The sequence below is a fragment of the Cellulophaga sp. genome (assembly GCF_039943695.1).
GTDB lineage: Bacteria > Bacteroidota > Bacteroidia > Flavobacteriales > Flavobacteriaceae > Cellulophaga.
Map to the genome: position 1 here is coordinate 1 of NZ_JBDVAA010000162.1, position 52,012 is coordinate 52,012.

A 52,012-nucleotide genomic window follows, 5' to 3' on the forward strand; every position below is an offset into this window, starting at 1 on the left:
TGCTTGCCTTTAGCATCTATAACTTGCCCTTTACGAGCAATTTTCATTTTAGCATCTCCTACAAAGGTAATTTTACCACCTTCAAACATAATAAGAGAGTTTTCTATAACAGTACCATCTCCTAAATGTGCAACTGCACCTTCTATGGTAATAGCTTCTTTTTGTGGACTAGCAGGTGTTTGTTGCGCAAACCCATTTGCTGTAAAGCAAAATACTAGCAGTATATATATAATTTTTTTCATTTTTATTATTTTATATGTTGTCTATTAGGTTTACCACTCCGTATCCATAGTATCACAATGGAACTTAGGTTTTTGTTTCTTAATAGGCTTTTGCGTTGGTTTTCCACCTTCTTTTTCTTCAAGCATCATTGCAATAAGCTTGTTTCTTTCGTTTTTAATAGCCGCTCTTTGTTGTTTGTCTTTTTCTAAATCAAAATAAACAACACCTTCTATTAATGTTTTTTCTGCTTTTGCATAAACAGATAATGGGTGGTTGTTCCAAAGTACTAAATCTGCATCTTTACCTTCTTTAATACTACCTACGCGGTTGTCTAAGTGTAATAATTTAGCAGGATTAATTGTAACCATTTTCCAAGCTTCTAACTCGGTCATATCTCCGTACTTTACAGTTTTAGCAGCTTCTTGGTTTAATCTTCTAGACATTTCTGCGTCATCACTATTGATAGCAACAGTAATACCTTGACTTTGCATTATTGCAGCGTTATATGGTATAGCATCGTTAACTTCGTACTTATAAGCCCACCAGTCACTAAATGTAGATGCACCAGCTCCGTGTTCTTTCATTTTGTCAGCAACTTTATATCCTTCTAAAATGTGCGTAAAAGTGTTTACTCTAAAATTAAACTTTTCAGCAACCTTCATTAACATATTAATTTCTGATTGTACGTAAGAGTGACAACTAATAAAACGTTCTCCGTTTATAATTTCGGCAATAACTTCCATTTCCTCATCATAACGATATGGTTGTCCGCTTTTCTTTTTTTCATCGTATTCCTTACCACGCTGAAAATAATCTATAAACATCTGCTCAACACCCATTCTAGTTTGTGGAAAACGAGAACGGCTACCCCAGTTACTTTGCTTTACATTTTCACCAAGCGCAAACTTTATGTACTTAGGAGAGTTGTCATAAATCATTTCATTTGCACTTTCTCCCCATTTTAATTTTAATAAGGCAGAACGTCCTCCAATTGGGTTTGCAGAACCGTGTAATAATTGAATAGATGTTACGCCACCAGCAAGGTTACGGTAAATATCTACGTCTTCATTATCTACTACATCTTCCATTTTAACCTCTGCAGAAGAATTTTGCCCGCCTTCATTAATACTTAAACCAGCAATATGTGAATGCTCATCTATAATACCAGCAGTTAAGTGTTTGCCTGTAGCATCTACAACTGTAGCACCACCCGCACTTAAATTAGAACCAATTTTTACAATTTTACCTTTTTTAACAAGTACGTCTGTGTTTTTTAAAATACCAGCATCTTCACTAGTCCAAACCGTAGCATTTTTAAATAAAATGTTTTCTTGTTTAGGTTTAGTTGTATAACCATAACCAACATTAGGGTAAGTTATAGGTAATAACTCTGGAGTATTATTATCCTTTTTAGTCTTATCTTTTTTATCTACATCACCTGTTTTTGTAGCAATAAAAGTAGATTCTGATCCATTTGGTAATACAAGCTTACCACTAATATTATCAGATGCAGGCGATACAACACCTGTCATTCTATATCTTTTTTCTCCTTCATTAGTAGTAAAAGCAAGATCTATCCAGTCTTCTTTATAAGAAAATTTAGATTTTATAGTTGTAGAATCTTGTTTTAAGGTTGCAGAAGGTTTATCAGCAGCACCTTTAATTTCTAACTTATATATATTACCATTTATAGCAAGGTTATGCTTGCCACTAATATCCTTAACATCTTTGTTTGTAATTACATTTTTTTGACCTTGACCCCAGTTTTCATAAAGAGCAGTACTTTTATCAAAAATATCACCCGAAGTAATTAAAAAGTTAGCATAGCTACCTTTTTGTAATGAACCTATTTGATTAGATTTTCCAAGTATTTGTGCAGGTACCGTTGTTAAAGCTTCTAGAGCTTTAGTTTTTGGTAAACCATAAGCTATAGCTCTTAATAATTTATCTTTAAAAGCCGCTGGCGACTTAAGATCGTGAGTTGTAAAGGTAAATGGTACACCATTATCCGCTAATACTTTAGGATTAGATGGTGCTTGGTTCCAACCTCTCATATCTGCCAAAGAAACATTGTCTGCTTGGTATGGGTTAGAAACATCGTAAGCTACAGGGAAATTTATAGGTAGAATGTAAGTGGCATTTGTTGCTTTAATGTCAGCAATGCTTTCGTACTCATTACCACCAGCTAATATTACATATTGTATATTATTAGCGTCTCCTATTTTGTCAGCTCTAAGCGCGTGCCCTTTGTCTCCGGCTTCAAAAATTTGTACCAAACCTTTGTTTTTATTAAGAGCTTCTAAAGACAAATCTTTTGTGTCACTATTGCCGTTTGCATACCAAGTAGCATCAGAATACATTTGTCTTAATAAGGCCAAAGATCCCATTAACGAAGATGGGTAAGATTGATTTTTTACAGCACTTCTTGTTAAAGAAAAGTACTGAGCAGATCTGTCATCTAAAATACGATCACTATTAGTACCATCATCATTTAAGGTAACAAGTATACCAGTACCACGAGCAATACCATCTTGTATATGCGAGTTTACAACACCAAAGCCTGCTTTTTGGTATTCAGCTGCTTTTTTAGCATCAAACTTAAAAACAGATAGCGCATTGTTTTCTGGCATAACGTGGTCATTCCAATAATAACCGTGTCTTGTAGCTTCATATTGTGTAGATCTTCCACCAGAGGCTTTTGGTTTAGCAATACCAAAATCCGAGTAAATATCAATAAAAGAAGGGTAAATAGATTTTCCTTTTAAATCTACAGTAACAGAATTTTTAGGAACAGTTACACTTTTGCCCACTTGTATAACTTTTCCGTTTTTAATAAGTAGTGTACCGTTTTCTACAATTTGTGTAGGAGTAACAAATATTTTTGCATTTGTAAAGGCGGTGTAATTGTTGTTTTTAGATTTTACACCAGTGTTTGTAGGGAAATAATCCTGTGCAAACACAGTAGCACTTGCCAAAAATAAGGCAAGCGATAGGAGTCGTATTCTCATATCGGTTTCTTTTTGAGTTGATTAGTAAATTAGTCTGTCTAAAGATATGTAAACAGGTATTTGAAAATCGTAATAAAATGTTAAAATTACTGATGGTAAATGTGTAAATGCACCACTATAACAGAGGATTTCTAATTATAAGGGGTATTTTTGATGATAAGCCACGAGTAAAGTTACTACTCTGCTATAGCTTTTCATTCCGTCTTTTTGGTTATTTGCTTTTAAAAAAGTACTGTATACAGATTTTAAAACTGGCTCCATTGGGTTTTCATAATTATCCCAAAAAGTACTTAGCTCTTGGTAATTTTTTTTAACTCCAACATTTAAATTAGCATATAATTCATCAAATAACTCGGGATTATTTCGCCTAATATCACTTAAACAATAACTAAGTGCATAAGAGTATGCAGCATATTTAAAGTACGTATCGTTGTTGTTAACAGTTACCAAGTACCCAATAAAATTGGTTTCATTTTCTGCAGAATATCCAATTTGGTGACCAGCTTCATGGCCAGCAACTACAGGAAACCTATACAGAGGTATTTTGCCATTTACTTGAGCTTCATTAGTAAACGGATTTAAATATCCGCCATAACCAGCATAGCTTAACCCGGTGCTAAATAATGACGTTTTTAAACTAGAAGTTTGGTAATTAAATAATGGGTATGTTTTTTGTAACTCTTTGTATCCTATTGTGGTTAAATTGTAAATTTCATCTTTACTATAAGGCATAACAACAGCTTTAGTGCTATCTTTTGTAATAGTCTTATGTATTGTATTTGTTTTTTCTATCAACCTATAAACAAAAGACTCTAGTTCTGGTAAAGAATGGCTCTCTTTAATTTGTAACGTTTTATATAAAGGTTCTCTATAGTAATTTAATCCCCAACAAAAATGAAATGTAAAATAGGCTATAGACAATACTACCCCTACATTTCTTAAAAAAATGAGAGGTTTTTGCTTTATATATTTTCGTTTTGTGATAAGGTAATTAATGGTAAGTACAATAAGAGTAGCGTATAAAATGTCGCCAACAGAAAAAGGAATCCACCCCAGTAAATATCTAAAAAACTTAGAAGTGTATTGATAAATACCATTGCTATAATATTCTTCAATAAAAGTAGGGTAGTTAGCTAACCATTTTACCAATACTATTTGTAGCGGTAAAAATAGAACAATACCATTTTTTAGTTTAGACTTCATTATATCAAAAATAAGCAATACAGGGCATAAAATCGTTTTCTATTATGTAATTTTGAAGCTTAGAAAATAAAACGAAATGAGTAAAGATATAAGAGAGTTAGAACCAAAAGCAGTTTGGAACAAATTTGCAGATTTAAATGCAGTACCAAGACCTTCTAAAAAAGAAGAGCGTGTAATACAGTTTATGCTAGACTTTGGAGCTTCTTTACAATTGGAAACTTTAAAAGATGAGGTTGGTAATGTTATTATAAGAAAGCCAGCTACTCCAGGTTTAGAAAACAAAAAAATGGTTACGTTACAGTCTCATTTAGATATGGTACACCAAAAAAATAACGATACTGTTTTTGATTTTGATACTCAAGGAATACAAATGTATGTAGATGGTGACTGGGTTAGAGCTCAAGGAACTACTTTAGGTGCGGATAATGGTATGGGTGTTGCTGCAATTATGGCTTTGTTAGAAAGTACAAATATACCACACCCTGCTTTAGAGGCTTTGTTTACTATTGATGAAGAAACTGGTATGACAGGTGCAATGGGTTTAAAAGGAGGTGTTTTACAAGGCGATATTCTTTTAAATTTAGATACTGAAGAGGATGATGAAATTGATATAGGTTGTGCAGGAGGAGTAGATGTTACTGCTAGAAGAATTTATGAGTTAGAACCAGTACAAGCTAATTTTACAGGTTACAAAGTAACGGTTAAAGGTTTAAGTGGTGGTCATAGTGGTATGGATATTCACCGTGGCTTAGGTAACGCTAATAAAATAATGAATAGGTTACTTTACAACACAAGTTTAGCCACAGATTTGGCTATTTCTGAGATTGATGGTGGTAGTTTACGTAACGCTATACCAAGAGAAAGTAATGCTATTGTAGCTATAAAAGTAACAGATACATTTTTGACTAATTTTGAAGAATGGGTTACTACGATAAAAGGTGAATTAAAAGTTACTGAGCCTAACTTGACTATTACATTATCTGAGGTAGCATTGCCAGAAAACGTAATGGAGAAGGATGCACAGCATAAAATGCTACGTGGTTTATATGCGGCGCATAATGGAGTGTATGCTATGAGTGCTAGTATTGCAGATTTAGTAGAAACGTCTAATAACATAGCAAGAGTTATTGTTAAAGATGGTGCCGTTAAAATAGGATGTTTAACTAGATCTTCTGTTAACTCAGGCAAAATGGATTTAGCTAATGCCTTAAAGTCTGTTTTTGAATTGGCAGATTTTACAGTAGAGTTTAGTGGTGAATACCCAGGATGGAATCCTAATCCAGATTCTGCTATTTTAAAAGTATTAAGCGCACAGTATGAAACTGTTTTTGGAGCTAAAGCTAAAGTTGTGGCTTGCCACGCAGGTTTAGAATGTGGTATTTTAGGACAAAACTACCCAGATATGGATATGATTAGTTTTGGACCAACTATAAAAGGAGCGCACTCACCAGATGAACGTGTAAGTATTTCATCTGTACAAAAGTTTTGGAAATTTACTTTAGAGGTTTTAAAAAATAGTCCAGAATAAGAATATATAACTATAATATAAAAGCCCCATTTGGAAATTTCCAAATGGGGCTTTATAGTAAACTTCATTTTTTACCCTAATTAGAACTTAGGATTTTTTTCTATTAATTCTGTTCGTACTAATTTTCCAGATTCAGTTACTTGGTCTAAACTCCAATTACCATTTCCACTAGCTCCAGGAGTTAATGCAGCAGATTTCTCGTTTTTATCTGCAATAGACCAGTTACACCATGATATTTTGTTATCATCTAAAAATTTCCACCATGTTTTACTTTCTGCAGAGTCTACATAACCATCTCCAGTATATTGTGTTGTTCCGTATTCTGTAACAAAAATAGCCAAGTCATTATCTATAGCTTGCTTAGCAACATCTCTAAGATATTGTTTGTGACTTGCAGCATAATAGTGTAATGTATAGGCAACGTTATCGTCATTAATTTCGTTACCAATTACTTCATCTACACGTTGTGACCATACTCTTGTTCCACATATTACAATGTTGTCTGGATCATATTTTCTAATCTCTTTAATAACAGCTTCGTGGTATGGCTTAAGTGTATTGTTCCAAGAAACACCATCTAAAGGTTCGTTATAAATTTCGTAAATAATGTTTGGTGCGTTACCATATTTTTGAGCAACTTCTGCAAAGAATTTTTTAGCCTCGTTTAAGTGATCTTCTGCGTGGTGACTATGCCAATCTACAATTACATAAATACCTTGTTCTATAGCAGCGTCAATTACTGTAAATACTTTAGCTTTTTCTCTTTCAGGGTTACTAAGATAACCATCGTTATCTTCTACAGCCATAGCCGCTCTAACAATAGTAGCGTTCCAGTCATTTTTTAACCAAGAAACAGTACCTTTTGTGTAGTATTGAGGCATCCATTGGCTCCAAAATAAAGACATTCCACGTAATTGAATAGGTTTGTCATTTTTGTTTACAATTTTACTGCCTTTAACGCTTAATTGTCCGTAAGCATCTACAACTGTTTTTGCTCTTGCGCTACTTGTTTCTTCTTCGTCTGTAGTCTCTTCTTGTGTATCGTTACCATTAATTATATCTGATAAGTCGCTGGACGAGTTGTCACAGGACAAAAAAGATAGTATAAATGCTAATAATACTGTTTTTAATGCAATTGTTTTCATAGTAAAGTTATTAAATTAAAGGTTATATGGGGAGAATTAATTTGTAGTAAATGTACTACAAATAAAAAGGACCGCCAAACGCGATCCTTTAATTTAATGGTAAATTTTGTTAAGAGAATTCTACTCTATTGAATGCCAGTAATTTCTACATCAAAAATTAAATCTGCATTTGGAGGTATTGGTCCACCACCTTGTTCACCGTACCCTAAATGTGGAGGAATAAACAAACGAACCTTGTCTCCAACCTTCATACGTAATAAGCCTTCTTTAAAACCAGCAGTTAGCCTAGATTCTGGACTGTACTCCATTGGATAAGGACTTAAGTCGTTACTGTGCATTTTATAAATAATATCATATTGGCCAAACTTTTTAGCTACGTCCTCCATTGTAGTATCAAACAAAGTACCGTTACTTAACCAGCCAGCATAATTAACTAAAGCTTTTTGTCCTATTCTTGGTTTTTTCCCAGTTCCTTCATTAAGTACTAGTACTTTTAATCCAGAAGGTAATGTTTCTGCTTTTTTAATTTGTTCTGCTGTTTCCGCAGCAAAAGCAGCTTCAGTTTTTTTAGCTTCTTCGGCTAGGGCAAGTTGTTTTTTCTCTTCTTCTTTTTCCTCATCAAAATAAGCTGTCATCACTTTAATAGCGTCGAACTTTTTAGCTTCTTTACCTTTTTTTACTATTTCTATAGTAGAAATTACAACATCTTCTATGGGTCTGTTTTTTGCTGCTACTTTTACATTTGCAATAGAATCTACAACCTCTATGCCTCTAATAACTTCGCCAAAAACAGAATGACAACCAACTCTTGGGTTGTCACAATTTTTTAAATTTCCAAATTCATCTAAACCATCAAGAAAAGGAGTAGGGGCGTGAGTAATAAAAAACTGGCTACCGTTTGTTTTTGGACCAGAATTAGCCATAGATAAAATACCTTTTTTAGTATGACGAAGAGAATCACTAAACTCATCTTTAAATTTATAACCAGGGTTGCCCATACCACTACCAGTTGGGTCACCACCTTGAATCATAAAATCTTTCATTACTCTATGAAAAATAATACCATCATAATATTTTTTTCCTTTATATTCTTCACTAACAAACGGACTTTTTCCTTCTGCCAATGAAACAAAGTTAGCAACAGTAACTGGTGCTAATTGGTATTCTAATTTAACTAACATATCACCTTTATTGGTTTTTATGTCAGCATATAAACCATCTTCTAAATCTGCATATTGTCCAGATTTACAACCTACTATTGCAGTAGCGGCCATTAATAATATTAAAAAACTTTTTTTCATTTTACTTTTTTTGTTTGTTGTTAATTTAGAATACTATCCTTTTCTACTTTTAATATTGATACAACTGCTTTTAAAGGAACATTAGTTCCAATTTTATGGTCATCTCCGTGATAACCATAACCTAATGAAGACGGAAAAAAGAAGGTAGCAGTTTCGTTTTCTTTTAAAAGTTTAACGCTTGTGCGTAAGCCTAAAAAAAGTTCTTGCTTGTCTACCTTATATTGTATAGTACCAATATCATTAAAGCCATAAATAGTATCGTTGTTTAAATTTAATAAGCTATAGCGCATTGTAACCAAATCATCTGGTTGTATGGTCTGTTTTTCTTGCTCATTTTTAGTATTGTAATAATACCAAGAACCATTTGTGCCTGTTACATAAGTATGTGTAGAGTCTTTTTTAATAATAGCCTGTATAGTAGATTCTTCTTTAGCTAGTAATAATTTATTACGTTCTATAGATTGTTTAATGTAACTACCTGTTTTAACTTTTATTGGTCTACGTGGTTCTGGACCGTCACAACTAATAAAGCATAAAACTAAAACTAAGTATATATTTTTTTTCATCCTTTTAATTGATCTTTATATTTGTCTAACAACCCAACAAACTTGTCTGTTGTTTCCTGTAGAGATATATCACTTTTTCCGCCAGCTGCATTATCGTGCCCTCCACCTTCAAAATTAGCTCTTGCAAATTCGTTCACAGAAAAATTTCCTTGAGATCTAAACGATATTTTTATAATTCCTTCGTCTTTATTTTCAATAAAAATAACGGCAAAAATAATATTGTCTAACGTGAGTCCGTAATTAACAATACCCTCTGTATCTCCCTTTTTAAAGCCATTTTCATCTAATTCTTCTTGGCTAAGAGTAATGTATGCGGTATTGTAATCTTCTAGAATAACCATATTTTTTAGGGCACAACCTAATATATGTAGTCTACTAGGAGAGTTGGTGTCAAATACCTTATTATGTATGGCCATATTCTCTGCACCCTTATCTATTAGATCTGCAACAACACGGTGTGTTCTACTTGTTGTAGATGAGTACTTAAAAGAGCCAGTATCTGTCATTATACCTGTATACAAGCAATTGGCAATATCGGCAGTAATTTTAGAAGTATCTTCTATAGCTTCAATAAAATTGTAAACCATTTCGCAAGTAGAGCTCATATGCACATCAGAATAGGTAACTTTTGCATAGTCTGATGGTGCTTGGTGATGATCTATCATTATAAATGTGCCATCTGCTGCTTCTAAACTTTCTTGCATAAAACCAACGCGAGATAAATGATTAAAATCTAATGTAAAAATTAGACTAGCCTCTGTAATATGCTTTTGAGCAAAATCTTTATCATTCTCAAAAATGATAATTTCTTCTTGTCCTGGCATCCATTTTAAAAACTTAGGAAAATCGTTAGGAGCAATAACTACAGCATCTTGACCTCTGTTTTTTAGGTAGTGCATTAAGCCTAAAGTAGAGCCAATTGCATCACCATCTGGATTTTTATGTGGTATTATAACTATTTTTTGTGGTGAGCTAAGTAACGACTGCACCACTTTACTATCTTCTATATTCATAAGCACCAAAGATAGTGTTTTTAGTAAATGCTCAAAATACAGAACAGTATTTATAAACTTGCAATCTTATGTTTAAGTTAATACCTTATATATTGCTTTAGTATGTAAAAAAATAGTCTTAAAATTGTTACTTAAATTATAAATTCAATATTTTGAAGAAAACTATTTTTGTTCTTGGTTTGTTAGTTGCTTTTGCATCTTGTAAAACAGTAAAAACTATAGAACCAGCAGTAGCATTAAATACTAAAACAGATTTTACAATTGCTTTTGGATCTTGTAATAAGCATGATGAGGTAAACCCTTTGTGGGATGATATACTTTCTACAAACCCTAATCTATGGATTTGGGGAGGAGACATTATCTATGCAGATACAGATAATATAGAAAAAATAAGAGCTATTTATGCGGCTCAAGATAATGTTCCGGGATATAAACAATTAAAAGAAAAGGTTCCTGTAATTGGTACTTGGGATGATCATGATTATGGTTTAAATGATGGTGGCGCAGAGTTTAAGGCAAAGAAGGAAAGTGAACAAGAGTTTTTGGACTTTATGGATGTGGCTAAAGATAGTCCTCGTAGAACAAGAGAAGGTGTTTACGCTGTTCATAATTACAACTTGCCAGAGGGGAAAATAAAAGTTTTGGTTTTAGATACACGCTATTTTAGAACGGCTTTAACACCATCTACAAGTAAAAAAAGACGTGTACAACCTAATGTTTACGGAGAGGGAACTATTTTAGGTGAAGAACAGTGGAAATGGCTAACAAACGAGCTTGTAAATTCTGATGCAGATTTTAACGTGCTAATTAGTAGTGTACAGTACTTGTCTAATAAACACGGTTTTGAAGGCTGGGGGAATTTTCCGCATGAAGTAGATAGGTTGAAAAAATTATTAGTAGAAAGCAAGGCTAAAGGAACAATTATTTTATCTGGCGACAGACATATATCTGAGTTTTCTGTAGATACGGTAAAAGATCTAAATTATCCTTTGGTAGATTTTACAAGTAGTGGTTTAACTCATACTTACACAGGCTTTAATGGAGAAGAAAACCCATATAGAGTAGGAGAGGTAGTTTTTGTAAAAAGCTTTGGACTTTTAAATTTTGATTTTAAAACTAAAACGGTAGATTTTAAGATGATGGGAGATAATGGGCAAGTGTTAGGAGAATTAAAACAAACGTATTAAGTAGCTTGTAATCATAAACCTAACAATCTATTAACGGTTGCTTTACAAGCTTTTAAGTTAATTTGTTGCGTGTTATATTAAAAGCATTATTTTTGCAAAAAATTAAAAAGACGATGATTACAAACAGAACTTTTACAATGATTAAGCCAGACGGTGTAGAAAATGGTCACATTGGTGGTATTTTAGAAAAAATTACATCTGCAGGTTTTAAAATTGTAGCTATGAAATATACGCAGTTAAGCACAAGAGATGCAGAAGCATTTTACGCTGTACATAACGAGCGTCCGTTTTTTGGAGAGTTAGTAGAATTTATGACTAGAGGTCCTATTGTTGCTGCTATCTTAGAAAAAGATAACGCTGTTGAAGATTTTAGAGCTCTTATTGGTGCTACTAACCCAGCTGAAGCTGCAGAAGGTACTATTCGTAAATTATATGCAACTTCTATAGGAGAAAATGCAGTACACGGATCTGATAGTGATGAGAATGCTGCTATTGAAGGAGCTTTCCATTTTTCTGGAAGAGAAATTTTCTAGATCTCACACAAAAAATACTAAAAAACCATCAAGTATTACTTGATGGTTTTTTTATGCTTTAAAATAAAATTTAGTTTAGCGTAGTACTAGTTTTTTTACTACTTCTTTACCTAAATCTTCATTTATCATTTTTATTATTTTAGAATTTCCGTGACTTAATTCTTCTCTTAAAACAGAAGAACTTAAAGACACATACAAAGTTCCGCCTCGCAACTCTACAGCGGTAGTGTAGTTGTTTACGCCTGGCCCCATAAGGTTTTTCCAGGCAGTACGTGTATCTACAACGTTTATACCACGGTCTAACTTGTTTTCTTTAATAAAATCTTGTAAAAGATCTCCTAGTTGTAGGTTTTCTTTTTTTCGTTTTGCCATTATTAGTCTATTTGTATAGGTTGGTAGCGTTTGTAAACGTATGTAATTTGTTCGGTATCCTTTACAGTAAAAGAGTCTTGTGTAAGATTTAGCAATTCTTCTTCTCTCTGGGTAAGGTCGTTTGTGTATAGTATGGAAAAAGTAGTTTCTTTTTGGGTAATTAATACCTTGTCTATATCTTTATTTGTGTTAAAAGTACCTCCTATTTTTGGCTGTAATTTTGTTCTAAATCCTTTTAGATTATCAATCTTAAAAAAATCTACCATAGGACTAGCTTTATAATTTTTGCTGCTACCGTCTGCAAAAAAAACTTGGCTAATTTCCCAATATCCGTTTAGGAGGTGCAAATCTTCTTTTTTTACAGTGGTTTTACTGTTACATCCTATAACCAGTATTGTAGCAAGTAAAAAGATTATTTTTTTCATTTTAAGACTTATTTTTTAGGCAGATGATACGCTTGTTTTGCAAATTTAGGTATAAAATAAGAGTAAGTTTTGGTCTTATTTTATTTTCTGATAATAAAAACGAAAACCGTAATACTTAGCTATTAAAGTTTAAATATCTTGTAACTCTGGTGTATATTTTTTACCACATTTTCAGTACGGTCTGCGTGTGTGTCACTAATAAAAATTTGTCCAAAATTATCATCATCTACTAAAGATACAATTTGTGCTACTCGGTTCTCGTCTAGCTTATCAAAAATATCATCTAATAATAAAATAGGAGTTGTTTTAGCTTGTTCTTTTATAAAATTAAACTGCGCTAATTTTAAAGCAATTAAAAATGATTTTTGTTGTCCTTGACTACCAAATTTTTTAACAGGATATTCATTAATCTCAAAAGATAAATCGTCTTTATGTGTACCTACAGTTGTGTATTGTACAGCTCTGTCTTTTTCTAAACTTTCATCAAACAACTGCAATAAACTTTTTTCTAGTAATTTACTATTGTAAGTAATGGTAACATTTTCTTTGCCTCCAGAAATAGCTGCGTATTGCTCTTTAAAAATAGGAATAAAAGCATCTAAAAAAGCAACACGTTCTTTGTGTATTACACTACCGTATTCTTGCAATTGTTCATTATAGACACTAAGTGTTGTTTTGTCAAAAGTATGGTTTACAGCAAAGTATTTTAGTAAAGAATTACGCTGTAAAAGTATCTTGTTGTATTTTAAAAGGGCAGTTAAATACTCTTTGTTAGATTGTGATATTACACCATCTATAAACTTACGTCTTGTGTCACTACCTTCTAAAATAAGATCGCGATCTGCAGGCGATATAATAACTAAAGGTAAAAAACCAATATGATCAGAAAACTTATCATATGCTTTACCATTTCGTTTAATTACCTTTTTTGCACCTTTTTTTAAGCTACAAATTATTTTTTCATCTCTTTCTCCTTTAAAAAACAAGCCATCTACAACAAAAAAATCTTCACCGTGTTTTATGTTTTGTGAGGCAATTGGGTTAAAATAACTTTTGCCAAAAGATAAGTGGTAAATAGCATCTAAAATATTTGTTTTTCCTACGCCATTACTACCAACAAAGCAGTTTATTTTAGCATCAAAATCAAATTCCTTAGAGTCAAAATTTTTATAATTTACAAGAGATAATTTCTTTAAAAGCATTCTGTTTTTGGCAAGTTTTATTTTGAAAATATAAGAGAAGTCGCAAATTATTGAAAAATAACGAATAAATAAGGTTTTAAATTTCAATAAAAACTTTATTTTTGCGCGATTAACAAAATTAACTATGGCTACATATAAAAAGCGAGGATACAAACCAAAGACTAAAGAAGAAGAAGTAGAAGTACAAGAACAAGATAGCACAACTGCAGAAGTTTTTAATACTTTAGATGAAAGTGCGTCTAAATCTGAAGAATGGGTAGCAAAGAACCAAAAAGTAATTTTAGGTGTTATTGGTGTTATTGCCGTTGGTATTTTAGGTTACTTAGCTTATGTTAATTTTGTGCAAAATCCAAAAATAAACGATGCTAATAACGAAATGTATTACCCACAGCAATACTTAGACCAAGCATTAAACAATACATCTGCAAACAAAGATTCACTATTAACTTTAGCTTTAAACGGTTCTGAAGGTAAATACGGATTTTTAGATATTATTAAGGACTACAGTGGTACACCAACAGCTAACTTAGCTAGTTATTCTGCAGGTATGGCTTACTTAAATTTAAAAAATTATAAAGAGGCAATTAACCATTTAGAAGACTTTAGTACAGATAATGTTACTTTAGGCGCTTTAGCAAAAGGTGGTATAGGAGATTCTTTTATGCAGTTAAACCAAACTGAAGATGCTTTAGGATATTATGAAAAAGCAATTGCACAAGGAGATAATGATTTTACAACTCCAAGGTATTTATACAAAGCGGGTATTGCAGCTTTAGAATTAGGAGAAAAAGATAAAGCGTTAAAATTCTTTGAAAGAATTAAAAGCGAATACTCTGCATCTATAGAAGCAACAACTATTGATGCATTTATAGGAAAAGCAAAATAAGAAAGATATGGCTACGGCTAATAAAAATTTATCAGTTTACGATAAGGCTTCAATCCCAAACGCGAAAGATTTTCGGTTTGGGATTGTTGTTTCAGAATGGAACACAGAAGTTACAGAAGGATTATATAATGGTGCAATAGAAGCATTATTAGATTGTGGAGCTGTACAAGAAAACATTATACGTTGGGATGTTCCTGGTAGTTTTGAACTTACTTTTGGTAGTAAAAAAATGATTGCAACACAAAAAGTAGATGCAGTTATAGCTATTGGTAGTGTTATACAAGGAGAAACTAAGCATTTTGATTTTGTATGTAGTGCAACAGCGCAAGGTATAAAAGACTTAAATGTACAAACAGATACACCAGTTATTTTTTGTGTGCTTACAGACAATAACTTACAACAAGCAATAGACCGTAGTGGTGGTAAGCACGGTAATAAAGGTACAGAAGCAGCTATAGCAGCAATTAAAATGGTAGCTTTAGGAAACTAAACTCTGTTTTAAATATCATATAATTACTCCTAAGAGTCTTTTTTAATAAAGATTTTTAGGAGTTTTTTTTATATTGATTTTAGCCTTTTTATGCTATTTTGACTTGTTAACAAGTTTTGGCATAGTATCTGTGCTATTTTTTGTGTTTTTAAGTACCTTTGAAAATCTAGCTATTATGGGAAAATTTACAAGATTACGGAAGAATAAATCGTACGAATACAAGCCTCGTTATTTTGATGATAAAGGTGAGGGTAACCCGTATAAAATTCAGCATAAACTAGATCAATACCGTACAACTGTTGGCCCAAGGCAAGGATTAAAAAGTAAGTTTGGAAACGCTTTTTCTGACTTACGCAAAGAGGGAGACAGAAATATGAAAATAAGAATGGCTATTATTATTACCATTTTAGTTTTCGCTTTTTTATACATTATAGACTTTGACCTTTCAATATTCTCCATAAAATAATGGCAGATATCATAAAACTTTTACCGGACCACGTTGCAAACCAAATTGCAGCTGGTGAAGTTGTTCAGCGACCAGCATCTGTAGTTAAAGAACTACTAGAAAATGCAATAGACGCAGGAGCAACAACTATAAAATTAATTATAAAAGATGGTGGTAAATCTCTAATACAAGTTGTAGATAACGGTGTTGGTATGAGTGCTACAGACGCTAGACTTAGTTTTGAGCGCCACGCAACATCTAAAATACAAAGTGCAGAAGATTTATTTAATCTAAACACAAAAGGGTTTAGAGGTGAGGCTTTGGCTTCTATTGCGGCAATTGCTCGTGTAGATTTGCAGACCAAAACAGCTGACGAAGAAACAGGTACGGCTATAGAAATAGAGGGTAGTGAAATTAAATCTCAAGAGGTTGTTGCTACACCACAGGGTACTTCTTTAGCTGTAAAACACTTGTTTTTTAACATACCTGCACGTAGAAATTTTTTAAAGTCTGATGCTGTAGAATTGCGTCACATTACAGATGAGTTTCATAGAGTAGCTTTAGCGCACCCAACAATTGCTTTTAATTATTACAATAACGGAAGCGAACTTTTTAATTTGCCAGAGTCTAATTTTAGACAGCGAATAGTAAATATTTTTGGTAAAAAATCTAACGAGAAATTAGTACCTGTAGAAGAAGAAACTCAGGTTGTAAAAGTTTCTGGTTTTATATGTAAGTCAGAGTTTGCTAAAAAGAGTAGAGGAGAACAGTATTTTTTTGTAAATAATAGATTTATAAAAAGTCATTATTTGCATTACGCGGTACTTGCTGCTTTTGAAGGGTTAATAAAACCGGGTACACATCCTGGTTACTTTTTAAATTTAGAAGTAGATCCTTCATCAATAGATATAAATATACACCCTACAAAAACAGAAATTAAGTTTGATGATGAGCAGACTTTATATGCTATTTTAAGGTCTACCATAAAGCATAGTTTGGGGCAGTTTAATGTAGCGCCAACTCTAGATTTTGAGCACGATAGTAATTTGCAAACACCATATGATTATAAAAATAAGAATGCAGTATTACCAAAAGTAACTGTAGATTCTACTTTTAATCCGTTTGCAGAAGAAACAAAGGTAACTTCTAGTAATTCTCCTAAATCATCATCATCTTCTTCTTTTTCATCATATAAAAAACCTAGTCCACAAAGTTGGGAGAGTTTGTATGTAGAAACTGCACCAACAGAGGTTAAAGCTTCTGGTTTTGAAGGATTAAGTTTTGAGTCTGAAGTTAGCACAAAGTCTATTTTTGATGATACTGAGGATGATTTAGATACAACAGCAATTACATTTCAGTTAAAAAGAAAGTATATTGTAACTACTATTAAATCTGGTATGGTTGTAATAGACCAAGGAAGAGCACACCAACGTGTGTTGTACGAGAAATTTTTACGTACTGTTACCTTAAATGAAGGATTAAGTCAGCAATTACTTTTTCCAATACAACTATCGTTTTCTTTAGCAGAAATAGATATACTTAAAGAAATAAAAGATAATTTAACTACTATGGGCTTTGTTTTTGGCAACATCAGCGAAAGTGTAGTAGAAATAAATGGTATTCCGCCAATGGTAGCAGAGGCAGAAGTAGATGCTATTTTTGATGAGTTAATGGCAGATTGTCAGCAAAATGTAGGAGCAGATGGTTTTTCACAAGCAGATGTTTTAAGCAAAGCATTGTGCAAATCTTTAGCTGTTAAAACAGGAGATGTACTAGATAAATTATCACAATCTGCGCTGGTAAACGATTTGTTTGCGTGTACAGAATCTATGGTAAGTCCGTTTAACAAGCCAATTTATGTGACTATAACAGAAAATGATATTGATAAAAAATTTATATAATGGGTAGACTTACAGATGTTATTAAGCATTTAATTATAATAAATGTTATTTTCTTTTTGGCAACAGAAACCCTAGGGGACCAAATGTACCAGTGGTTTTCTTTGTGGTTTCCAGAAAATGAAAATTTTCAATTGTGGCAATTGGTGTCACATATGTTTATGCACGGAGGTTTTATGCATATAGCATTTAATATGTATGCTTTGTACGCTTTTGGTACGCCTTTAGAACAAATGTGGGGTAAAAATAAATTTTTATTCTTCTATTTTTCTGCTGGTATTGGCGCAGCATTAATACATACAGGTGTTAACTATTTTTACTTTAATAAAGGTTTAGATGCTATTGTAAACTCAGGGGTTAGTAAGGAGCACGTAATGAGTATTATAGCAGAGGGTAAATATATGCCAGACTGGTATAATGTGGCGTCTAAAAGTACAATAGATAATTTTTTAAGTGCTTATAATACGCCAGCAGTAGGTGCTTCTGGAGCCATTTATGGTGTTTTAGTTGCCTTTGGTATGATGTTCCCAAATGCCGAATTAATGATGATATTTTTACCTATTCCAATAAAGGCAAAGTATTTTATTCCTGTTTTAATTGGTATAGATTTATTTTCAGGCATAACAGGTTATTCTTTATTTGGTGGCGGAATTGCTCATTTTGCACATATTGGTGGTGCCATTTTTGGATTTATTATGATGTGGTACTGGAAAAAAAATCAGTTTAACAACAATCGCTGGAATTAAAAATGAATGGAGATTTAAAATATCAATATGCAAGATTAAACGTTGCTGAAAAATTAATAGCTATTAATGTTGTTGTTTTTTTATCTACTCTAATCTTTGTTAATTTATTTAGGCTGCCAAATATTGTGCAATGGTTTAATTTGCCAGAAAACATAGGTGATTTTATTTTACAGCCTTGGTCTATTGTTACATATTCTTTTTTTCATAATGGTTTAGGACATATTTTTTGGAATATGTTAATGCTCTATTTTTTTGGCAGAACTTTTTTAAATTTATTTAATGCCAAAAAGTTCTTAAATGTATATTTTTTAGGAGTAATAGTAGGTGGCTTATTGTTTATGCTAGGTTATAATACTATACCAGCTTTACTTGGACAAAATAGTGTTTTAATTGGTGCATCTGCAGGTGTAACGGCGGTTTTAATTTTTGTATGTACTTATTTACCAAACCAAACAGTGCGTTTGCTAATTATAGATTTAAAATTATGGCATTTGGGTGTTATAATAGTTGTTTTAGATTTAGTTAGGTTATCTACGGGGCAGAATGTAGGCGGAATGTTAAGTCATTTAGGTGGTGCAGCTTTAGGTTATGTTTATGCAAAACAATTAACTAATGGCACAGATATAGGAGCAGGTTTTGGTAGGTTTATGGATAGTTTAGCTAATATTTTTAAGAAAGAAAAAAAGGCGCCTATGAAAACAGTTTATAGGAATACAGCATCTAAATCAGCATCAAATAAAGCAGTACATAATACAGCAACAACTATAGATCGTAAAAAGGCAGATAAGCAACGTAAAATTGATGCTATTTTAGATAAAATTAGCAAGTCTGGCTACGAGAGTCTATCTAAAAAAGAAAAAGATTTTTTATTTATAGCGGGTAAAGAGGACTAGTGAAAAAGCAATCGTTTTTTAATAGAATTGTATTTGTTCTCAATTATTTGTTTGCATTACTACTTTGTGTTTCTTACTTAGCACCATATATATCTGTAAAAGTACTTCCATTTTTATCTGTATTTAGTCTGTCATTACCTTTATTAGTTTTAGTTAATGTTATTTTTTGTTTGTATTGGTTACTTGCTAAAAATAGGCGAATACTACTTTCTGCGTTAGTACTTATTCTAGGTTATTTTTTAATAGATTCTTTTTTTAAATTTTCTTTTAAAAGTGAAGAGGCTAGTAGCAAGGATTTAAAAGTGATGAGTTACAATGTTAGAGGATTTAATATTAATGGCTGGTCTACTGATGGTAAAATAGGGGATAGGATTATTGATTTTGTATTAGAAGAGAATCCAGATATTATATGTTTTCAAGAATTTAGTAGAATTAGGTATAAAGAACTACAACACAATTATAAATATAGTTTTGTAGCACCAGATTATAAAGTTAAAAAGGCAGTGCAAGGAATATATTCTAAGTTTCCTATTATAAATACAGGTATCCTGTCATTTACAAATACAGGTAATAACGCCAGTTTTGCAGATATACTTTATAAGAATGATACCGTAAGAGTTTATAATTTACATTTAGAGTCTTTAAAGGTTGTACCAGATATTGAGACAATTTCTAATGAAGAGTCTTCTAAATTATATGGCAGAATAACAAAGTCGTTTAAAAAGCAACAAGACCAAGCTAAAATAGTGCAAGAACACAGAAAAAAGGTGGCTTATAAAACCATAGTTTGTGGTGATTTTAATAACAACCAATACTCTAATGTGTACAGGACTATAAAAGGAGATTTACAAGATAGTTTTATTAAAAAAGGAACTGGTTATGGTAGAACTTATAATTTTAAATACTATCCTGTTCGTATAGATTTTATTTTAGCTAGTAATGAATTTAGTGTTACTGGGCATAAAAATTACGATATAAAACTATCGGACCATTTTCCTGTAATGGCTACTTTTAATTTAAGAGCTAATAAATAAACAGTCTACAATATCTGCTAGCATATGTAGTAGTAATGCTATTCCAAAAATTCTTGTTTTCTTAAAAAATAACAAACCAATATAAACAACCATTGCCCAATAGGTGTGTAATGGATGAAAGTTAATACTACATCTGTTAGCTTCAAAAATAGGTGTGGCAAGTAAGTGGTCTAAATCTATTAAAATAGCGGCTAAAAGTATTATAATAGCTCTAGAGCGCTGTTCTTTGTAAAAAAAATAACCAATTAATATGGGTACAATAAAGTGTATACCGTAGTGTAAGCAAAACCTAAGCATTGTTTAATTTAAGTGTATGATTTTGCAAATAGGTAAGTGCATTTGTGCCTTCATTAAAAAGTAAATCTAAAATACTGCAGTTTTCTATAAAGCCATTACGATCGTTAAAAACCTGAAAGTATTCTTCTTGTTTAAAATCTATTTTACTTTTAGATGAAACAAGCAGTCTGCCATCTAGTATATCATTAGGATTTTTTTGAAAAGTAGAAGTTTTTTCTTGGGGCATATCAACCTGAAGAAAATCACATATTAATGATGTTGTTTCTAAATTTAGATCTAATAAAAAAGTATGTTTTTTTTCAAATAAAGAAATAAGTTCGTCTTCATAAAACTCAAAAAAAGCAGATGTTCTATAAGCTGTTTCTAGTGTTCTCCAATGTTGGCGTTGCCAAGCATAATCATTCTCTACTTTTACATCTTTGTATAGCTGTTTACCACTAGATTTACCTATATGTTTAATAGGTATGTTTAGCATATGCTTGCCAATGTCAGCAGCTATATATGTTCTGTTTCTAAATGTTTGCTTTTGGTAATTATCATTCACTTCCCAACATACTTTATTATTTGCTATAGCAATAAAGTTTGCAATATTTAAAAAATACCCAGGGTGTAATAAAAGAGACATTAAATTTATATGTTAGTGTAATTAAAGGTGAGTATGTAAGTAGATTTACACACTCATCTTTAATATTATTATTTAGTGTGTTCTTAACTAGTTTTTTTCTTCTTTTTTCTAAAGTAGTCAAAGGCAAAGTACGCAACTAATGCTATTAAAAAATATTTTAAGTATGATACAGGTTCTCCAGAGCCTCCAACTGTTGTAAAGAAACGATTCCAACGAGGTTTCCAATTAGAGAAACCATCATTAATACCATCTATACTCATCCATATAAATATAGGTTTACCTACAACGTGGTTTTCTGGTACAAAGCCCCAGTATCTACTATCTTCAGATTGGTGTCTGTTATCACCCATCATCCAAAAATAATCTTGTTTAAAGGTGTACGTATCTGTTACTTTACCATTAACAGTAATTTGGTTTCCTGCTTGTGCTAGTGTGTTACCCTCGTACTCTGTTAGTATTTTTTTGTAAATAGGCAGGTTTTTAGTGTTTAATTTAATTGTAGTACCTGCTTTAGGAATGTAAATAGGGCCAAAATTATCTTCCGTGCCTGCTAAATTTGCATTTTGTGGAAACACCTTTGTAGTAGGGTTTTTGTAGCTAAACTTTTTAACGCTCACTACTGCGGATAACTTTTCAATCTTTTTAGCTTCAGCTTCCGTAAGGTTAAACAAGTTCATTGTTCGTACATCTTCAGCTTTTAGGTAATTTTTTATTTTTTCACTTCCAAAGTTACCTGTGTAATAAACGTAGCTAGAGTCTTGTTTTATTTCATCTAAATTAGTTCCTTTTTTCATTAACTCAGGAACGTTGTTTTTTTGTAAAACCTCCTTTGGTATACGTGTGGTATATCCTGTAAAGTTTTTTCTTCCTAAGATGTTAAGAACAGTATTGTCTAAAGGCGCTTTTGTAGTTACTACATGAAAAAACATAGGTTTTGCTCTGTCTGGTAAAACAGTTTTTTTTCCATTAATGTGCACATAGCCATCTACAACAGAGATTGTATCTCCAGAAATACCAACACAACGTTTAACGTAGTTAGATTTTTTATCAATTGGTTTTTTCACTCCTTTTTCCCTAACAAAAAACTGCCTTACTGTATCTGCTGGCCAGCTAAAAACAACAATGTCATTTCTTTTTATTCTCTGAAAACCAGGTAGTCTAAAATAAGGTAATTGCGGTTTGTTTAAGTACGATTTTAATCCTAATAAAGGTAGTGTATCGTGTACCATAGGAGCCGCAACCGTTGTCATTGGCGTACGTGCACCGTAATTAAACTTGCTTACAAATAAGAAATCGCCAACTAAAAGTGTTTTTTCTAAAGATGAAGTAGGTATTACATAAGGTTGTATAAAATAAGTGTGTACAAAAGTGGCTGCAACAATTGCAAATACTATAGAGCTTACCCATTCTCCTAAACCAGTAGTTGGGTGTAAACTTCTGTCTTCTATATATTTTACATCTAACGCGTAGTTTACATAGTAGATATAAAACCCAAGTGTTAATATAACTAACCAAGTGTCTAAAAGACTATTTTTACCGTAACTTCTAATAGTTTCTACCCAAATTACAGGAAACATTAAAAGGTTAATTATTGGAATAAAAAGTAGAATTACCCACCATTTTGGTCTTCTAATAATTTGCATTAAAACAATAGCGTTATAAACAGGTATTGCTGCTTCCCAAGCTTTTCTGCCCGCTTTAACGTATAGTTTCCACGTTCCTAAAAAGTGTATTACTTGTATTATTAGGATAAAAATGATCCACTGAGATATATTCATTTTTTTAATTTATGGGTTTAAGTATACTATTATTGGTGTCGTATTTTTTAAAACTAAATTATTTTTTACGAAACAGTCTACTTTGTGTTATTTTTTAACTTTTAATTAAGTTCAAGAACGTCTTTCATAGTAAAAACACCTGTTTTACCAACAATCCATTCGGCAGCAATTACAGCTCCAAGCGCAAAGCCTTCTCTGTTATGTGCTGTATGTGTAATGTCTATACTATCTACATCGCTATTGTAACTTACTGTGTGTGTGCCAGGAACTTCCGGAATCCTTTTTGCTACAATTGGAATGTTATTTTCGTCTGCCTCATTAAGTTGCCAGCCTTTGTATTTGGAGTGTTCTAAAACACCTTCTGCTAATGTAATAGCAGTTCCACTTGGAGCATCTAATTTTTTTGTATGATGAATTTCTTCCATAGTAACATTGTACTGTCCTAATGTTTTCATCATTTTTGCTAAGTAGCTATTAAGTTCAAAAAATATGTTTACACCTAGGCTAAAGTTTGATGCGTATATAAAAGCACCTTTTTTGCTAGTACACAATGCAACAGCATCATCATATTTATCTAGCCAACCTGTTGTACCAGATATTACAGGAATGTTATTGTTTATACATTTTTCAATATTACCAAAAGCAGCATTTGGCAGGCTAAAATCTATAGCCACATCTATGTTTGAAAAATCTATATTTGTAGTATCTGCATCTATTTTTGCAACAATAGTGTGGTTTCGGTTAGTGGCTAACTGTTCTATCATTTTACCCATTCTTCCGTACCCGAACAAAGCAATATTCATACTCTAAAATTTTATTTGTAACGCAAATCCGTAATTAGGGTCTGCTGTAATAGGATTGTACTCTAAATAAGGTTTAATATTTAAACTAAGATTGTCATCTACATTAAACTGTCTAAGATGCGCTTTTACATTAGCTTCAATAATATTTAAGGCATACAAGCCAATAGTAATAAGTAAAGATAAATCTCTGTCTTCTTGGTAACGTTCTTGTGCTCTTTGTAAATCGTCATCACCTAACCTCGGATTTCCAGGATCTATTTCTTGACCGTTAAAGGTGTAAAACTCATCATCCATAAAACCAGCTTTTCTTCTTTTAAAAGCATCTCTGGTTCTATTGTATTGTTTATTGTTATAAGTATATGCATATACACCAGTACCAATTGCAGCGTAAACCAAAGGAACTTTCCAAGTATCACCATTATAAACCTGACCTAAACCAGGTAAAATAGCAGAATAAAATGCAGCTTTACTAGGAGCTAACGGGTCTATTCTTCGGTTTTTGCTTAAAAGAACTTCGTCTACAAGTACTCCTTTTTCTTTTAAATCTTGTGTAAGTGAATCCTTTTCTTGTTTAGTTTTTTTTTGATCTTGTGACCAACCTAAAACAACAAAAAAACTAAAAAACAGTAGTGTAATTAGGTTTTTAAGCACCAGTAATTATTTTTTTTAATCGATCAAAATCTTCAGCAGAAGTAAAAGAAATTGTAATTTTTCCTTTTCCTTTTTCAGTTGCTGTAACAGCTACTTTTGTATTTAGATGTTTTTCTATTTTAGCAGAACCATCTTTTACAAAATCTGGAGATTTACTTGCTTTTTTAGTAGCGGCTTTAGGTGTGTTACCACCTTCTTGATGCTCTTTTACAGCTTTTTCTGTGTCTCTAACAGATAAATTGTTTGATACAATTTTCTCGTATAAGTCTATTTGGTCAGACTTTTTATCAACGTTAACTAAAGCTCTACCGTGCCCCATACTAACAAAGCCATCTCTAATACCGGTTTGTATAATAGGATCTAGTTTTAATAAACGTAAATAGTTAGTAATAGTAGATCTTTTTTTTCCAACACGCTCACTCATTTTTTCTTGAGTCAGTTGTATTTCATCAATAAGTCTTTGGTATGATAATGCTATTTCTATAGGATCTAAATCTTGTCTTTGGATGTTTTCTACCAAAGCCATTTCTAAAGACTCTTGGTCATTAGCAATTCTAATATAAGCAGGTATAGTATCTAGTCCAAGTAATTTAGAAGCTCTAAATCTACGTTCACCAGAAACAAGTTGGTACTTATTAAATTCTAATTTACGTACAGTAATTGGTTGTATAACACCTAATTCTTTTATAGACGTAGATAATTCTACTAACGCTTCTTCATTAAAGTGAGATCTTGGCTGAAAAGGGTTAACTTCTATTAAATCTAAATCTAACTCAATAATATTACCAACAACTTTGTCAGCATTTTTATCTTCAGCAGAATTAATATCATTTTCAGGATCTTTAAGTAAGGCAGATAAACCTCTACCAAGAGCCTGTTTCTTTGTTGCTTTCGCCATTATACTTTCTCCTTATTTTTTTTCATTATTTCGTTCGCCAAATTTAAGTAATTGGCAGCTCCTTTACTACTTGCATCATACTTAATAATGCTTTCTCCGTAACTAGGTGCTTCACTAAGTCTAACGTTTCGTTGTATTATAGTTTCAAAAACCATTTCAGAGAAATGTTTTTTAACTTCTTCTACTACTTGGTTAGATAGTCTTAATCTAGAGTCGAACATTGTAAGTAACAAACCTTCAATATCTAATTCTGGATTGTGAATTTTTTGAACACTTTTAATAGTGTTTAATAATTTGCCAAGCCCTTCTAAAGCAAAATACTCACATTGTATTGGAATTACAACAGAATCTGATGCTGTAAGTGCGTTTAGTGTTAAAAGTCCTAAAGATGGTGCGCAATCTATAAGAATATAATCATATTTATCCTTAATTTCCGCAATTGCTTTACGCATCATATACTCGCGCTGCTCCTTGTCTACCAGTTCAATCTCAATTGCAACCAAGTCTATATGAGATGGTATAAGATCTACATTTGGTGATGTAGTAGGCATAACTGTTTCAGAAGCAGATTTGGTGTGCTCTAACAATTCATACGTACCAACGTCAACGCTATCAACATCTATACCTAAGCCAGAAGTTGCATTTGCTTGTGGATCAGCATCTATAAGCAATACTTTTTTTTCTAGTACGCCTAGGGAAGCGGCTAGATTAACAGAGGTGGTAGTTTTTCCAACTCCGCCTTTTTGATTAGCGATGGCTATTATTTTGCCCATTGTCATAGTAAGTTTAGTGGGGCTAAAAATACACTTTTTTACGACTATATAAAACCGAAGTTGTTAATAGTTTACAAATAAAAAGCAGCTATAGGTAGCTGCTTTTGTTTTTTTAGTGCCAAAATCTGAGTTAAATTTTAATTTTTTAACTCATTTTCAGTGTATTTTATTTTAAAATGAAATAAGTTTTACTCCATTAAAATTTCTAAAATTTGAATGGCAGCATCACTAATTTTTGTTCCAGGACCAAAAACGGCAACTGCACCAGCATCAAACAAAAACTGGTAATCTTGTTTTGGTACAACACCACCAACAATAACCATAATGTCTTCTCTTCCGTGTTTTTTAAGTTCTTTAATTACAGCAGGAACAAGTGTTTTATGCCCTGCAGCTAATGAAGAAACGCCTAAAATATGTACATCATTCTCAACGGCTTGTTTAGCAGCTTCTTCTGGTGTTTGAAAAAGCGGACCTATATCTACATCAAAACCCAAGTCTGCATAACCAGTAGCTACTACTTTGGCACCACGGTCGTGACCATCTTGTCCCATTTTAGCAACCATAATTCTTGGTCTTCTTCCTTCGGTTTCGGCAAAAGCATCTGCCATAGCTAATGCTTTTTTAAAACTTTCATCGTTTTTAATTTCTTTAGAGTACACGCCTGTAAATGATTGTATTTTTGCTTTATGTCTGCCAAAAACAGTTTCTAGAGCATCACTAATTTCACCTAATGTAGCTCTGTGCTTAGCAGCTTCTACAGCTAAAGCTAATAAATTTTTAGAAGTACTGTTATTTTCGCTAGCATTTTTACTCTCCTCAGCCGCTTTTGTTAAGTTGGCTAATGCCGTATTAACTAACTTAGTATCTCTTGTGGCTTTAATATGCTCAAGTCTTTCTACTTGTTGTTTGCGTACTTGCTCATTATCAACCTCTAAAATATGTAAATCATCTTCATTCTCTAATTGGTATTTATTTACACCAACAATTACATCTTCATTACTATCTATACGAGCTTGTTTTTTTGCCGCTGCTTCTTCAATTCTCATTTTTGGTATACCAGCTTCTATAGCTTTGGTCATACCTCCTAATTCTTCTACTTCTTCAATTAATTCCCAAGCTTTTCGTGCAATTTCTTCGGTAAGTTTTTCTACGTAATAACTACCTGCCCAAGGATCTACTGTTTTTGTTATCTTGGTTTCTTCTTGTAGGTAAATTTGAGTGTTACGAGCAATTCTTGCCGAAAAATCTGTTGGTAGTGCAATTGCTTCGTCTAATGCATTGGTATGCAAACTTTGTGTGCCACCAAATGCCGCCGCCGCCGCTTCTATGGTTGTTCGGGCAACATTGTTAAACGGATCTTGCTCGGTTAAACTCCACCCGCTGGTTTGGCAATGTGTACGTAATGCTAAAGATTTTGCATTTTTAGGATTAAATTGTTTTACCAATTTAGCCCATAACATACGTCCAGCACGTAGTTTTGCAACTTCCATAAAGTGGTTCATTCCTATAGCCCAAAAGAAAGATAGGCGAGGAGCAAAACTATCTATATCCATACCTGTTTTTAGTCCGGTTTTAATATATTCTAATCCGTCTGCTAAGGTATAAGCAAGTTCTATATCTGCCGTTGCACCAGCTTCTTGCATATGGTAACCAGATATACTTATGCTATTAAATTTAGGCATAAACTCACTAGTGTACTCAAAAATATCTGCAATAATTTGCATAGAAGGTGTAGGTGGATAAATGTAGGTATTACGCACCATAAACTCTTTTAAAATATCATTTTGTATAGTGCCAGCCAGTTGGTTTAAAGCAACACCTTGTTCTTGCGCGGCAACAATATAAAACGCCAAAATGGGTAAAACAGCCCCATTCATAGTCATAGAAACCGACATTTTATCTAGAGGAATACCACCAAATAAAATTTTCATATCCTCAACAGAGTCAATTGCAACACCTGCTTTACCAACATCACCAACAACACGTTCATGGTCACTGTCATAACCTCTGTGTGTAGGCAAATCAAAAGCAACAGACAATCCTTTTTGTCCTGCAGCTAAATTACGTCTGTAAAAAGCATTACTTTCTTCTGCAGTAGAAAAACCTGCATATTGCCTTATTGTCCAAGGTCTGCGTACATACATAGTAGAGTATGGGCCGCGTAAATTTGGAGCTAAACCAGCAACAAAATTTAAATGTTCTACACCATCTAAATCTTGCTTAGTGTATGTTTTTTTTACAGGAATACCTTCTGCAGTGTTAAAAATAGAAGTATCAGATTTTTTAGCACTGTCATCTATATTTAGTTCTAAGTGTTGTAAATCTTTTCTACTCATCTTTTAATCTGTTTTGTTCTAAGGTTTCTGCCAATCTTTTTTCAATAATTGGTTCTATAAGTGTTTTACGGGCATTTGTTTTTACAAACGGGTACAACTCTAAATCTTCCTTTATTTTGTCAGCTTTATTTATATACTTGTTAGTACCAACCAAGACTTCCTTTTCGGTATTAAAAAGCTCTTGTTCTTTAGCTGCACTTTCTTTAATTTTCTTTTGAATGCTGTGGTTTTTTAAGTTTGATAAAAATCCGCCACTAGCTTCTATCGATTTAAAAAGTTCTAATGCTTTTTCTGCTAATTGATGCGTTAGAGACTCTATATAATAAGCACCATCTGCAGGATTGGTAACTACATCTAAATAGCTTTCTTTTTTTAAAATAAGTAACTGATTCCTTGCAATGCGTTCTCCAAATTCATTATCCTTATGGTAAATAGCATCGTAAGCCAAATTGTATATCGTATCTGCACCGCCCATACTTGCTGCCATACACTCTGTAGTGGTACGTAGCATATTTACATTATAATCATACAATGTTTTATTTCGCTTACTTGGTACAGCTAAAATAGTACAGTCTGCATTTATGTTGTATTCTGCAGTTAATGTTTTCCACAGTAAACGTAATGCTCTTAGTTTAGCAATTTCAAAAAAGTAATTACCAGAAACACTAACTTTAAATGTAAAGTTAGGAATGGTATCTTCTTTAAAATAATTTAAATATTCGTTAGCGTGCGCCACAGCAAAAGCCAACTGCTGTACCATTGTGGCTCCTGAATTTTGGTATGTACTTACATTAACACCAACTGTATTGATTGCTTTTTTAGATATCTGAGTAAGTACCTCGTGGTCTTTCTCTAGATTATAATACCAATTGCCTGTAATGGCTAAATTACCAATTATGTCTACATTGTAATGTATATTTACTTCTTGTTTTTTACAGAATTCTTCAATTTTAGAAATATATTCTGATGATAAAAACTGTAGAAAAAAGTAAATTGTCTTATGTTTTAAATCGATGTTTTTTAAGAGAACGTGAATCTTAATTTCATCATTAGGAATCGTAAAAATTAAGTCTTCAGCACCTCTTTCTAAAGCATTAATAGCTTTTTTATTTGCAGCAGCTTCGTTGTGCACAAAAATAGCCTGACCAACTTTCCAGTCTGGTGTAGCTACATTTGTTGTTTTACCAGAGAGATCATCTTCATTGTAAAAAGGTTTAACCTTAATGCCTTCTGGGGATTCCCAAACAAGCGTGTTATTATAGTCGGCACCTTTTAAATCTACCTGAATTTTTTGTTTCCATTCTTTGGTAGACACTTCAGAAAAATCATTAAACAATGTTTTTTTACTCATCTTCTTTAGTTTTAATGCTGTCTTGGTATTCTATTAAATAAATTTCTTCGTCTTTCTTCTTTAGAAAGTACTGCTCACGTGCAAATTTTTCTAATTCTTTAGGATCACTTAGTTTTTCAATAATTTTTTTGTCTCGTGCAATTTCATCCTTTAAATATTCTTTCTGCTTTTCTAGACTTTCAATCTGGTTTTGCAGTTCGTTGTGTATAAAGAGAGAGTTGGTGTCAAAAAAAATCATCCAAATAACAAAAACAGTAAGTACTAGCACATACATATTTGTAGCTACGCCAAACCATTTTTTACTTCTAAGCTTTTTAAAAATCATCTAAAAATTAAACTAATTTCTCGTTTATAATTGTACGTACAATATCTATGGCAACAGTATTGTGTTTGTTGTTTGGTATAATAATATCTGCGTATTCTTTACTAGGTTCTATAAACTCTGCGTGCATAGGTTTAATAGTACTTTGGTATTTTTCTAAAGTTTCATCTAAATCCCAACCTCTTTCATTAACGTCTCTTTTAATACGTCTAATTAAACGTTCATCAGAATCTGCGTGTACAAATATCTTAATATCCATCATTTTTCTAATTTCTGGATCTGTCATTATTAAGATACCTTCTACAATAACCACTTTTCTAGGTTGTGTAGGTACGGTTTCATCTGTTCTGTTACATTCTAAAAAAGAGTACACTGGCTGTTGTATGGTGTGTCCTTTTCTTAATTCTTCTAAGTGTTGCTTTAATAATTTAAAGTCTATTGATAGTGGATGGTCAAAATTCGTTTTTCTTCTTTCTTCTAATGATAAATGAGAAAGATCATTGTAGTAAGAATCTTGAGAAATTACGCATACTTCATCATCTGGTAATTCATTAATAATCTGGTTTACAACCGTTGTTTTACCACAACCTGTACCACCAGCTATCCCTATTATTAACATAAATTTAGTTTTTTTTGTCAAAAATACAATTTTGCTATTATATATTTTTGATTATTCCGTTTAGTATTGGTTTTATTACGTTAAACGCACTTACTTTAACTTAAAATTTAATGGGGTTAGCCTGTTATTTTAAAGCAAGTAGGTTATTTTTGCAGGATGCAAAAAAACTCTTCAAAAAAACAATTTGAATTTGTTGCCTTGATGGCCTCCTTAATGTCTATAGTTGCTTTAACAATAGATGCTTTGTTACCTGCAATTTCTCATATAGGAGAAGCTATACATAGTTTAGACCCAACAAAAAATCAGATGTTAATTACAATGATATTTTTGGGGTTAGGAGTAGGGCAATTGTTTTTTGGACCATTATCAGACAGTTACGGTAGAAAACCAATTGTATATGCAGGTTTTACTATTTTTACTTTAGCAAGTATAGTTTGTGTAAATGCTACTTCTTTAGAGATTATGATTGTTGGTCGTATTTTTCAAGGAATAGGATTATCTGCACCTAGAACTATTACAATTTCTATTATAAGAGATAAATATAAAGGAGATTATATGGCAAAAATAATGTCTTTTGTTACTGCTTTTTTTATATTAATTCCTGTAATAGCTCCGGCAGTTGGTAAAACTGTATTGGATGTTTACAATTGGCAAGCAATTTTTTATGTACAATTATTTTTTGCTTTGGTTGTTTCTATTTGGTTTTGGAAACGACAAGAAGAAACACTGAAACCAGAATTTAAAATTCCTTTTACAGGGTCTATATTTTATGATGGATTAAAAGAGTTTGTTAAGCACAAAGAAACAGTTGCTTTTACATTTGTGTCTGGACTTATTACAGGTGCTTTTTTGGTTTATTTAAGTGCAGCGCAACATATCTTTGAAGATCAGTTTAATTTGGTTGATGAGTTTCCATACATTTTTGCAGGCTTAGCTATATCTATTGGTTCTGCTACCTTTTTAAATGGTACTCTAGTTTTACGTTTTGGAATGCGTAAATTAATATTTATAGCACTAAGTTTATTTTGCGTAATTAGTATAACTTATTCACTTTTGTTTTGGGGAAGTGCAAACCCACCCTTACCCGTTTTAATAGGCTTTTTAGCTATACAGTTCTTTTGCTTAGGCTTTATTTGGGGTAACTCTAGATCTGTAGCAATGGAGCCAATTGGCCATATAGCAGGAGTAGGTGCTGCAATTAATGGATTCGTGGCTACAGTAATTTCTATACCAATAGCAACCTTAATAGGTAGTTATGTAGATACTACAGTCTTGCCTTTATTTATTGGCTTAGCGGTTTGTGGTAGCTTATCACTTTTGCTATTTATGTCTGTTAAAAAAACAAGAACAGCAGCTTTGTCTAAATAAAGTTTACTGCGGAATATAAATTACACCACAACTAGAGTCTTTTTTTGCACCAGTAACCGATGCCAATGCATTAGGTTTTTCTAAGTGACGTAACACTCCCATAAATGCAAAAATTAAAGCTTCTTTAAATTCTATCACAGTTTTAGATGTAGTGTCTATTGTAAATTTAGCGCCTAATTTACTTTTTAAAGTGTTCATTAAAAAACCATTTAAAGCACCGCCACCAGTAACTAATAGTGAGTTATTTGTTTTGCTTGATGCATTTAGTAAATCTTTAGAAATAGTATCACAAATATGAATTACAGAGGTATGTAAAATATTCTCTGTAGCATCTTTAGTCTTTTCTATAATTGGAATAATTTCTTTTTTAAACCATTCATAGCCTGTAGATTTAGGGTAGGGCTGTTTGTAATATTCTAAATTGTTTAATTTGTGTAGTAATTCAGTATTTACAAAACCACTCTTAGCTAGCGCTCCGTTCTTATCGTACGCTAAGTTAATAGTATAAGTTATATAGTTTAGTAGCATATTAGCTATGCCAATATCATAAGCTACTCTTTTGTTATTTTGCTGAAAAGATACATTACTTATACCACCAAGATTTAGACAAAAATCGTATTCAGAAAACAAATGCATATCACCAATAGGAACTAAAGGAGCACCTTGTCCACCAAGAGCAACATCATTGGTTCTAAAATCAGCAATAGTTGTTATACCGCAAGCATTAGCTATATGTTGTCCAGAACCAATTTGTAAGGTGAAGCCTTTTTCTGGTTTGTGGTGTGTAGTATGCCCGTGACTAGCAATAAATTGAACTTCTAATTTATGCTCTTCTACAAATAGTTTTACTTGTTCTCCTAACCAAGTCCCGTAGGAGTTATGCAACTCTGTAAACCCTGGTACAGCTAAATTTATAGCATTTTTTAATTGTGCTTTAAATTGGGTTGTATAATCTACACTTTTTGTGTTTAGGATTTTAAACTCCCAAGTCTCATTTTTTTTAAAAAACTGACAATAAGCAAGATCTAAACCGTCTAAAGAGGTCCCAGACATTAGCCCTATTACGTTGTATTTTTGCATAAATTAATCTATTGTAACAGATAGTTTTCCTTTAGCATTTACCTTATCTAAAAAGTGTTCTGCTGCATTTTCCTGAAAAACAGGAAAGTCCTGGTATGCTACAATTATATTTTTAGCATTACTAGTGTCTGTTTTTGTTAATACATAAGGGTTACCAAATACATATAATATTACATTTTTATTAGCCATTAAATTGGTTAATAATTCTAATTCATTATCAGATATACCAAAGTTATTTTTTGGTTTTATACTTGGCGGATATAAAGCTATAACCACATTTTCTTCAGTTTTTACAGCTTGTTTTATTTTAGATATTGTAGTTTTAGTTGTGTTGTAGCTAGCAAATTTTAATTCTTCTTTTATCTTATTAAAAAATGGGTTTTCTTTATTACTGGTCATTTCAAGACCAATAAAACCATCAGACTTAAAATTAGCAATAGTATTGGGATTACCTTTAACAACAGTTAAACTTTCAGTAGCTAAAACAGTATTTAAACTTTTAGCAGTATAGTAGTTTTTAGACGGGCTAACAACAGTGTTCATTGCTTTTTCCTTAAGTTGCCAAACTCGTTTAAAGCTTTCTTCAATTTGTTGCTTTGTAGCATTTTTTAAAATAGTAGCAACACCTTCTTTAGGGTTTTCAGCAAAACATAAAACATCATTTCCAGCATCAAAAGCTATCCATTCTAATTCTCCTTTAACAGGGTATAGTTTAGAAACACTTTTCATATTTAAGGCATCAGAAATAACAACATTATTAAAATTCATTTCACCTCTTAAAAGTCCTTTTATTGTTTTTTTTGATAGGGTAGTGGGTGTATTTTTTTCTTCGGTTAGTGCAGGTACAGCTAAATGACCTATCATAACACTTTCTACTCCATTATTTATAAGTTGCTGAAAAGGGTATAACTCATTTGCTAGCAAAGCTCCTTTGGACTTATTTATTACAGGTAATCCAATATGTGAGTCTGTAGCTGTATCTCCGTGACCAGGAAAATGTTTCAGGCAACTAATTATTCCTTGACTTTGCATACCATTAACAAAAGCAATGGCGTTTTTGGTTACTAGTTCTTTGTTTTCTCCAAAAGACCTATAGCCAATAACAGGATTATTTGGGTTGTTGTTTATATCTACAACTGGAGCCAAGTTCCAATGTATGCCTGCTTCTTTACAATCCTTAGCAATGTTTTTGCCAACTTCATATATAAGAGAATCTTTATTCTGCATTGCACCAAGTGTAATAGCGTAAGGATATTGCGGAGTGTTGTCTACACGCATTGCTAATCCCCATTCTGCATCAATAGCAATTAAGAGAGGATATTTTGCAGCTTTTTGATATCTTTTAATTAAAGATTTTAGCCTACTTAAACTAAGCGTATCGTTTTTATTTTGTCCGTCATAATTGGCAGCTGCGCTAGTTCTACTTTTAAAAAAGCAAAGCGCACCAATATTCTGGTTTTTTATAAGTTGCTCTAGTTTTACAATTTCTTCTTCAGTATCATTTATATAAGCAGCAGGCATAAAAAGTTGTCCAATTTTTTCTGCATTAGTAAGCTGTTCAGTAGCTTCGGTATATGTCTTTATTACTTGTAAACTTTTTGGTTTTTCTTCTTTTGCAACAGTTACTTCTTTAGGTTTGTTATTGCAACTAGCAAGTAAAATTACTGCAAAAACAAAATAAATTTGAATAGTGTTAAAGTAAGCTCTTAATTTAGGGTAAGTATGCATATCTAATTAAATAAGTTGTTATGCTAAAATAGGTTTTTTATAGCTTGATATTAAATGGACTTCTTAAAAAAGAGATATAAACAAGATTAAAAAACTTAAATTTGATTAATTTTTGACAAAACACTTCTATAAATGTTAGACTATACTAAAGTTACCGAAAGCTCATCAAACTATACAGATCTAGAATTAATGGACACTAGTACCATATTAACTAGTATGAATAATGAAGATAAAAAAATTGCAGATGCCGTTGCATTGTGTATTCCAGAGATATCTAAATTGGTTGATGCTTTAGCAGAACGATTTAATAAAGGAGGAAGGTTGTTTTATATTGGAGCAGGTACTAGTGGAAGATTAGGTATTTTAGATGCTTCTGAAATTCCGCCAACTTTTGGATTGCCACACACTAAAGTTATTGGTATAATAGCTGGTGGAGACGTAGCAATTAGGTTGCCGGTTGAAAATGCAGAAGATAATAAAGAACAAGCTTGGAAAGATTTAGAAGCTTATGATATTAACCAAAATGATACCGTTGTAGGTATTGCAGCATCTGGTACAACACCTTATGTAATAGGAGGGGTAACAAAGGCTAAGGAAAACGGATTGCTAACAGCTTGTATTACTAACAATCCAGGTTCGCCATTAACAAAAGCAGTAGAAATTGCAATTGCAGTTTTAGTAGGCCCTGAGTTTGTAACAGGTAGTACACGTATGAAAAGTGGAACATCACAAAAATTAGTGCTTAATATGATTTCTACAGCGCTAATGATAAAAATAGGTAGAGTTAAGGGAAATAAGATGGTTAATATGCAACTAAGTAATGATAAGTTGGTAGACCGTGGTGCACGTTATGTGGTAGAAGAATTAAATATTCCTTATGCAGAAGCAGAGGCTTTGCTAATTAAACACGGCTCTGTTAAAAAAGCAGTAGAATCTTATACTAAATAATTTTTTTTTAAAAAGAATTAAAAAAGGGTTTGTAACGTCTATTGTTTAAAATAGGTGTATTAATTTTATTCACAATAAAATTAATTTAAACATAAAGTTTTAAACGCAGTAATTCATATATTTTTAATGAGTTACTGCGTTTTTTATTGCACATAAGTTACACTTGTAACTTAAAATTAGGTGTGACGTTCATCGAATTTTAAGTGATAGTGTTAAAAATAGTTGCTATTTTTGTAGTAAATTACTCACCTTGTAAGGTTGTGAAATACGGCGTTAACTGTTGTATAATGTGCTTTTATAGATTAAATACATAAGAGCAGACACTATTTTACATTTTTTGGCGTTTATATAGACCTAAGAGTTTTAATAATTTAAAAATAAAGTTTTTATAAAATTACTCTAAGAGTTTATTGCAATTCCCCAAGTTGCCATACTCTTTACAAAAATTGACTTAACCTATGCAACCAAGTAAAAGAAAACTTGCGTTATGTGCTATGCTATTAGTTTTTGGCTTTATAGTATGTACTAGCGCTATTGCTAACCCTAAAGTTTACGACTTTATAACAGACGTAATAACTTTTGATGATGCTTTATTTAAAGCACTAACATTGGAGGAGAAAAAAGAAACTCCTGCCAAAGAAAAAACAAACTTCTCCAAGTTTACTACTAAAACAGAGGCAAAAGCCAATACGCTGGCAGCACCTGTAATGTTTGCAACTATTATTAATGGAGCAAATGAAGAGAGTACTTGTCCTGATGATGGTAGTACACTTGCAAAATTCTTTTTATGTGGTACTGGGGATGATAGAACTGTGTCATTAAGTTCGTCAGGGGGATCATATGTATGGCAAAAATTAGGTTCAGGTTGTTCTTTTGTAGGAGCAGATGATTGCCCTACTTACAACAGTGCTTGTAGTGGAGATTGGGTTACAGTAGGTAATGACCCAACTTATTTATTAGATGCTAGTGATGCAGGGGTAGAAGGGGAGTATAGAGTACGTATAGGCTCTGGAGTTTACTATCATTTTAGAGTAACATCTAACCCATTAGATCCTCAAATAACATCAAAAAATATTATTTGTGGTAACTCAGGTAATATAGAAGTCACTAATGTACCTGCTGGGTATGAGTATAGTTTAAATTCTTCAACAGGACCTTTTCAAGATAGTCCTTCTTTTGATATTACAGCACCTGGAAATTACCAAGTGTTTGCACAGTTAAAAGATGCGCCAGCAACATCTTGTATATTTCCATCAGAAGTAATTACTATTACAGAGGAAACAATGACAGTAGATGTAACCAAAACAGATATTGTTTGTAGTGGAGAAAAAGGGAACGTAGGAGTATCTGTTTCTGGAGCAACAGGTTTTTATAGCTATAGACTTTTAAAAGGTGGAGTAACATTAGATACCTTTGGTCCTAGTGCTAATACAAATCATACTTTTAATAATTTAGGTCCTGGTACATACTCTGTACAAGTAGAAACTAATGATTGTGATGTAACCGTAACAGAAATTGCAGGTGACCCAATAACAATAGGTAATGGTTTAGATCCTATAGAAGCTACAGCTTTTGCAACAGATAGTTTTGGTTGTGGAGCAACAAGTGTAGATGTAACTTTAGATGTGTCTGGAGGAACGTCTCCTTTTCGTTATAGTTTAGATGCAGGTACAACTTATAGCTCTACTTTTGCTAGTTCGGTTGTATTTACAGTAAGTTCTGCAGGTACTTATAATATATTGGTAGAAGATGTAAATGGTTGTACAAAAGAAGCAGCCGTAGAAGTACAAAATATACCACCACCAGTTTTTAATGTAACGGCAGATGATGCTAATTGTGGTGGAGCCAATAATGGTAGGTTAACGGTGAACGTTACAAATAGTAATGGTTATGCATTAGAGTATAGTAATGATAATGGTGTAACTTTTCAAAATAGTAATGTGTTTTCTAGTTTAGCACCAGGTTCTTATGATGTTGTTGTTAGGTACGAGCAAGATACTTTTGTGTGTACAACAGCACCTGTAACACAAACAATAGGAACGCCTTCATCTATAATTTCATCTACATCAACAACAGCAGAACCAAGTTGTGGAAATGAAAACGGAGGAGAAATTACATTTGCACCAGCAACAGGTGGTACAGGACCTTATGAGTATAGTATTGGATCTGGCTTTGTATTGGGTAACACTGTTTTTCCAGGGTTATCACAAGGAAGTACATATACGCCACAAGTTAGAGATAGTAATGGTTGTGTAGAAACATTGCCAGATGTAACTTTTGCGGCATTAAATAAACCAACAGATATAGATTTTACTGTTTCTAGTATAGACTGTGCTACAGGTACAGCAACTGTAACTTTAGCTGTTACAGACGGAGGAACAATAACAGATTATGAGATTATAGCTCCAAGTCCAGTATCAAACGGTACAAACAATATATTTACAGGTTTAGGTATAGGTAGTTATACATTTAGAGTAACAGATGCAGGTGGCTGTTCTTACACAGAAAGTTTTGCTATTACAGATATCAGTTCTATTAAAGTTACTGCGCAATTACAAGATAATGTTACTTGTGTGGGAGATTCTGATGGTCGTGGACGTTTTGTTGTAGATGGTTTTTCATCTTCATACTCATATCAAATTGATGCTAATCCAGTTGTTTCTGGAGAGACAGATAATCTAATAAATGTATCTAGTTTAGCAGCTGGTAGCTACACAATTACTGTAACAGATGATGAGACCAGTTGTGTAGAAACTGCAACTTTAACAATAAATGAACCTACAGCAGCTTTGGCAATGGCTCCTACGCTAACTCCAATGAGTTGTGATAATAATAACAGAGGATCTATTAGAGCAAATGCATCTGGTGGATGGGGAGGTTATTCATATACATTAGAAAGACCCGGAACATTGTCAGATATAGGTCCAAGAAGTAACCCTAATTTTACAGGGTTAAGTTACCCTGGTGCCTATGTTTTAACTGTTGAAGATAGTGAAGGGTGCTCTACATCATTCAATTTTACGTTAACACCATTAAGTTCACCATCATTAGTGATAGATACTAGTGCATCAGATTTTTGTTTTGATAGTACAGATGCTGCAACTATAAATGTAACAGCTTCAGGAGGAGACGGAAATTATGAATATCGTGTAAATGGAGGAGCTTGGTTTGCAGGTTCAGCTACAGAAAATATTCCTGCTCCAGGTCCTGGTAGTTACCAAATACAAGTTCGTGATGGTAATGGCTGTACAGATACAGTAGGTAGAAACATTAGACCACAAACAACAACAACAGTTGCAATACAAAAAGAATTAACCTGTAGTTTAGTTCCGGGAGACGGAGATGCAGAAATAAGAGTAAATGTTTCTAACGGTAATACGCCTTACCAAACTTATGAAGTAAGTTATAATGGAGGAACTTACTCTGCAACAGTACCTTTTACAGGAGCTTCATTTGTGTATACTACTGCTTTAGAAGGAACATATCAATTTAGAATAACAGATAATGAGGCTTGTACAGTAGAAACAAATGTAATAACATTAAATCCTACAGAGCCAATTGCTGCTACTGCCAATGTTACAGATCCTACTTGTGGAGATGATAGTACAGGTAGTGTAGAATTAATAGCAGATACCACAGTTGGTGTACCTCCTTATCAATATAGTGCAGATAACACAACATTTACAAATCAGCCTGTATTTAGTAATTTATCTCCAGGTAATTATACATATTACGTAAGAGATAGTAGAGGCTGTAATATAGGAGTTCCTTTTACAGTAGGTCCTGCAGCACCGGCGGTAGATGCAACAGTAGATTTTACACCTCCAACTTGTGGTGTAGCTCCAGCAGACGGAGAAATAAATGTTACAGCCGTATCTAATGGTACAGCGCCATTTACATACACATTATTAGACACAGCGGGTAATGTTTTAGCAACTGTTGGCCCTACAGCGGCAACAACAGCTAATTTCCCTGGTTTAGCAGAGGGAGATTATGTTGTAGAAACTACAGATGCTAGTACTTGTGAAGACAGAGACGTAATTAATTTAAGACAAAATAGTTTAACAATAACTCCAGTACCAACACCAGGGCCAGATTGCTCTACAGCTTTTACTTTTTTAGTAGATATTGCAGGTGGAACAGCGCCGTATTTAATAGGTTTGGTTGGAGAAACATTAGTGTCTCCAAATGTAGATGCAGATACGCACGATTTTACAGGGCAAGTTGAGTATGGAATAACATATTTTGTTGAGGTTGTAGATGATAATGGTTGTAGATATATACAACAGATAGATCCTTTACCAACACTAGATCCATTAACTGTAGACGCTTCATCTTCAGCAGCATCTTGTTCTGTGCCAGACGATGCAGATATAGATTATGTAATAGATGGTTTACCAAACGGATCTGATATTATCATTAGTTTAACAAATACAGATACAGGAGCAGTTATTAGTGGTCCTATAACAGAAACTAATGTTACATTTCCACATTCTGGAACTTTTACAGGCTTGCCTATAGGTAATTATCAAGTAATAGTAACAGAAGACACAGGTACAGCTAATTACTGTAATGCAAGTGCTTTGGTTTCAATAACAAATGATAATCCAACACCAGTTGTGGAGCGTAATACAAATGCAAACTGTTTAAATCCAAACGGACAGTTAGTGTTGCGTGGAGTTGGTGGGTCGCCAGTATATACTTTTGGAGTAGTGCCAACAGGAGATCCAGCACCAGCCTTAACAACAAATAATGTATACGATTTACCACCAGGAACATATGATGTTTATATACAAGATAGTAAAGGATGTACTTCTTTATTAACAGGTGTTGTAGTAGATATGGATCCAGCCTTGGCAGATCCAACAGTAGATGTAACTAACCAATGTGTTGCCGTAGCAAATTATACTATAGATGTTACTTCGCCTTTAACAACACCAGGTGGTCCAGAAACTACTTTTCAATATGATATTGGTAATGGTTTTCAAGATAGTCCTAACTTTACAGTGCCAAATGCAGGTTCATACACAGTAACTGTGCGTGATGGTAATGGTTGTACAAGTAGTACGATTGTAGAAGTTTTCGATTTCTTTTCAATCTCAGCAAGTGCTTCATCACAACCATCATGTAATAATGCAGATGGTATTGTAACAGTAGAAACCACTGGCGGTAGTGGTAGATTTAGGTATGAGTTAAATGACGGTACAACTACAGTAACTCACGAGCCTACAGATACAGATCCAGAAGTTTTTACAGGTTTAGCACCAGGTAGTTATAGTATTACTGTTACAGATTTGGACTCTAATACAGCTCCATTATGTTCTGATATTACTACGGTAGAAATTATTACAGTTAATACACCAATTATAAGTAATACTGTTGTAGAAAATGTGTCTTGTAATGGCGCTGATGATGGTAGTATAACTGTAGAGTTAGATCCTGCTTCTGCTACAGATGCACCATTTACATATAATATTTATGTAGGGGCAAGTACAACACCATTACAATCTATAGAAGATCCAACTTTTGAAAATTTAGCACCAGGTACTTATCAAGTTGAGGTAGTTTCGGATAGAGGTTGTGCAGTGAGGTCTTTAGATATTGTTGTAGATGAACCAACTGTTTTACAAGTAGCTGTAGATGCACCAGATTTTACTTGTAATCCTTCAGCAAATTCATTTAGTACAACAACCATTACTATTTATACAGATGATAATGGAGATGGTACAGGAACACCAACAGGTAATGGCTCATATAGCTATAGCTTAAATGATGGTACTCCTTTTTATGACGGTACTAATTTTCAGTCTTCAAACACTTTTGAAATTATTGATAGAGGTGTAGACCAAACTATTGATGTTATTGTAAGAGATGATAAAGGTTGTGAGACTATAGAAACTATTACAATATTAACGCCTACAGACCTAACATTTAATTTTAATTTGTTAAGTGGTATTACTTGTGATGCTACAGGTGCAGGTTCGGCTCCAGGACAGTTAGAAATAATAATAGATCAGGGTCCTGGTAATTATGAGGTGCAAGTTTTGCCCCTTGGTTCTCAACCAGCGCAATTATCTGGTGGTACAGATCGTGTAGTTTGGGATGTAACAGTTCCTGGAGATTATATTTTTGCGGTAAGGGATATAGATAGCGGTACGTGTTTATTTGTTACACCAACAACAACAGTTCCGGACTTTAATGTTATAGAAGCCGTAATAAGTGAAGTTAAACCAGTTTCTTGTTTTGGTGCTAGTGACGGTGAAATAGGTATAGTAGTTAACAACTACTCTGGCGCTTATAATTACGAAGTGTTTTTAGTAGATAATACAGGAGCAGAAGTAACTACAGGTGTTACGGGTTCTTTTGATACTACAGCACCAATAACAACACCAGAAATTATAACAGGTTTACCTGCGGGTAATTTAATTGTAAGAGTAGAGGCGTTACAAACTCCGTTTTGTGATACATCTAGTAATACAGCACCAGTAAGATCACCAGATAGGGCATTAACAACTATGGCAGAGCAGACTGCTTATGTTACTTGTGAGGTTCCTGGATTGGGAGAAATTACAGCAACAGCAGATGGTGGTTGGGGTACTTATGAGTATCAATTAGAGAAAGAAACAGCAACAGCAGGTACATACACTGTTGAGGTTGCTTATGGGACTTCTCCAATTTTTAGTGACTTATCGGAGGGTAATTATAGAGTTAGTACAAGAGACGATGGTGGTTGTATTGTTTTTGATGATATAACACTTAGTTTACCAGTTGCAATAAACTCAGATATAGAAATAGTACAACCTTTACTTTGTCCTGGAGCAAATGATGGTGTAATTAGAGCATTTAATGTAACAGGTGGTGAAGATTTAGATGGTGACGGTGAAGAGTATTTATTTCAATTAAATAGATTAGATAGTTCTGGTACAATTACAAACACAAGTGGATTACAAGAGTCTGCTACGTTCCCTAACTTACCAGCAGGTTTTTATACCATTACGGTTTTTGATGGGTGGAGCTGTAGTTTTACAACACCACAAATATCAATAATAGATCCAGAACCAGTAGAGGCGGAGCTAGTGGAAATTACACCTCCTGGATGTGGAGATTTAGGAAGAATTGGTCTTAGTGTAACTAACCCAGTAGCCGGTATGGAGTATTTTTATAGAAGGTCAGGAACAACAGATGCTTTCGTTAGCTTTGGCGGTCCAGATGTGATATCAGTAGTTATTACTATTCCAGATATTGATGTAGATCCAGGACCATTCCAGTATGATGTTCAAAACGGAAACGGATGTCCAGAGCAGCAATCTAATGAGGTTGGTTTGGATAAAGCCCTTCCTTTGGTCGTAGCTTTAGATTTAGTTGATGCACAAATCAAGTGTCAAGGAGAAGCAACAGCAATTGTTAGATCAGAAGCATTTGGAGGAATAGGAAACTACAGGTATACTTTAGTTAATAACAATTTAGGTGGTGTACCTACAGTACCAACCGCTGCAGATATAGTTAGTCCAGAACAAGAGTCTGGTGTATTTAGAAATTTATCACCAGGTACATATTATGTATATGCTACCAGTGGAGGTTGTTCTGCAATATCTGATATTATAGAAATAGAGCCAAAAACACCTTTAGAGGTATTAGTAGCTGAGTCTAACCCAGTAAGTTGTACAGGAGATTTTGATGGTAGTATTAGAATTGAAGCTATAGGCGGAACAGGGGAAATTAAGTTCTCTATCTCAGATACTTTAAGTGAATTTTTTGTTGGTGATGAAAACCCTAACACAATTACTTTTGAAGATTTAGCACCAGGTACATACTCTGTTTTAATACAAGATTCTGTAGGTTGTAGTATACTAAGAGAAATTATTGTAGAAGAACCAGAAGTACTTGTTGTAGCAGATGTAGACACTACACCAGAGTTGTGTATTAACGCATCAGACGGTACAGCTACCTTGTCTATAGATGGTGGAACCCCTTTTGTAGATCCGGTAACTGGAGTTGAGTATTATGAAACAAGTGTAAACTCATCAGACCCAGCAGATTTTGTTAGAAATGACAACTTGTTTTTTGATAACCTAGCAGGTGGAGAAACGTATGTTGTGTTTATTAGAGATGCTAATTTCTGTGATACTAATGCTATTATAAATATAGATTACGGGGTAGATTTAAGTGCAACACCAATTATTGAATATGGTTGTAGTGGTATATTCCCTTTTAGTACAGTAACTATAGATATGGCAGATAGTAGTGTTATGTCAGATTTAATGTTTTCTTTGGATGTAGATGATATTGCTTTGGCAACGACACAAAATGTATTTGGAGATTTAGCACCTGATACCACGCATACAGTATATATATATCATAGTAATGGTTGTTCTACTTCAGTAGACTTTACTTTAGATGCTTATGATCCGTTAACTTTATCAGCAATTAAAACTGGTCCTAATGAGATAACAGCTTTAGCCCAAGGTGGGTACGGAGGATATACATATTTCTTTCAAGGAATTTCACAAGGAGACAACACAATATATCAGTTAAATGAAGATGAAACAGTAACTGTACGTGTAGAGGATGCTCAAGGTTGTGTAGTTGAGGTTAAGTTAGAATTTGAGTTTACTGGTAAAATAGAAATTCCTAATTTCTTTACACCAAATGGTGATAATGAAAATGATAGATGGGCACCTAAAAACAGAGAGTTTTTTCCAGACATAGAAATTATAATTTATGATAGGTATGGTAGAGTAGTAGCAAGGTTAGATGATGTTACTTCTTGGGATGGTACCTATGAAGGTAATGAGGTTCCTACTGGAGATTACTGGTATGTAGTTAATGCCAATGATAAAGAAAAACAACGTTATGTTGGTCACTTTACACTATATAGATAATTTTAAATTTAAAAGGCGCTTTTAGCGCCTTTTTTAGTTAATAGAGTCAAAAGTATTGGGTAATTTTGTACTGTAATTTATTGCTGTTATGAATGAAGAAAGATTAAACACTGCCTCCCACGCTATAGGAGTTGTTTTAGGTGTAGTAGGTTTATTTGTATTGCTCTATTTTAATACTAATAAAACAACATTTGCATTATTTAGTTTAGTAGTTTATGGAGCTTCTATAATAGTGCTTTACACAGCATCTACGTTGTATCATGCAGCAACAACCAAAACTTTAAAAGAAAAATATAGAATATTAGACCATAGTAGTATTTATGTGCTAATAGCTGGCACATATACACCTGTGGCGTTAATAACATTAGAAAGTGGTAATGGTTGGCTTATTTTTTGGGTTGTATGGGGTATTGCGCTTTTAGGTATTATTTTAAAGCTTTTTTTTACTGGTAGGTTTGAGGCTATTTCTCTATTGCTTTACTTAGCAATGGGGTGGTTAATTGTTTTAGACTACAGTAGCTTGGTAGCAAGCGTAAGTCCGTTTGCATTAAATTTATTAATGTTAGGAGGAGCGTTTTATACTTTTGGTATTGTATTTTATGCTATACATAAAATACCTTACAATCATTTTATTTGGCACTTGTTTGTGTTAGCAGGTAGTATTTCTCATTTTTTCTTTATTCTAACACTTTTATAAAGTTATTTTAAGATTTAATAATATCACTATAATCTTCAAAAAAAGCTTCAAACTTTTGCATATTTTCATTTAAAAAAACCATAGTTTCTTGCCATGTGTTTTTGTTGTGTATGCTAACATTTTCTTTAATTACATAAATTCTAGAAATCTCTTTTTTATTATCTAAGATATAAGAATCTTTAAAAATGGCACCGGGTAAAAAATCTGAAGTTAAAATAGACTTTAAAGAGGCTAGTTTTTCCCAAGTATCTATTTGTTTCTCTAAATCGTTATGTTCTAAATCTAAAGTAACCATTGCGTTTTTCTTATCAAAATAGAACTTAAAAGATAAATTTTTAATATCAGTGTTATACAAAGTCCATTTTCTTGGAAACGATTTTCCAAAAGAAATCCAGAATTCTTCCCGCAATTTTTTAGATTCTTCTCTACTAAACATATCTTAAATAAAATAAGCAATGGCTATACCAAAAATAATAACTAATAACTTTCTTAAATTAAATTTGTGACCCTCGGAACTTTCAAACAAAATAACAGTAGAAATATGTAGTAATACCCCAATAACTAAAGCAGTTATTTGTATCTGGTATGTTTTTAGTATAGTTAAATTATTACTTAATAAACTACCTAAAGGAGTCATAAAAGCAAATAGGGTAATAAACAATATTGCTTGTGCTAATTTAATTTTAGAATTAAGTAAAAAAATACTTAAAATTATAGCAATCGGAATTTTATGTACAAGTATGCCATACACAAAATTATGATTGTGGTGGTGTCCTAATGGCATACCTTCTAATAAGGAGTGTATAGATAAACTTATAAAAAGCATCCAAGGCAAATTAACGTTATCAATATTTAGGTGTACGTGACCGTGTTCTGCTCCTTTAGAAAAAAACTCTAAAAATATTTGTAGCAGTATACCTAACATAATAAAAACACCAACTTGTTTTGGGTGTCCGTGCTTGTATACCTCAGGAAAAAGTTCAAAAACAGTTATAGCCAATAAAAAAGCGCCACTAAAAGCTAGTAGTAATTTAAAAATTTCTTTATTTTTTGGTTTGGTAACGTAAACAAAAATAAAACTAAGTAATACCCCAAGAATAGGTAAAATATAAATCATATAAATACAATTTTGCAGACAAAATGCAATAAGGGGCAAAATTAATGTATTTTTGCGTATTCTTTAATATACCTATGGATAATTATAAAATGATAGCCAAAACCTTATTTGGTTTTGAAGAGATTTTAGCAAAAGAATTGCGCAACTTAGGCGCTTTAAATGTAAAAGAAGGCGTGCGTTGTGTCTTTTTTGAAGGAGATAAGGGTTTTATGTACAAAGCAAACTTATGCTTGCGTACAGCTATTAAAATTATAAAACCAGTAACTTCTTTTAAGGTTTATAATGAGCAAGATTTATATAGAAAAATGTACGCTATAGATTGGGGAGAGTTTTTAACAACTGATACCACTTTTGCCATAGACACAACTATTAAGTCTGATATGTTTACACACTCTTTATACGTGTCTCAAAAAGTAAAAGATGCTATTGTAGATAAATTTAGAGATACAGAAGGCGAAAGACCAAATGTAGATGTTAAGTTCCCAGATGTACGTTTTAATATACATATTCAGAATGATACTTGTAATGTAGCTCTAGATTCATCAGGAAGATCTTTGCACCAACGTGGTTACAGAACGGCAACCAATATAGCGCCAATAAATGAGGTTTTAGCTGCTGGTTGTTTGTTGCTAAGCGGTTGGGATGGTCAGTGTGACTTTATAGACCCTATGTGTGGTAGTGGTACTTTTTTAACTGAAGCTGCAATGATTGCCTGTAACATACCGGCTAATATTAATAGAAAAGAATTTGCTTTTGAAAAATGGTCGGATTTTGATGAAGATTTGTTTGAGAAGATTGTAGATAGTAGTTTAAACAAAACAAGAGATTTTCATTTTAAAATAAAAGGTTTTGATAAAGCACCTTCTGCTGTACGAAAAGCTCAAGACAACGTAGAAAATGCAAATTTAGATGATTATATAACTGTTGAGCGTAAAAACTTTTTTGATACAGAAAAAGAGATCAACGGTCATTTGCATATGGTGTTTAATCCGCCTTATGGTGAAAGACTAAATATAGAGATGGAAGAGTTTTATGCGAGCATCGGAGATACGCTAAAACAAAAATATCCAGGAACAGATGCTTGGTTTATAACATCTAACTTAGAGGCATTAAAACACGTAGGTTTACGTCCGTCTAGAAAAATAAAAGTGTTTAATAGTCACTTAGAATCTAGGCTTGTAAAATATGTTATGTATGAGGGCAGTAAAAAGGCTAAATTTAATAAAAGTGTAGATTAGTATTAATTAACTTTTATAAAGATATAAATACTAAAAAAGGTCAAAAACATATGTTTTTGACCTTTTTTTATGTAAAAAATAACTTTTTATATTGTTTACTATTTTTTTAGAGATTTTCTAGGTTTGCTATCTTCTGCAGGTTTGGATTCTTCTTCAGTTTGCACAGGTTCCTTTTTCTTTTTAGCTCTTTTATATAATGGTATTAAGTAGCTAATACTGTAATTATATCCAGTTCCAAAATTACTCCCTTCTGTAGTTTTATTAAATCCTGGTATCCATATATTAGCAAAACCATCAGCTGTTTTATTACTTAATAAATACCCTAAGCGTACACTAGCGCCTAAATATAAATTTTTAAATATCTCTACTTTAGTGCCTAAAACAAACTCTAACCAAGATGCATTTAAACCATCAAACTCAGATAAGTTTTCTGTGCCAGGCAAAAAATCATCTTGCCAATACCTATTACTATCATAAATTTGGTAACTGTTTACTTTTTGTTTAAATGTACTGTATGCGTATCTACCTCCAATGTAAATAGAGTTATTCATTCCATACCAATTATCGTATACATTTATATCTACACCTAGTTTTAAATAGCTACCTGTAGTGGTAAAATTAAAATTATCCTCATCTCTGGTGTTTTCTTCGTTACCAAGTTCTGCTGCAACATATAGGTTTTGAGACAGTCTGTAATCTCCTGTAATTTCTAAACCCTTGTAATCTTCTCTGTAGAAATTTTGAGCAAGCCTATTTAAGTCAACCCCTAAACGTATACCGTAAGGTTGCTCATAAACAAGCGTATCTTTTTTGTTTAAATCAATTGTTTTACTCTGGGCAAAGCCGTTAAAAACAATACTAAAAAGGAAAATACTAGTGATAAATTTTAACATGTGTTACGGCTATGTTTTCTACTTTGGTTTCTACTACTTCTACATTTTTAATCCAATTATCTGCATCTGCAGTAAGTGTGCTTGTTAAATCATTGTAATGAATAACATATCCACAGGCTCTAGAAATATAGACTTCTTTAGTCGTGTAATTAAACGTTACAGCATCTGTGTTACCTGTTTCGTCTCCATCTTCATTATCAGCAGAGTTAGAGATTAAATTATAGGTTGTAGAGGTTTCATTTATACGCAAAGGAATACTAATGGTTTTTAAATCGGTCCTGTCTACAACTGTGTCTACAGTGGTATCTTTACCTTCACCAACAACTCTAAGTTTAGCTACTGCTTTTTCAGTTTCTTCCTCTGCTTCAAAATCATAAAAATTTATAATTAATAAAGCAGTGTCACCGTCTACACAAATATCATCTTTTTCACAAGATGTAAAGCCTGTAAACAAAAGAATTGCGGCTAATATTCCTATTTTTTTCATCAATATATAGTTTGATTTCTTTTTAATTTGGAACAATTATTATGCCCTCTTTTTTAAAAGTACAACATTTTCTACGTGATGCGTTTGCGGAAACATATCTACGGCCTGTAATCTAGTAATCTCATACATATCATTCATTAATTCTAAATCTCTTGCCTGTGTAGCACTGTTGCAACTTACGTAAACCACTTTATTAGGGGCAATAGCTAAAATTTGTTCAACTACATCTTTGTGCATACCTTCTCTTGGTGGATCTGTAATAATTACGTCTGGTGTACCGTTTTGAGAAATAAATTCAGGATTAAAAATCTTTTTCATATCACCAGCATAAAAAACAGTATTATCTATTTTATTATGCTTAGCATTGGCTTTAGCATCTTCTATGGCTTCTGGTACAGCCTCTATACCAACTACTTTTTTTGCTTTTTTAGATACAAACTGAGCAATAGTTCCTGTACCTGTATATAAATCATATACTAGTTCATCACCGCTAAGTTCTGCAAAATCTCTAGTAATTTTATACAACTCATATGCTTGTTCTGAGTTAGTTTGATAAAAAGACTTTGGATTTATTTTAAACTGAAGACCTTCCATTTCTTCAAAAATATGGTCTCTACCAGCAAAACAGACAATGTCTTGATCGTAAATAGTATCGTTATGTTTTTGGTTAATTACATACAATAAGGCAGTAATTTCTGGAAACGTAGTAGCCAAGTGGTTTAAAAGTGCTTCTCTGTTTTCTTTATGATCATCAAAAAACTGAATAAGTACCATAATTTCTCCTGTAGAAGAAGTACGTATCATTAACGTACGTAACTCACCTGTATGGTGTCTAGGGTTAAAAAATGTCATATTAGTTTTAGTAGCAAACTCTTTAGTTTCTAACCTAATTGCGTTAGATGGGTCTGCTTGTAAATGACACTTTTTAATGTCCAAAATTTTATCCCACATACCAGGAATATGAAATCCTAGGGCATTACGGTCTTCAATTTCTTTGTCTGATTTTACTTCGTCTAAAGTTAACCACCTACTATCAGAAAAAGAAAACTCCATTTTATTGCGATAAAAATATTGTTTCTCAGATCCTAAAATAGGAGTAATGGTAGGCAATTGTAAGTGTCCAATTCTGGTTAAATTGTTTTCTACCTCTTTTTGTTTGTAAAACAATTGGTGCTCATAACCCATATGTTGCCACTTGCAACCACCACAAACGCCAAAATGTTCGCATTGTGGTTCTGTTCTTTTATCAGATAAAGTATGGTAATTTATGGCAGTACCTTCAAAATATGCCTTTCTTTTTTTTGTGGTTTGTACATCTACAACATCACCAGGAACGGCGTTGTTTAAAAAAATAACACGTCCGTCAGGAGCTTTTCCTATAGTTTTTCCTTTTGCACCAGCATCTACTACTTCTACATTCTCAAAAACTACTCTTTTTGTTTTTCTTCGCATAGCGCAAAAATAGTAGAATTATTTGTTATCTAAATACTTGCTTATTATTAATTATGAATAAAATTATAGCTAAATTTAATTTATTAGTTTCAATATTATTTTGACGAATTATAAATTAAAGACTAATTAATTATTAATGTCTTAATTTTTTTATGCCCCGTTAGCAATTTGTAATTTGCAGCACATTAAAAAATAAGGTTGATTTCTCTCCTTAAAGCAGGAATCGTTTAAGTTTTATATTTAAAAGAATTAGATTATGTCAATTATTCAAGGATCGGCATCTGCAGACGCAATTGCATTAGAAGAAAAGCACGGAGCACACAACTACCACCCATTACCTGTTGTATTAAACAAAGGAGAAGGTGTGTATGTATGGGATGTAGAAGGTAAAAGATACTACGATTTTTTATCTGCTTATTCTGCAGTAAATCAAGGTCATTGTCACCCAAAAATAGTTGGTGCAATGGTAAACCAAGCACAAACATTAACACTTACATCTAGAGCATTTTATAATGATATGTTAGGTAAATTTGAAAAATTTGCCACAGAAACATTCAACTATGATAAGTTATTGCCAATGAATACTGGTGCAGAAGCAGTAGAAACGGCACTTAAAATATGTAGAAAATGGGCTTATGAAGTTAAAGGCATACCTGAAAATGAAGCGGAAATTATAGTTTGTGAAAATAACTTTCACGGACGTACTACTACAATAATATCATTTTCTAATGATCCTGTTGCTCGTAAAAACTTTGGGCCATACACAGATGGTTTTATAAAAATTGAGTACGATAATTTAGCAGCATTACAAACAGCACTAGAAGGTAATAAAAATGTTGCAGGATTTTTAGTAGAGCCTATACAAGGAGAAGCTGGCGTTTACGTTCCTAGTGAAGGCTATTTAGCAGCAGCTAAAGAATTGTGTAAAAAACACAATGTATTGTTTATTGCAGATGAAGTACAAACTGGTATTGCACGTACTGGCCGTTTATTAGCCACTTGTGGTAATTGTACTTGTGCAGATAAAAATTGTTCTGGAACTCCAGAGGTTAAAGCAGATATTTTAATTTTAGGTAAAGCATTGTCAGGAGGGTCATACCCAGTTTCTGGTGTTTTAGCTAATGATGATATTATGAATGTTATTACTCCTGGTAACCACGGTAGTACATTTGGTGGTAACCCTGTAGCAGCTGCAATTGGTATTGCTGCTTTAGAGGTTGTTAGAGATGAAAAATTAGCAGAAAACGCTCAGGTTCTTGGTGAGTTGTTTAGAGAAGAGTTAGGTAAATTTATAGAAACTAGTGATTTAGTTACGTTAGTAAGAGGTAAAGGTTTATTAAATGCTATTATAATTAACGATACAGAAGATAGTTCTACTGCTTGGGATATTTGTATGGCATTAAAAGAAAATGGTTTACTAGCTAAACCAACACACGGTAACATTATTAGATTTGCGCCACCATTGGTAATGACTAAAGAACAGTTGTTAGAGTGTGTTGCTATTATTACAAAAACTTTAAGCGAGTTTAAAAAGTAATAATTACTTCTAAAAAAAATAATAAAATTAAAGCA

The 52,012-nt window shown here is 32.8% G+C and carries 43 protein-coding genes and 1 pseudogene; 16 read left to right on the forward strand and 28 right to left on the reverse strand.

All coding sequences use genetic code 11. The features are described from left to right. The 3 genes and pseudogenes from ABJD66_RS10840 to ABJD66_RS10850 all read right to left on the reverse strand — a co-directional run. Nucleotides 1–242 (reverse strand): annotated as a pseudogene (locus ABJD66_RS10840) (amidohydrolase); the annotation flags it as partial. A 30-nt stretch (nucleotides 243–272) separates the two neighbouring features. Further along, nucleotides 273–3,230, reverse strand: coding sequence for an amidohydrolase family protein (locus tag ABJD66_RS10845; protein ID WP_348131372.1), 2,958 nt, complete (start codon nucleotides 3,228–3,230; stop codon nucleotides 273–275). A 135-nt stretch (nucleotides 3,231–3,365) separates the two neighbouring features. After that, nucleotides 3,366–4,433, reverse strand: a complete 1,068-nt coding sequence (locus ABJD66_RS10850) for a DUF3810 domain-containing protein (protein ID WP_348131375.1) — start codon at nucleotides 4,431–4,433, stop codon at nucleotides 3,366–3,368. A 76-nt stretch (nucleotides 4,434–4,509) separates the two neighbouring features. On the opposite strand from ABJD66_RS10850, the gene ABJD66_RS10855 reads away from it, so the two are divergent. Beyond that, on the forward strand, nucleotides 4,510–5,961 hold the full coding sequence (locus ABJD66_RS10855; protein WP_348131378.1) for an aminoacyl-histidine dipeptidase: 1,452 nt from the start codon (nucleotides 4,510–4,512) through the stop codon (nucleotides 5,959–5,961). Between the two features lie 80 nt (nucleotides 5,962–6,041). On the opposite strand, the gene ABJD66_RS10860 is transcribed toward ABJD66_RS10855, so the two are convergent. The 4 genes from ABJD66_RS10860 to ABJD66_RS10875 all read right to left on the reverse strand — a co-directional run bounded on the left by ABJD66_RS10860 (nucleotide 6,042) and on the right by ABJD66_RS10875 (nucleotide 9,986). Next, a complete protein-coding gene (locus ABJD66_RS10860) occupies nucleotides 6,042–7,106 on the reverse strand; it encodes a glycoside hydrolase family 5 protein (RefSeq protein WP_100895384.1) in 1,065 nt (354 codons plus the stop codon). A gap of 125 nt (nucleotides 7,107–7,231) precedes the next feature. Beyond that, on the reverse strand, nucleotides 7,232–8,407 hold the full coding sequence (locus ABJD66_RS10865; protein WP_348131381.1) for a peptidylprolyl isomerase: 1,176 nt from the start codon (nucleotides 8,405–8,407) through the stop codon (nucleotides 7,232–7,234). Nucleotides 8,408–8,427: 20 nt separating this feature from the next. Continuing rightward, entirely contained in the window at nucleotides 8,428–8,973 is a 546-nt protein-coding gene (gldI, locus tag ABJD66_RS10870; protein WP_348131384.1) for a gliding motility-associated peptidyl-prolyl isomerase GldI, read from the reverse strand. After that, on the reverse strand, nucleotides 8,970–9,986 hold the full coding sequence (locus ABJD66_RS10875) for a bifunctional oligoribonuclease/PAP phosphatase NrnA (protein ID WP_348131387.1): 1,017 nt from the start codon (nucleotides 9,984–9,986) through the stop codon (nucleotides 8,970–8,972). Before ABJD66_RS10875 ends, gldI begins: the two co-directional genes overlap by 4 nt. A 152-nt stretch (nucleotides 9,987–10,138) precedes the next feature. Between ABJD66_RS10875 and ABJD66_RS10880 the strand changes: the two genes are divergently transcribed. Further along, nucleotides 10,139–11,173, forward strand: coding sequence for an alkaline phosphatase D family protein (locus ABJD66_RS10880; protein WP_100895388.1), 1,035 nt, complete (start codon nucleotides 10,139–10,141; stop codon nucleotides 11,171–11,173). 113 nt (nucleotides 11,174–11,286) lie between these two features. After that, nucleotides 11,287–11,706 (forward strand): nucleoside-diphosphate kinase, encoded by a 420-nt coding sequence (locus ABJD66_RS10885; RefSeq protein WP_100895389.1) that lies wholly within the window; start codon nucleotides 11,287–11,289, stop codon nucleotides 11,704–11,706. A gap of 75 nt (nucleotides 11,707–11,781) precedes the next feature. Here ABJD66_RS10885 and ABJD66_RS10890 read toward each other — a convergent pair whose 3' ends face one another. From ABJD66_RS10890 to ABJD66_RS10900, 3 genes are all read right to left on the reverse strand, one after another. After that, on the reverse strand, nucleotides 11,782–12,078 hold the full coding sequence (locus ABJD66_RS10890; RefSeq protein ID WP_100895390.1) for a DUF721 domain-containing protein: 297 nt from the start codon (nucleotides 12,076–12,078) through the stop codon (nucleotides 11,782–11,784). A 2-nt stretch (nucleotides 12,079–12,080) separates the two neighbouring features. After that, entirely contained in the window at nucleotides 12,081–12,503 is a 423-nt protein-coding gene (locus ABJD66_RS10895) for a hypothetical protein (RefSeq protein ID WP_348131392.1), read from the reverse strand. 122 nt (nucleotides 12,504–12,625) lie between these two features. Next, nucleotides 12,626–13,705: a DNA replication/repair protein RecF gene (locus ABJD66_RS10900; RefSeq protein WP_348131395.1), complete on the reverse strand. Its 1,080-nt coding sequence runs from the start codon at nucleotides 13,703–13,705 to the stop codon at nucleotides 12,626–12,628. Between the two features lie 124 nt (nucleotides 13,706–13,829). On the opposite strand from ABJD66_RS10900, the gene ABJD66_RS10905 reads away from it, so the two are divergent. The 7 genes from ABJD66_RS10905 to ABJD66_RS10935 all read left to right on the forward strand — a co-directional run bounded on the left by ABJD66_RS10905 (nucleotide 13,830) and on the right by ABJD66_RS10935 (nucleotide 20,097). Continuing rightward, entirely contained in the window at nucleotides 13,830–14,591 is a 762-nt protein-coding gene (locus ABJD66_RS10905; RefSeq protein ID WP_348131398.1) for a tetratricopeptide repeat protein, read from the forward strand. A 7-nt stretch (nucleotides 14,592–14,598) separates the two neighbouring features. Next, nucleotides 14,599–15,081, forward strand: a complete 483-nt coding sequence (ribH, locus tag ABJD66_RS10910) for a 6,7-dimethyl-8-ribityllumazine synthase (RefSeq protein WP_100895394.1) — start codon at nucleotides 14,599–14,601, stop codon at nucleotides 15,079–15,081. Nucleotides 15,082–15,256: 175 nt separating this feature from the next. Then, nucleotides 15,257–15,547, forward strand: a complete 291-nt coding sequence (locus tag ABJD66_RS10915) for a riboflavin synthase subunit beta (RefSeq protein WP_100895395.1) — start codon at nucleotides 15,257–15,259, stop codon at nucleotides 15,545–15,547. Beyond that, nucleotides 15,547–17,427 (forward strand): DNA mismatch repair endonuclease MutL, encoded by a 1,881-nt coding sequence (gene mutL, locus ABJD66_RS10920; protein ID WP_348131402.1) that lies wholly within the window; start codon nucleotides 15,547–15,549, stop codon nucleotides 17,425–17,427. The genes ABJD66_RS10915 and mutL overlap by 1 nt, the downstream gene beginning before the upstream one ends. Then, on the forward strand, nucleotides 17,427–18,170 hold the full coding sequence (locus ABJD66_RS10925; RefSeq protein ID WP_100895397.1) for a rhomboid family intramembrane serine protease: 744 nt from the start codon (nucleotides 17,427–17,429) through the stop codon (nucleotides 18,168–18,170). Before mutL ends, ABJD66_RS10925 begins: the two co-directional genes overlap by 1 nt. A 2-nt stretch (nucleotides 18,171–18,172) precedes the next feature. Further along, nucleotides 18,173–19,063 (forward strand): rhomboid family intramembrane serine protease, encoded by an 891-nt coding sequence (locus ABJD66_RS10930; RefSeq protein ID WP_348131406.1) that lies wholly within the window; start codon nucleotides 18,173–18,175, stop codon nucleotides 19,061–19,063. After that, a complete protein-coding gene (locus ABJD66_RS10935; RefSeq protein WP_348131409.1) occupies nucleotides 19,063–20,097 on the forward strand; it encodes an endonuclease/exonuclease/phosphatase family protein in 1,035 nt (344 codons plus the stop codon). Before ABJD66_RS10930 ends, ABJD66_RS10935 begins: the two co-directional genes overlap by 1 nt. Here ABJD66_RS10935 and ABJD66_RS10940 read toward each other — a convergent pair. From ABJD66_RS10940 to udk, 11 genes are all read right to left on the reverse strand, one after another. Continuing rightward, nucleotides 20,080–20,394, reverse strand: coding sequence for a DUF6122 family protein (locus ABJD66_RS10940; protein WP_348131412.1), 315 nt, complete (start codon nucleotides 20,392–20,394; stop codon nucleotides 20,080–20,082). The genes ABJD66_RS10935 and ABJD66_RS10940 overlap by 18 nt on opposite strands. Continuing rightward, a complete protein-coding gene (locus tag ABJD66_RS10945) occupies nucleotides 20,387–21,019 on the reverse strand; it encodes a WbqC family protein (protein WP_348131415.1) in 633 nt (210 codons plus the stop codon). Before ABJD66_RS10945 ends, ABJD66_RS10940 begins: the two co-directional genes overlap by 8 nt. 83 nt (nucleotides 21,020–21,102) lie before the next feature. Then, nucleotides 21,103–22,797: a signal peptidase I gene (lepB, locus tag ABJD66_RS10950; protein ID WP_348131418.1), complete on the reverse strand. Its 1,695-nt coding sequence runs from the start codon at nucleotides 22,795–22,797 to the stop codon at nucleotides 21,103–21,105. Nucleotides 22,798–22,898: 101 nt separating this feature from the next. Continuing rightward, entirely contained in the window at nucleotides 22,899–23,600 is a 702-nt protein-coding gene (dapB, locus tag ABJD66_RS10955) for a 4-hydroxy-tetrahydrodipicolinate reductase (protein WP_348131421.1), read from the reverse strand. A 3-nt stretch (nucleotides 23,601–23,603) separates the two neighbouring features. Continuing rightward, nucleotides 23,604–24,251 carry a DUF5683 domain-containing protein gene (locus tag ABJD66_RS10960; RefSeq protein WP_100895404.1) on the reverse strand — a complete coding sequence of 216 codons (648 nt, stop codon included), beginning with the start codon at nucleotides 24,249–24,251 and terminating at the stop codon, nucleotides 23,604–23,606. Further along, entirely contained in the window at nucleotides 24,244–25,149 is a 906-nt protein-coding gene (locus ABJD66_RS10965) for a ParB/RepB/Spo0J family partition protein (protein ID WP_348131424.1), read from the reverse strand. The genes ABJD66_RS10960 and ABJD66_RS10965 overlap by 8 nt, the downstream gene beginning before the upstream one ends. Further along, on the reverse strand, nucleotides 25,149–25,922 hold the full coding sequence (locus ABJD66_RS10970) for an AAA family ATPase (protein WP_100896840.1): 774 nt from the start codon (nucleotides 25,920–25,922) through the stop codon (nucleotides 25,149–25,151). Before ABJD66_RS10970 ends, ABJD66_RS10965 begins: the two co-directional genes overlap by 1 nt. Nucleotides 25,923–26,110: 188 nt before the next feature. Further along, on the reverse strand, nucleotides 26,111–28,258 hold the full coding sequence (gene scpA / locus ABJD66_RS10975; RefSeq protein WP_348131428.1) for a methylmalonyl-CoA mutase: 2,148 nt from the start codon (nucleotides 28,256–28,258) through the stop codon (nucleotides 26,111–26,113). Then, nucleotides 28,251–29,609: a methylmalonyl-CoA mutase subunit beta gene (locus ABJD66_RS10980; protein WP_348131430.1), complete on the reverse strand. Its 1,359-nt coding sequence runs from the start codon at nucleotides 29,607–29,609 to the stop codon at nucleotides 28,251–28,253. Before ABJD66_RS10980 ends, scpA begins: the two co-directional genes overlap by 8 nt. Continuing rightward, on the reverse strand, nucleotides 29,602–29,934 hold the full coding sequence (locus ABJD66_RS10985) for a septum formation initiator family protein (RefSeq protein WP_100895408.1): 333 nt from the start codon (nucleotides 29,932–29,934) through the stop codon (nucleotides 29,602–29,604). The genes ABJD66_RS10980 and ABJD66_RS10985 overlap by 8 nt, the downstream gene beginning before the upstream one ends. A gap of 7 nt (nucleotides 29,935–29,941) precedes the next feature. Continuing rightward, entirely contained in the window at nucleotides 29,942–30,550 is a 609-nt protein-coding gene (gene udk / locus ABJD66_RS10990; RefSeq protein WP_100895409.1) for a uridine kinase, read from the reverse strand. Nucleotides 30,551–30,706: 156 nt separating this feature from the next. Between udk and ABJD66_RS10995 the strand changes: the two genes are divergently transcribed. Then, a complete protein-coding gene (locus ABJD66_RS10995) occupies nucleotides 30,707–31,918 on the forward strand; it encodes a multidrug effflux MFS transporter (RefSeq protein ID WP_348131435.1) in 1,212 nt (403 codons plus the stop codon). A 3-nt stretch (nucleotides 31,919–31,921) separates the two neighbouring features. Here ABJD66_RS10995 and ABJD66_RS11000 read toward each other — a convergent pair whose 3' ends face one another. After that, complete coding sequence (locus ABJD66_RS11000; RefSeq protein ID WP_348131438.1) at nucleotides 31,922–32,998, reverse strand: anhydro-N-acetylmuramic acid kinase; 1,077 nt, start codon at nucleotides 32,996–32,998, stop codon at nucleotides 31,922–31,924. 3 nt (nucleotides 32,999–33,001) lie between these two features. Continuing rightward, a complete protein-coding gene (locus ABJD66_RS11005; protein ID WP_348131441.1) occupies nucleotides 33,002–34,726 on the reverse strand; it encodes a glycoside hydrolase family 3 N-terminal domain-containing protein in 1,725 nt (574 codons plus the stop codon). A gap of 132 nt (nucleotides 34,727–34,858) precedes the next feature. Here ABJD66_RS11005 and murQ point away from each other — a divergent pair, with 132 nt between their 5' ends. From murQ to ABJD66_RS11020, 3 genes are all read left to right on the forward strand, one after another. Beyond that, on the forward strand, nucleotides 34,859–35,674 hold the full coding sequence (murQ, locus tag ABJD66_RS11010; protein ID WP_348131444.1) for an N-acetylmuramic acid 6-phosphate etherase: 816 nt from the start codon (nucleotides 34,859–34,861) through the stop codon (nucleotides 35,672–35,674). Between the two features lie 458 nt (nucleotides 35,675–36,132). Beyond that, nucleotides 36,133–44,556: a T9SS type B sorting domain-containing protein gene (locus ABJD66_RS11015; RefSeq protein ID WP_348131447.1), complete on the forward strand. Its 8,424-nt coding sequence runs from the start codon at nucleotides 36,133–36,135 to the stop codon at nucleotides 44,554–44,556. A gap of 88 nt (nucleotides 44,557–44,644) precedes the next feature. Next, entirely contained in the window at nucleotides 44,645–45,253 is a 609-nt protein-coding gene (locus ABJD66_RS11020) for a hemolysin III family protein (protein WP_348131450.1), read from the forward strand. A 7-nt stretch (nucleotides 45,254–45,260) separates the two neighbouring features. Here the strand turns inward: ABJD66_RS11020 and ABJD66_RS11025 are convergent, their stop codons facing one another. Further along, entirely contained in the window at nucleotides 45,261–45,689 is a 429-nt protein-coding gene (locus tag ABJD66_RS11025) for a DUF4268 domain-containing protein (protein WP_100895416.1), read from the reverse strand. 3 nt (nucleotides 45,690–45,692) lie between these two features. Beyond that, nucleotides 45,693–46,370, reverse strand: coding sequence for a ZIP family metal transporter (locus ABJD66_RS11030; RefSeq protein WP_303543418.1), 678 nt, complete (start codon nucleotides 46,368–46,370; stop codon nucleotides 45,693–45,695). A gap of 74 nt (nucleotides 46,371–46,444) precedes the next feature. Here ABJD66_RS11030 and ABJD66_RS11035 point away from each other — a divergent pair, with 74 nt between their 5' ends. Beyond that, nucleotides 46,445–47,608, forward strand: a complete 1,164-nt coding sequence (locus ABJD66_RS11035; RefSeq protein WP_232732617.1) for a THUMP domain-containing protein — start codon at nucleotides 46,445–46,447, stop codon at nucleotides 47,606–47,608. Between the two features lie 98 nt (nucleotides 47,609–47,706). On the opposite strand, the gene ABJD66_RS11040 is transcribed toward ABJD66_RS11035, so the two are convergent. Genes ABJD66_RS11040 through rlmD form a run of 3 tightly spaced genes read right to left on the reverse strand, consistent with a single transcriptional unit; the run spans nucleotide 47,707 to nucleotide 50,440 of the window. Further along, the gene (locus tag ABJD66_RS11040) at nucleotides 47,707–48,501 is read right to left on the reverse strand and encodes a DUF6048 family protein (protein ID WP_100895419.1); all 795 of its coding nucleotides are present in this window, start codon (nucleotides 48,499–48,501) and stop codon (nucleotides 47,707–47,709) included. Continuing rightward, complete coding sequence (locus ABJD66_RS11045) at nucleotides 48,482–48,988, reverse strand: DUF6452 family protein (protein ID WP_348131456.1); 507 nt, start codon at nucleotides 48,986–48,988, stop codon at nucleotides 48,482–48,484. The genes ABJD66_RS11040 and ABJD66_RS11045 overlap by 20 nt, the downstream gene beginning before the upstream one ends. A 39-nt stretch (nucleotides 48,989–49,027) precedes the next feature. Continuing rightward, nucleotides 49,028–50,440: a 23S rRNA (uracil(1939)-C(5))-methyltransferase RlmD gene (gene rlmD / locus ABJD66_RS11050; RefSeq protein WP_100895421.1), complete on the reverse strand. Its 1,413-nt coding sequence runs from the start codon at nucleotides 50,438–50,440 to the stop codon at nucleotides 49,028–49,030. A gap of 256 nt (nucleotides 50,441–50,696) precedes the next feature. Between rlmD and rocD the strand changes: the two genes are divergently transcribed. Then, on the forward strand, nucleotides 50,697–51,977 hold the full coding sequence (gene rocD, locus ABJD66_RS11055; protein ID WP_348131459.1) for an ornithine--oxo-acid transaminase: 1,281 nt from the start codon (nucleotides 50,697–50,699) through the stop codon (nucleotides 51,975–51,977). The last annotated feature ends 35 nt before the right edge of the window (nucleotides 51,978–52,012 follow it).

Excerpts from the sequence above, each read along its gene's own strand:
- dapB (WP_348131421.1), bottom strand. The coding sequence starts at position 23,600 with ATGAATATTGCTTTGTTCGGGTACGGAAGAATGGGTAAAATGATAGAA.
- ABJD66_RS11005 (WP_348131441.1), bottom strand. The coding sequence starts at position 34,726 with ATGCATACTTACCCTAAATTAAGAGCTTACTTTAACACTATTCAAATT.
- ABJD66_RS10985 (WP_100895408.1), bottom strand. The coding sequence starts at position 29,934 with ATGATTTTTAAAAAGCTTAGAAGTAAAAAATGGTTTGGCGTAGCTACA.
- gldI (WP_348131384.1), bottom strand. The coding sequence starts at position 8,973 with ATGAAAAAAAATATATACTTAGTTTTAGTTTTATGCTTTATTAGTTGT.
- ABJD66_RS11040 (WP_100895419.1), bottom strand. The coding sequence starts at position 48,501 with ATGTTAAAATTTATCACTAGTATTTTCCTTTTTAGTATTGTTTTTAAC.
- scpA (WP_348131428.1), bottom strand. The coding sequence starts at position 28,258 with ATGAGTAGAAAAGATTTACAACACTTAGAACTAAATATAGATGACAGT.
- ABJD66_RS10965 (WP_348131424.1), bottom strand. The coding sequence starts at position 25,149 with ATGGCGAAAGCAACAAAGAAACAGGCTCTTGGTAGAGGTTTATCTGCC.
- ribH (WP_100895394.1), top strand. The coding sequence starts at position 14,599 with ATGGCTACGGCTAATAAAAATTTATCAGTTTACGATAAGGCTTCAATC.
- ABJD66_RS10915 (WP_100895395.1), top strand. The coding sequence starts at position 15,257 with ATGGGAAAATTTACAAGATTACGGAAGAATAAATCGTACGAATACAAG.
- ABJD66_RS10925 (WP_100895397.1), top strand. The coding sequence starts at position 17,427 with ATGGGTAGACTTACAGATGTTATTAAGCATTTAATTATAATAAATGTT.
- ABJD66_RS10970 (WP_100896840.1), bottom strand. The coding sequence starts at position 25,922 with ATGGGCAAAATAATAGCCATCGCTAATCAAAAAGGCGGAGTTGGAAAA.
- ABJD66_RS10905 (WP_348131398.1), top strand. The coding sequence starts at position 13,830 with ATGGCTACATATAAAAAGCGAGGATACAAACCAAAGACTAAAGAAGAA.
- rlmD (WP_100895421.1), bottom strand. The coding sequence starts at position 50,440 with ATGCGAAGAAAAACAAAAAGAGTAGTTTTTGAGAATGTAGAAGTAGTA.
- ABJD66_RS10995 (WP_348131435.1), top strand. The coding sequence starts at position 30,707 with ATGCAAAAAAACTCTTCAAAAAAACAATTTGAATTTGTTGCCTTGATG.
- ABJD66_RS10855 (WP_348131378.1), top strand. The coding sequence starts at position 4,510 with ATGAGTAAAGATATAAGAGAGTTAGAACCAAAAGCAGTTTGGAACAAA.
- lepB (WP_348131418.1), bottom strand. The coding sequence starts at position 22,797 with ATGAATATATCTCAGTGGATCATTTTTATCCTAATAATACAAGTAATA.
- ABJD66_RS11045 (WP_348131456.1), bottom strand. The coding sequence starts at position 48,988 with ATGAAAAAAATAGGAATATTAGCCGCAATTCTTTTGTTTACAGGCTTT.
- ABJD66_RS10845 (WP_348131372.1), bottom strand. The coding sequence starts at position 3,230 with ATGAGAATACGACTCCTATCGCTTGCCTTATTTTTGGCAAGTGCTACT.
- ABJD66_RS11015 (WP_348131447.1), top strand. The coding sequence starts at position 36,133 with ATGCAACCAAGTAAAAGAAAACTTGCGTTATGTGCTATGCTATTAGTT.
- ABJD66_RS10850 (WP_348131375.1), bottom strand. The coding sequence starts at position 4,433 with ATGAAGTCTAAACTAAAAAATGGTATTGTTCTATTTTTACCGCTACAA.
- ABJD66_RS10865 (WP_348131381.1), bottom strand. The coding sequence starts at position 8,407 with ATGAAAAAAAGTTTTTTAATATTATTAATGGCCGCTACTGCAATAGTA.
- ABJD66_RS10860 (WP_100895384.1), bottom strand. The coding sequence starts at position 7,106 with ATGAAAACAATTGCATTAAAAACAGTATTATTAGCATTTATACTATCT.
- mutL (WP_348131402.1), top strand. The coding sequence starts at position 15,547 with ATGGCAGATATCATAAAACTTTTACCGGACCACGTTGCAAACCAAATT.
- ABJD66_RS10895 (WP_348131392.1), bottom strand. The coding sequence starts at position 12,503 with ATGAAAAAAATAATCTTTTTACTTGCTACAATACTGGTTATAGGATGT.
- ABJD66_RS11020 (WP_348131450.1), top strand. The coding sequence starts at position 44,645 with ATGAATGAAGAAAGATTAAACACTGCCTCCCACGCTATAGGAGTTGTT.
- murQ (WP_348131444.1), top strand. The coding sequence starts at position 34,859 with ATGTTAGACTATACTAAAGTTACCGAAAGCTCATCAAACTATACAGAT.
- ABJD66_RS10945 (WP_348131415.1), bottom strand. The coding sequence starts at position 21,019 with ATGTCTCTTTTATTACACCCTGGGTATTTTTTAAATATTGCAAACTTT.
- ABJD66_RS11035 (WP_232732617.1), top strand. The coding sequence starts at position 46,445 with ATGGATAATTATAAAATGATAGCCAAAACCTTATTTGGTTTTGAAGAG.
- ABJD66_RS11000 (WP_348131438.1), bottom strand. The coding sequence starts at position 32,998 with ATGCAAAAATACAACGTAATAGGGCTAATGTCTGGGACCTCTTTAGAC.
- ABJD66_RS10930 (WP_348131406.1), top strand. The coding sequence starts at position 18,173 with ATGAATGGAGATTTAAAATATCAATATGCAAGATTAAACGTTGCTGAA.
- ABJD66_RS11030 (WP_303543418.1), bottom strand. The coding sequence starts at position 46,370 with ATGATTTATATTTTACCTATTCTTGGGGTATTACTTAGTTTTATTTTT.
- udk (WP_100895409.1), bottom strand. The coding sequence starts at position 30,550 with ATGTTAATAATAGGGATAGCTGGTGGTACAGGTTGTGGTAAAACAACG.
- ABJD66_RS10980 (WP_348131430.1), bottom strand. The coding sequence starts at position 29,609 with ATGAGTAAAAAAACATTGTTTAATGATTTTTCTGAAGTGTCTACCAAA.
- ABJD66_RS10885 (WP_100895389.1), top strand. The coding sequence starts at position 11,287 with ATGATTACAAACAGAACTTTTACAATGATTAAGCCAGACGGTGTAGAA.
- ABJD66_RS10900 (WP_348131395.1), bottom strand. The coding sequence starts at position 13,705 with ATGCTTTTAAAGAAATTATCTCTTGTAAATTATAAAAATTTTGACTCT.
- ABJD66_RS10875 (WP_348131387.1), bottom strand. The coding sequence starts at position 9,986 with ATGAATATAGAAGATAGTAAAGTGGTGCAGTCGTTACTTAGCTCACCA.
- rocD (WP_348131459.1), top strand. The coding sequence starts at position 50,697 with ATGTCAATTATTCAAGGATCGGCATCTGCAGACGCAATTGCATTAGAA.
- ABJD66_RS10890 (WP_100895390.1), bottom strand. The coding sequence starts at position 12,078 with ATGGCAAAACGAAAAAAAGAAAACCTACAACTAGGAGATCTTTTACAA.
- ABJD66_RS11025 (WP_100895416.1), bottom strand. The coding sequence starts at position 45,689 with ATGTTTAGTAGAGAAGAATCTAAAAAATTGCGGGAAGAATTCTGGATT.
- ABJD66_RS10940 (WP_348131412.1), bottom strand. The coding sequence starts at position 20,394 with ATGCTTAGGTTTTGCTTACACTACGGTATACACTTTATTGTACCCATA.